Origin of the sequence: Mesorhizobium sp. IMUNJ 23232, assembly GCF_044326205.1 — a bacterium.
In the GTDB taxonomy this organism is placed as follows: Bacteria; Pseudomonadota; Alphaproteobacteria; order Rhizobiales; family Rhizobiaceae; genus Kumtagia.
In genome coordinates, this window is the sequence record NZ_JBIRCY010000013.1 from 115,344 (window position 1) to 156,098 (window position 40,755).

General features: G+C 65.0%; 46 protein-coding genes and 2 pseudogenes (1 of these 48 cut by a window edge). 26 read left to right on the forward strand and 22 right to left on the reverse strand.

The features are described from left to right. The 5 genes from ACH196_RS12305 to ACH196_RS12325 form a co-directional block, all read left to right on the forward strand. Positions 1–822, forward strand: partial view of an aldehyde dehydrogenase family protein gene (locus ACH196_RS12305; protein WP_396647190.1) — the 3' portion only. It extends 606 nt beyond the left edge of the window; 822 of the gene's 1,428 nt are visible here — the last part of the coding sequence; its start codon lies beyond the left edge, outside the window; the stop codon is at positions 820–822. 114 nt (positions 823–936) lie between these two features. Next, positions 937–1,893, forward strand: coding sequence for a signal peptide peptidase SppA (gene sppA / locus ACH196_RS12310; RefSeq protein ID WP_396647191.1), 957 nt, complete (start codon positions 937–939; stop codon positions 1,891–1,893). 82 nt (positions 1,894–1,975) lie between these two features. Beyond that, complete coding sequence (locus ACH196_RS12315; protein WP_396647192.1) at positions 1,976–2,260, forward strand: integration host factor subunit beta; 285 nt, start codon at positions 1,976–1,978, stop codon at positions 2,258–2,260. 45 nt (positions 2,261–2,305) lie between these two features. Beyond that, entirely contained in the window at positions 2,306–2,647 is a 342-nt protein-coding gene (locus ACH196_RS12320; RefSeq protein WP_396647193.1) for a lipopolysaccharide assembly protein LapA domain-containing protein, read from the forward strand. 33 nt (positions 2,648–2,680) lie between these two features. Beyond that, entirely contained in the window at positions 2,681–3,646 is a 966-nt protein-coding gene (locus ACH196_RS12325) for an ornithine cyclodeaminase family protein (protein ID WP_396647194.1), read from the forward strand. Here the strand turns inward: ACH196_RS12325 and ACH196_RS12330 are convergent. Continuing rightward, positions 3,636–4,085: an EVE domain-containing protein gene (locus ACH196_RS12330; RefSeq protein ID WP_396647195.1), complete on the reverse strand. Its 450-nt coding sequence runs from the start codon at positions 4,083–4,085 to the stop codon at positions 3,636–3,638. The genes ACH196_RS12325 and ACH196_RS12330 overlap by 11 nt on opposite strands. Before the next feature lie 246 nt (positions 4,086–4,331). Here ACH196_RS12330 and ACH196_RS12335 point away from each other — a divergent pair, with 246 nt between their 5' ends. The 8 genes from ACH196_RS12335 to ACH196_RS12370 all read left to right on the forward strand — a co-directional run bounded on the left by ACH196_RS12335 (position 4,332) and on the right by ACH196_RS12370 (position 13,136). After that, entirely contained in the window at positions 4,332–5,390 is a 1,059-nt protein-coding gene (locus ACH196_RS12335) for an RsmD family RNA methyltransferase (protein ID WP_396647196.1), read from the forward strand. A gap of 55 nt (positions 5,391–5,445) precedes the next feature. Further along, complete coding sequence (locus ACH196_RS12340) at positions 5,446–6,288, forward strand: TrmH family RNA methyltransferase (protein ID WP_396647197.1); 843 nt, start codon at positions 5,446–5,448, stop codon at positions 6,286–6,288. After that, complete coding sequence (gene lspA / locus ACH196_RS12345; RefSeq protein ID WP_396647198.1) at positions 6,288–6,782, forward strand: signal peptidase II; 495 nt, start codon at positions 6,288–6,290, stop codon at positions 6,780–6,782. The genes ACH196_RS12340 and lspA overlap by 1 nt, the downstream gene beginning before the upstream one ends. 562 nt (positions 6,783–7,344) lie before the next feature. Then, the gene (locus tag ACH196_RS12350) at positions 7,345–8,208 is read left to right on the forward strand and encodes a hypothetical protein (RefSeq protein ID WP_396647199.1); all 864 of its coding nucleotides are present in this window, start codon (positions 7,345–7,347) and stop codon (positions 8,206–8,208) included. A gap of 197 nt (positions 8,209–8,405) precedes the next feature. Next, on the forward strand, positions 8,406–9,395 hold the full coding sequence (locus ACH196_RS12355; protein ID WP_396647200.1) for an MDR family oxidoreductase: 990 nt from the start codon (positions 8,406–8,408) through the stop codon (positions 9,393–9,395). A gap of 69 nt (positions 9,396–9,464) precedes the next feature. Further along, positions 9,465–11,759: an ATP-binding protein gene (locus ACH196_RS12360; RefSeq protein WP_396647201.1), complete on the forward strand. Its 2,295-nt coding sequence runs from the start codon at positions 9,465–9,467 to the stop codon at positions 11,757–11,759. Between the two features lie 197 nt (positions 11,760–11,956). Then, positions 11,957–12,793, forward strand: a complete 837-nt coding sequence (locus ACH196_RS12365; protein WP_396647235.1) for a GNAT family N-acetyltransferase — start codon at positions 11,957–11,959, stop codon at positions 12,791–12,793. Continuing rightward, complete coding sequence (locus tag ACH196_RS12370) at positions 12,771–13,136, forward strand: MmcQ/YjbR family DNA-binding protein (protein ID WP_396647202.1); 366 nt, start codon at positions 12,771–12,773, stop codon at positions 13,134–13,136. Before ACH196_RS12365 ends, ACH196_RS12370 begins: the two co-directional genes overlap by 23 nt. 22 nt (positions 13,137–13,158) lie before the next feature. On the opposite strand, the gene ACH196_RS12375 is transcribed toward ACH196_RS12370, so the two are convergent. Beyond that, positions 13,159–13,791, reverse strand: coding sequence for a trimeric intracellular cation channel family protein (locus tag ACH196_RS12375; RefSeq protein ID WP_396647203.1), 633 nt, complete (start codon positions 13,789–13,791; stop codon positions 13,159–13,161). 168 nt (positions 13,792–13,959) lie between these two features. Continuing rightward, positions 13,960–14,592 (reverse strand): nucleotide exchange factor GrpE, encoded by a 633-nt coding sequence (grpE, locus tag ACH196_RS12380; RefSeq protein WP_396647204.1) that lies wholly within the window; start codon positions 14,590–14,592, stop codon positions 13,960–13,962. Between the two features lie 53 nt (positions 14,593–14,645). Here grpE and ACH196_RS12385 point away from each other — a divergent pair, with 53 nt between their 5' ends. Further along, positions 14,646–15,074, forward strand: coding sequence for a hypothetical protein (locus ACH196_RS12385; RefSeq protein ID WP_396647205.1), 429 nt, complete (start codon positions 14,646–14,648; stop codon positions 15,072–15,074). A 75-nt stretch (positions 15,075–15,149) separates the two neighbouring features. On the opposite strand, the pseudogene ACH196_RS12390 reads toward ACH196_RS12385, so the two are convergent. The 6 genes and pseudogenes from ACH196_RS12390 to cysG all read right to left on the reverse strand — a co-directional run. Further along, positions 15,150–15,302, reverse strand: a pseudogene (locus ACH196_RS12390) (protease); the annotation flags it as partial. Between the two features lie 5 nt (positions 15,303–15,307). Beyond that, the gene (locus tag ACH196_RS12395) at positions 15,308–15,871 is read right to left on the reverse strand and encodes a DUF934 domain-containing protein (RefSeq protein ID WP_396647206.1); all 564 of its coding nucleotides are present in this window, start codon (positions 15,869–15,871) and stop codon (positions 15,308–15,310) included. An 84-nt stretch (positions 15,872–15,955) separates the two neighbouring features. After that, entirely contained in the window at positions 15,956–16,705 is a 750-nt protein-coding gene (locus ACH196_RS12400; protein ID WP_396647207.1) for a phosphoadenylyl-sulfate reductase, read from the reverse strand. Continuing rightward, the gene (locus ACH196_RS12405) at positions 16,680–18,350 is read right to left on the reverse strand and encodes a nitrite/sulfite reductase (RefSeq protein WP_396647208.1); all 1,671 of its coding nucleotides are present in this window, start codon (positions 18,348–18,350) and stop codon (positions 16,680–16,682) included. Before ACH196_RS12405 ends, ACH196_RS12400 begins: the two co-directional genes overlap by 26 nt. 32 nt (positions 18,351–18,382) lie before the next feature. Next, a complete protein-coding gene (locus tag ACH196_RS12410; RefSeq protein ID WP_396647209.1) occupies positions 18,383–18,679 on the reverse strand; it encodes a DUF2849 domain-containing protein in 297 nt (98 codons plus the stop codon). Continuing rightward, positions 18,676–20,118 (reverse strand): siroheme synthase CysG, encoded by a 1,443-nt coding sequence (cysG, locus tag ACH196_RS12415; protein ID WP_396647210.1) that lies wholly within the window; start codon positions 20,116–20,118, stop codon positions 18,676–18,678. Before cysG ends, ACH196_RS12410 begins: the two co-directional genes overlap by 4 nt. Before the next feature lie 252 nt (positions 20,119–20,370). On the opposite strand from cysG, the gene ACH196_RS12420 reads away from it, so the two are divergent. The 3 genes and pseudogenes from ACH196_RS12420 to ACH196_RS12430 form a co-directional block, all read left to right on the forward strand. After that, positions 20,371–20,817 carry a host attachment protein gene (locus ACH196_RS12420; RefSeq protein ID WP_396647211.1) on the forward strand — a complete coding sequence of 149 codons (447 nt, stop codon included), beginning with the start codon at positions 20,371–20,373 and terminating at the stop codon, positions 20,815–20,817. Positions 20,818–20,943: 126 nt separating this feature from the next. Further along, the gene (locus tag ACH196_RS12425) at positions 20,944–21,288 is read left to right on the forward strand and encodes a hypothetical protein (RefSeq protein ID WP_396647212.1); all 345 of its coding nucleotides are present in this window, start codon (positions 20,944–20,946) and stop codon (positions 21,286–21,288) included. Positions 21,289–21,423: 135 nt separating this feature from the next. Next, positions 21,424–21,543 (forward strand): annotated as a pseudogene (locus tag ACH196_RS12430) (type II toxin-antitoxin system ParD family antitoxin); the annotation flags it as partial. A gap of 62 nt (positions 21,544–21,605) precedes the next feature. On the opposite strand, the gene ACH196_RS12435 reads toward ACH196_RS12430, so the two are convergent. Then, positions 21,606–21,830 carry a hypothetical protein gene (locus ACH196_RS12435; RefSeq protein WP_396647213.1) on the reverse strand — a complete coding sequence of 75 codons (225 nt, stop codon included), beginning with the start codon at positions 21,828–21,830 and terminating at the stop codon, positions 21,606–21,608. A 114-nt stretch (positions 21,831–21,944) separates the two neighbouring features. Here ACH196_RS12435 and ACH196_RS12440 point away from each other — a divergent pair, with 114 nt between their 5' ends. Further along, a complete protein-coding gene (locus tag ACH196_RS12440; protein WP_396647214.1) occupies positions 21,945–23,825 on the forward strand; it encodes a cation:proton antiporter in 1,881 nt (626 codons plus the stop codon). Positions 23,826–23,834: 9 nt separating this feature from the next. Beyond that, positions 23,835–24,176: a hypothetical protein gene (locus ACH196_RS12445; protein WP_396647215.1), complete on the forward strand. Its 342-nt coding sequence runs from the start codon at positions 23,835–23,837 to the stop codon at positions 24,174–24,176. A 55-nt stretch (positions 24,177–24,231) separates the two neighbouring features. Here the strand turns inward: ACH196_RS12445 and coaBC are convergent, their stop codons facing one another. From coaBC to ubiE, 3 genes are read right to left on the reverse strand one after another with little or no spacing between them, the layout of a single operon-like run. Further along, positions 24,232–25,449, reverse strand: a complete 1,218-nt coding sequence (gene coaBC, locus ACH196_RS12450) for a bifunctional phosphopantothenoylcysteine decarboxylase/phosphopantothenate--cysteine ligase CoaBC (protein ID WP_396647216.1) — start codon at positions 25,447–25,449, stop codon at positions 24,232–24,234. Between the two features lie 8 nt (positions 25,450–25,457). Then, positions 25,458–27,032 (reverse strand): 2-polyprenylphenol 6-hydroxylase, encoded by a 1,575-nt coding sequence (gene ubiB, locus ACH196_RS12455; RefSeq protein WP_396647217.1) that lies wholly within the window; start codon positions 27,030–27,032, stop codon positions 25,458–25,460. Between the two features lie 7 nt (positions 27,033–27,039). Then, positions 27,040–27,816 (reverse strand): bifunctional demethylmenaquinone methyltransferase/2-methoxy-6-polyprenyl-1,4-benzoquinol methylase UbiE, encoded by a 777-nt coding sequence (gene ubiE, locus ACH196_RS12460; protein WP_396647218.1) that lies wholly within the window; start codon positions 27,814–27,816, stop codon positions 27,040–27,042. A gap of 103 nt (positions 27,817–27,919) precedes the next feature. Between ubiE and ACH196_RS12465 the strand changes: the two genes are divergently transcribed. From ACH196_RS12465 to ACH196_RS12475, 3 genes are all read left to right on the forward strand, one after another. Then, positions 27,920–28,891, forward strand: a complete 972-nt coding sequence (locus ACH196_RS12465; protein ID WP_396647219.1) for an adenosine deaminase — start codon at positions 27,920–27,922, stop codon at positions 28,889–28,891. A 288-nt stretch (positions 28,892–29,179) separates the two neighbouring features. Then, on the forward strand, positions 29,180–29,806 hold the full coding sequence (gene upp / locus ACH196_RS12470; RefSeq protein WP_396647220.1) for a uracil phosphoribosyltransferase: 627 nt from the start codon (positions 29,180–29,182) through the stop codon (positions 29,804–29,806). 127 nt (positions 29,807–29,933) lie between these two features. Further along, complete coding sequence (locus ACH196_RS12475; RefSeq protein WP_396647221.1) at positions 29,934–30,494, forward strand: TIGR02281 family clan AA aspartic protease; 561 nt, start codon at positions 29,934–29,936, stop codon at positions 30,492–30,494. On the opposite strand, the gene deoA is transcribed toward ACH196_RS12475, so the two are convergent. From deoA to ACH196_RS12510, 7 genes are read right to left on the reverse strand one after another with little or no spacing between them, the layout of a single operon-like run. Then, positions 30,488–31,813 carry a thymidine phosphorylase gene (gene deoA / locus ACH196_RS12480; RefSeq protein WP_396647222.1) on the reverse strand — a complete coding sequence of 442 codons (1,326 nt, stop codon included), beginning with the start codon at positions 31,811–31,813 and terminating at the stop codon, positions 30,488–30,490. The two genes, ACH196_RS12475 and deoA, sit on opposite strands and share 7 nt — an antisense overlap. A 3-nt stretch (positions 31,814–31,816) precedes the next feature. Next, the gene (locus tag ACH196_RS12485; protein WP_396647223.1) at positions 31,817–32,614 is read right to left on the reverse strand and encodes a purine-nucleoside phosphorylase; all 798 of its coding nucleotides are present in this window, start codon (positions 32,612–32,614) and stop codon (positions 31,817–31,819) included. Beyond that, the gene (cdd, locus tag ACH196_RS12490) at positions 32,611–33,003 is read right to left on the reverse strand and encodes a cytidine deaminase (RefSeq protein WP_396647236.1); all 393 of its coding nucleotides are present in this window, start codon (positions 33,001–33,003) and stop codon (positions 32,611–32,613) included. Before cdd ends, ACH196_RS12485 begins: the two co-directional genes overlap by 4 nt. A gap of 56 nt (positions 33,004–33,059) precedes the next feature. After that, the gene (locus ACH196_RS12495; protein WP_396647224.1) at positions 33,060–33,320 is read right to left on the reverse strand and encodes a hypothetical protein; all 261 of its coding nucleotides are present in this window, start codon (positions 33,318–33,320) and stop codon (positions 33,060–33,062) included. 28 nt (positions 33,321–33,348) lie between these two features. Further along, positions 33,349–34,467, reverse strand: coding sequence for an ABC transporter permease (locus ACH196_RS12500; protein WP_396647225.1), 1,119 nt, complete (start codon positions 34,465–34,467; stop codon positions 33,349–33,351). Further along, a complete protein-coding gene (locus ACH196_RS12505; protein ID WP_396647226.1) occupies positions 34,467–35,606 on the reverse strand; it encodes an ABC transporter permease in 1,140 nt (379 codons plus the stop codon). Before ACH196_RS12505 ends, ACH196_RS12500 begins: the two co-directional genes overlap by 1 nt. Beyond that, positions 35,606–37,138 (reverse strand): ABC transporter ATP-binding protein, encoded by a 1,533-nt coding sequence (locus ACH196_RS12510; RefSeq protein WP_396647227.1) that lies wholly within the window; start codon positions 37,136–37,138, stop codon positions 35,606–35,608. Before ACH196_RS12510 ends, ACH196_RS12505 begins: the two co-directional genes overlap by 1 nt. Positions 37,139–37,320: 182 nt before the next feature. On the opposite strand from ACH196_RS12510, the gene ACH196_RS12515 reads away from it, so the two are divergent. After that, positions 37,321–37,530: a SlyX family protein gene (locus ACH196_RS12515; protein ID WP_396647228.1), complete on the forward strand. Its 210-nt coding sequence runs from the start codon at positions 37,321–37,323 to the stop codon at positions 37,528–37,530. 103 nt (positions 37,531–37,633) lie between these two features. Further along, complete coding sequence (locus tag ACH196_RS12520) at positions 37,634–38,029, forward strand: hypothetical protein (protein ID WP_396647229.1); 396 nt, start codon at positions 37,634–37,636, stop codon at positions 38,027–38,029. 22 nt (positions 38,030–38,051) lie between these two features. On the opposite strand, the gene ACH196_RS12525 is transcribed toward ACH196_RS12520, so the two are convergent. Next, positions 38,052–38,408: a VOC family protein gene (locus ACH196_RS12525; RefSeq protein WP_396647230.1), complete on the reverse strand. Its 357-nt coding sequence runs from the start codon at positions 38,406–38,408 to the stop codon at positions 38,052–38,054. A gap of 4 nt (positions 38,409–38,412) precedes the next feature. Beyond that, entirely contained in the window at positions 38,413–38,877 is a 465-nt protein-coding gene (locus tag ACH196_RS12530; RefSeq protein WP_396647231.1) for a GNAT family N-acetyltransferase, read from the reverse strand. A 189-nt stretch (positions 38,878–39,066) separates the two neighbouring features. Here ACH196_RS12530 and ACH196_RS12535 point away from each other — a divergent pair, with 189 nt between their 5' ends. Both ACH196_RS12535 and ACH196_RS12540 read left to right on the forward strand, forming a co-directional pair. After that, on the forward strand, positions 39,067–40,356 hold the full coding sequence (locus ACH196_RS12535; protein WP_396647232.1) for an aminotransferase class V-fold PLP-dependent enzyme: 1,290 nt from the start codon (positions 39,067–39,069) through the stop codon (positions 40,354–40,356). A gap of 207 nt (positions 40,357–40,563) precedes the next feature. After that, positions 40,564–40,755: transposase (locus ACH196_RS12540; RefSeq protein WP_396647233.1), on the forward strand; the 192-nt coding region annotated here is incomplete at its 3' end.

The window sequence follows — 40,755 nt, forward strand, 5'->3', positions numbered from 1 at the left end:
GGTCCGGACGTCGGCCAGATCATGGCCGGGCATCCCGACGTCGATATGGTATCCTTCACCGGTTCGACCCGCGCCGGCATTATCGTGGCCAAGACCGCCGCCGACACGGTCAAGCGCGTCGCCCAGGAACTCGGCGGCAAATCTGCCAATATTATCCTCTCCGACGCCGACTTCGCCCACGCGGTAAAGAAGGGCGTGGAAGGCTGCTTCGGCAACTCCGGCCAGTCCTGCGACGCGCCGACGCGCATGCTAGTGCCCGCGTCGCGCCACGATGAGGCGCTGGCCATCGCCAAGGATGCCGCCGAGGCGTTCAAGGTCGGCGATCCGCGCTCGGAGGACACGCAGCTCGGTCCGGTGGTCAGCCAGGTCCAGTTCGACAAGATCCAGCGGCTGATCGAAGCCGGCATCTCGGAAGGCGCCACGGTCGTCACCGGCGGCAACGGCCGTCCCGGCCATCTCAACCGCGGCTATTATGTGCGCCCGACCGTGTTCGGCCACGTGCGGCCTGGTATGAGCATAGAAAAGGAAGAAATCTTCGGTCCGGTGCTGTCGGTCATCTCCTACGAGGATGACGACGACGCAGTGAAGATCGCCAACGACACGGTCTACGGTCTCGCCGCCTACGTGCAGTCGCAGGACATCGGCCATGCCCGCAAGGTCGCCGGACGGCTGCGCGCCGGCCAGGTCTCGATCAACTATCCCGAGTGGGACACCTTCGCCCCCTTCGGCGGCTACAAGCAGTCCGGCAACGGCCGCGAATATGCCGACTGGGCGATCCACGACTTCCTCGAGACCAAGGGCATCATCGGCTACGGCGAGTGAGGCGTCCACCTCGCGCCGAGTACGGCGATCTGCCGGCACGTCACCCTCATTGGTGGTAGCCGGGGGCGGTAACATGCGCTAGATACTTGGCTTTCCCCCGTTTGCGAGGAAGCCATGGCCACGACCGCCGACGACCTCATCGATCGCCGCAGGCTGCGGCGCAAGCTCACTTTCTGGCGCGTCGCGGCATTGCTCGTCGCGGCCGTCGCCATCATCGGCACGGCGGTTGCGCTTTACGGCGACGAATTCGCCGGAAAATCCGTCGACCATATCGCCAAGGTCAGGATCGAAGGCACGATCCTCGAGGACGAGGAACTGCTGAAGCGGCTTGACGACATCCGGAAGTCGTCGAGGGTCAAAGGCGTCATCCTGTCGATCGATTCCCCCGGCGGCACCACAGCCGGCGGTGAGGCGATCTTCGACGCCGTCCGCTCGCTCGCCGCCACAAAGCCGGTGGTGGCGCAGGTCGGCACGCTCGCGGCGTCCGCCGGCTACATGATCGCCAGCGCCACCGACCACATCGTGGCGCGCAAATCCTCCATCGTCGGCTCGATCGGCGTGCTGGCGCAGTTCCCGAATTTCAGCGGCCTGATGGACAAGATCGGCATCACGCTGGACGAGGTGAAATCCTCGCCGCTGAAGGCCGAGCCGTCGCCCTTCAACCCGACCACCGAGGAAGAGCGGGCGATGATCCGCTCGATGATCCTCGACAGCTATGACTGGTTCGTCGGTCTCGTCGTCGACCGCCGTCCGCTGACAAGGCCGGAAGTGCTGGCGCTGGCCGACGGCTCGGTCTTCACCGGCCGCCAGGCGCTGGACAAGAAGCTGATCGACGGACTTGGCGGCGAGCAGGAGGCGATCGCCTGGCTGTCGAGCAAGGGCGTGTCTGGAAGCCTGGAAGTCATCGAATGGAAACCCAGGGACGAGGACTCCGGCTGGCTGTTCAGCCGTGCGACCGCGCAAGCCGTCGGGCAGTTGATCGGAATTCCGGGAGCCGGCGGCGATATCCTTCGGGAAAGCGGCGCCGATCGGTTGTTCCTTGACGGTCTCGTATCAGTCTGGCACCCTTGAGACGGCTCCAGCCTGATTGAAAAACACGAATAAAATCATTCGCCTACTCTTTAGAACACAATAATTGACGGGGACAGCGCTCATGATCAAATCCGAACTCGTGCAGATCATCGCCACACGCAATCCGCATCTTTTTCTTCGCGATGTCGAGAACATCGTGAGTGCCATCTTCGACGAAATCACCGACGCGCTTGCCGAAGGCAACAGGGTCGAGCTTCGCGGTTTTGGCGCCTTCTCGGTAAAGAACCGCCCTGCCCGCACCGGTCGCAACCCGCGCACCGGCGACGCGGTGGAGGTCGAGGAGAAATGGGTGCCGTTCTTCAAGACCGGCAAGGAGCTTCGCGAGAAGCTGAATTCCGACAAGTAAGGCGAACGGCGTGCAAACAGGCAGCAAGCATCGGACGGCGACACCATGACGCTTTTCAATCGCATCGTGCTCATCGTCGTATTCGTGCCGCTCGCCATCATCCTGATCGCGCTGGCGGTGGCAAACCGGGCGCCGGCGGCCTTCACCTTCGATCCGTTCAATCCCGGCAACCCCGCGCTCACCGTGCAGTTGCCGCTGTTTTTCCTGCTGTTCGCGGCACTTGCGGTCGGCATGATCATCGGCAGCCTCGCCACCTGGTTCAAGCAGGGCCGCTACCGCAAGGCCGCCCGGCAGCGCGGCATCGAGGCGCAAGCGGCGCGCGACGCCGCCCAGCGCCAGAACCGGGCTACCGTTTCCAGCACGGCGCTGCCGAAACCTTCCACGTGAGGCCACCGCCATTCCCTCGCCCGGAGTGACCGCATGCGCATGATCTCAGCCGACGAAGTCGACCGTTCCCTGACGTTCGCCGGCCTTGTCGAGACGCTGCGCGAGGCGTTCCGCAAGGGCGCCGTGCAGCCGGTGCGCCATCATCACACCGTCGAGCGGCCGGACGGCGCCGCCTCCACGCTGCTGCTCATGCCGGCCTGGACCGACCTCAACGCCGCCGGCACCTCGGACGGCGGTCATATCGGCGTGAAGATTGTCACCGTGTCGCCCGACAACAACGCCATCGGAAAGCCGGCGGTGATGGGGCTCTATCTGCTGCTCGATGCCAAGACCGGCGAGCCGCAGGCGCTGATCGACGGTCAACGGCTGACGCAATGGCGCACGGCCAGCGCCTCGGCGCTCGCCGCGAGCTATCTGGCGCGCGAAGACGCCTCGAAGCTGCTAGTGGTCGGCGCCGGCGCGCTCTGCCCGTTCCTCGCGAAAGCCCATTCGGCGGTGCGCCCGATCGAGGAGATCCGCATCTGGAACCGGTCGCCAAGCAACGCCGAAAAGGCGGCCGACGCCCTGCGCAAGGACGGGCTCAACGCGACCGGCGTCTCCGACCTCGACGCCGCACTTGGCTGGGCCGACATCGTCTCGTCGGCGACGATCTCGACCGAACCGCTGATTTCCGGCGAAAAGCTGCGCCCGGGCACGCATGTCGACCTCGTCGGCGGTTTTACACCCGGCATGCGCGAGGCCGACGATACCGCGATCGCCCGCTCGCGCGTCTATGTCGACACCCGCGCCGGAGCCACCAAGGAGGCGGGCGACATCGTCCAGCCGCTACAATCCGGTGTGCTGAACCCGGAAGACATCATCGCCGACCTGCACGAACTGGCGCGCGGCGAGAAGCGTGGCCGCACCACCACGGAAGAGATCACGCTGTTCAAGTCGGTCGGAGCGGCACTGGAGGATCTGGCGGCGGGGATTGCCGTCTATTCAAAACTCAAGGGATAGACGTCGTCGGCAATGCCGCACCCATCGTCTCCGCAATGAGCCGAAAATCACCCTCGCCGATCTTCAGCAACCCAAAGCGAAGCTGATAGCCCCAGTTGGCTTTGCCTGCGGTCAGTTCCAGCCGGTCGAGCAGCGGCGCGATCGGCGCTTCCGAGGCATCCGCCCAGTCGATGTCGCGCCGGAAGGGTGTGAAGCCGCCACCCATATCTCCCTGATACGGCTCTCCCTCGCGAACCACGCCGATTGCCGTAAAATGCCGCAGCCCGCCCTTCTCGCCATAGACGCTGCTCGGCGAGTAATAGACCACGCCGTCGCCCGGCCTGATCCGGCGCAGCGGCCCGGCCTTGCCGTGCGAGACCTGCATGAAACCTTCCCGGCGTCCCCTGCGCACATGATCGGCGGAGGCGACCGCCAGCCAGAACGATTTTTCCGTCATCATTCGCTCTCCGGACAGAAGACGCGCAGGCGGTGGCAGTCGGGATCGAGCGCACGAATGTGCGGCCGAAGTCCATGTCCACGGGCAACCGCATAGCCGGCCTGCCGACGCGCGGGAAGCCTATCGCCGCCTTCACCTTTGCCGCAACCCGTGAGCCCGTGTGGCCGGATGCCTCATTTCCGCCGAGCCCAGGCGAGTTGCGCAGCCCGCACCCCTATGCCAAAAGCGGCACGACCGCCGGAGAATTTTTTGAAATCCACCCGCGACCGACGCCGCGACAGTTTTCCGCCCCGCCCGCCAGCGGCGCAGTCTGCGCGCCCGCGCGAGGAGCGCAACGCGGCTAGGCCTGCCGCGCCCCCGCCGCAGGAGCCGGCCCCCGCCGCGCGCAAACTCGCCCGCCGCGAAGGCGCCCTGCCCGCCGAAAGACTGCCGGTCATCCTGGAAGTGCTGCCCAATGACGACTATGCGCTGCTCGACAGCGGCAGCGGCGAGAAGTTGGAGCAATACGGCCCCTACCGTATCGTGCGGCCCGAGGGACAGGCGATCTGGCAGAAGGCGTTGCCCGAAACCGAATGGCGGAAGGCCGACGCCGTCTTCACCGGCGACACCGATGAGGAAGGGCTCGGCCGCTGGCGCTTCCCAAAGCAGCCGCTCGGCGAGACCTGGCCGATGCGGCATGACAGCATCGACTATCTCGGCCGCTTCACCTCCTTCCGCCATGTCGGCGTGTTTCCCGAGCAGGCGACCCACTGGGATCACATGGCCGGTCTGATCGAGAATGCACACAGGCCGGTAAAAGTGCTCAACCTGTTCGGCTATACCGGGCTCGCTTCCCTCGTCGCCGCAAAAGCCGGCGCGGAAGTCACGCATGTAGACGCCTCGAAAAAGGCGATCGGCTGGGCGCGCGAGAACCAGGAGATGGCGCGGCTGACGGACAGGCCGATCCGCTGGATCTGCGAGGACGCGATGAAATTTGCCGAGCGCGAGGAACGGCGCGGCAGCCGCTACGACATCATCCTGTTCGATCCGCCCGCCTATGGGCGCGGGCCGAAGGGCGAGGTCTGGCAGTTGTTCGACGATCTGCCGAAACTCGCCGACCTCTGCCGCTCGATCCTGACGCCGAAACCGCTTGCCGTCGTGCTCACCGCCTATTCGATCCGCTCCTCCTTCTTCGCCATCCACGCGCTGATGCGCGACACTTTCGCCGGTATGGGCGGCCGGGTGGAATCCGGCGAGCTGGTGATCCGCGAAAAGGGCGCCGGCCGGGCGCTTTCCACCTCGCTGTTTTCGCGCTGGGTAGCGTCATGATCCCGAAAAGTGGGAACCGGTTTTCGGACAAGATCATGCGCGGAGAAAGACGCTCATGAGCGAGCGAGGCAGCGGCGCGCCGGGACGCGTCAAGGAAGTCTCCAGCCTCGCCAACCCGCTGGTGAAGGATCTGAAGGCGCTGGCGCTCAAAAAATTCCGCGACCAGCAGAACGCCTTCCTCGCCGAAGGCCTGAAACTGGTCATCGATGCGCTCGACCTTGGCTGGCGGGTGAAGACGCTGGTCTTCGCCAAATCGGCGCTCGGCAACCCGGCGGTCGAGAAGGTCGCCGCCCGCGTTGTCGCCAAGGGCGGCGATGTGCTCGAAGTCTCGGAAAAGATCCTGGCCGCGATCACCCGCCGCGACAATCCGCAGACCGTCATCGGCGTGTTCGAGCAACGGCTGACGAAGCTTGCCGACATCCGGCCGAGCGATGGCGACGTCTGGGTGGCGCTCGACCGGGTGCGCGATCCCGGCAATCTCGGCACTGTGCTGCGCACCGCCGACGCGGTCGGCGCGAAAGGCATCATCCTGGTCGGCGAGACCACCGATCCGTTCGCGCTGGAGACGGTGCGGGCGACGATGGGCTCGATCTTCGCCGTGCCCGTCTCGCGCGCCACGCCGGAAGCCTTTCTCGCCTGGCGCAAAGGGCTTTCCGCCCTTCTGGTCGGCACCCATCTGAAAGGCGCGGTCGACTATCGCAGTGTCGACTATACCAGAAAACCCGTAGTGCTCCTGATGGGCAACGAGCAGCAAGGCCTGCCCGACGCGCTGGCGGAGACCTGCGACCGGCTGGTTCGCATCCCGCAGGCGGGCCGCGCCGATTCGCTCAATCTTGCGGTCGCCACCAGCGTGATGCTGTTCGAAATCCGCCGCGCGGCGCTGAAACTGGATTTTTGATGGGTCTTCGTTCCCTGATACTCTACGCCGCGCTGGCGGCATTCGGCGTGGCGCTCGACCAGTGGATCAAGTGGCTGGTGGAGACCCGCCTCGTCATGCACGAGGCCGTCGAGCTGCTGCCCTTCCTGGCGCTCTACCGCACATACAACACCGGCGTCGCCTTCTCCATGTTCTCCTGGGTGGGCGACCGCGGCCTGATCCTCGTCTCGATCGCCGTCATCGCCTTCGTGCTCTACCTCGCCGCCAAATCCGACCCGCGCCACATACTGGCGCGCATCGGCTTCGCGCTGATCGTCAGCGGCGCGCTCGGCAACCTCATCGACCGCGCGGTCTATGGGCACGTCATCGACTACATCCTGTTCCACACGCCGGTCTGGTCCTTCGCGGTGTTCAACCTCGCCGACGCCTTCATCTCGGTGGGAGCGGCGGCGATCGTGCTGCAGGAAGTGGTCGGCTGGCTGGGCGCTCGAAAGACCGCGCCTTCGGGCGACTAACTAGAGCCGTTTTCGAGCCAATGCCAAGGGTCATTTGACCGCCCCCACAGCCCGTCCTTCCGACTGTGCTGCCGGACATCTCGATCCGCAAACGGCAGGGCAAGCGCAGATGGGCTCCATCCGCTCCGAGCCGGCTTCGCCGGCTCGTTTCGGTGGTGCCTCGGCGTCCTGCCGAAGGCAGGCGATGAGGATCGCTTCGCAAAGCAAGTCCAAATACGATTGCCCTAGCCTTGACGGGGAGGCGGCTCCAAAGAGGTGAGACGGTCTAAACTGAAAGCCGACGGCAGTGCCCCTTGGTCATGCTTGTCACGCCAAAATCCACCAAGCTTGCAGCCAAGACTCTGATTTCACTTGCTTTTACAAGCATGACCTTCTTCCCGACCGAGCCCTTGCGTCCAGCCGGAAAGGCACCGGAGCGGGCCGCCACGTCCCGAAAAGCCGCGTTTTTCCAATGCGTTGCGCGAAAGGGCGTTGCGCTTCAAGGATTATTTTCCTAGGATTGTTTACATTGCTCCCGATCGGTGCGATAATCCGCGCCGGCCTTGTCTGGAGGTAGGTGGCGATGGACGAGAATACGGCAATCGAGCGAAACGTGGAGGCGCTGAAGCGCATCCTCGTCATGCTCGCCGGAATGGCCGAGATGGCCGGCGGTGCGTCAACTCTGCCCCGCCACCTCTACCGCGCTATCCTGCGGCTGCTGCGCCCCGCCGAATCCGCCGCGCGTCGGCTGATCATTGCGACAGCGCGCGGCATCGTGGTCAACCTGCCGCCGGTGCGCCCGCGAAAACCCAAGCCAAAAATTTCCGACACGGTGGCCGCCATGCGTCGCCTCGGCCTTGCCGTCACCCTGTCGCGCCAAGATTTCGCCCGCTACCAGGCAGAGCAAAAGGCCGCCAAACGGCGCGCCGCCAAGCCCCGCACCATGAGCTTGCCGCTGTTCGATCCGCCCAAATATCCGTTCCGCGTCCGCCGCCGCTATGTGCCGGCGCACGCCATGCCGCGCATCTGGGTTCCCGGCTTCAGCGATCCGGCTCCGCTGCCGCTGCCACCGCCCCCGCCATCGCGTGACGACCCGATCGATGCGGCGCGGCTCTCGTTGCGGCTCCAGGCGCTGGGCGCGGTCCTCGACGACCTGCCAAAACAGGCAAAACGGTTCGCCCGCTGGAAGGCGCGCTGCGACGCGGCGGTCGCGGAAATGCGGCAAATCGGCAGCGCCGTGGTCGTGCGCGGCAGGACGGCGCGCGGCACGGTACGGTTCCAGCGGACACGGCCGCTGTGGCTTGGCCGGCCGCCGGGCGGCCGGCTGTCGCCCTACGATCTGGATGCCTGGCGCCGGAAGAACATCCGCGAGGTCGACGAGATCCTGGCGCATGCCCATGCGCTGGCCTTGGACGCGCTGAACCCGCTGCGCGCCGATACGTCATGACGGCGGTGCCCCCGGCCGAGCCATTTATCGAAAGGCATTCCAGCACGCTCAAAGGCCACGCGGGATAAAATCCGGGCGTGGTGACGATTCCTGCGGCCGGAAGATGACGTTGCTCATCTGTTGGCGAAGCCGGCCAAACCTGCGTAGGGTAAGCTGCCGTCCTGGGTCGGACTGGCCGTCGGAGAAGAGGAGAAAGAATGCCCGAAACCTTCAAGGCCATCCTCATCTCGCGCGGCGAGGACAAAAAACAGTCGGTCGCCGTCACCGAACTGACCGATGCCGAGCTGATGGACGGCGACGTCACGGTTGCCGTCGAGTGGACGACGGTGAACTACAAGGATGGCCTCGCGATCACCGGCAAGGCGCCGGTGATCAGGCGTTTTCCGCTGGTTCCCGGCGTCGATTTTGCCGGCACGGTGATTTCCTCGTCCAATCCCGACTGGGAAGAGGGCGACAAGGTCATCCTCAATGGCTGGGGCGTCGGCGAGACGCATTTCGGCGCCTATGCGGGCCGGGCGCGCGTCAAGGGTGACTGGCTGGTGCCGCTGCCGGACAACATGACGGCGCGCCAGGCTATGGCGATCGGCACGGCGGGTTACACGGCCATGCTGTCGGTGATGGCGCTGGAACGCCACGGCATCACGCCGAACCGCGGCCCGGTGGTGGTCACCGGGGCGGCCGGCGGCGTCGGCTCGGTGGCAATCGCGCTCTTGTCGAGGCTTGGCTACCATGTCATTGCCTCGACCGGACGCCCTGCTGAAAGCGCCTACCTCACCGACCTCGGCGCGGCTGAAATCATCGACCGCGGCGAGCTTTCCGGGCCGGCGAAACCTCTTGCCAAGGAGCGCTGGGCCGGCGGCATCGACGCGGTCGGCAGCCACACGCTGGCCAATGTGCTGTCGATGACCTCTTATGGCGGCGCGGTCGCCGCCTGCGGGCTGGCGCAAGGCATGGACCTCCCCTCCAGCGTCGCGCCCTTCATCCTGCGCGGCGTATCGCTGCTCGGCATCGACTCGGTCATGGCCCCGAAGGAACTCAGGCTCGAGGCCTGGTGGCGGCTTGCCGACGAACTCGACCACGGCAAACTTGCGGCGCTGACGACGACGATCGGCTTCGACGGCATAGTCGGCGCGGCCACGGACATTATTGACGGCAAGATCAGGGGGCGTGTCGTCGTCGGGATATGACAACTTGCGTTAGAATCCGCAAGACGACTAAAATACGAGCGAATTGGGGAAAGCTTAGGGAAGAAGGTCATGCCTAATGTCTGGGGTATGACGGCGCCAGTATCTCACAATTCCCTTGGCGGGAAAGGCTCGGATGGCGGCGACAAGACGCCGACGGCCGAGGCGCATCCCGATCCCGACCCGCTGGTCGAACTGCTGCCGGCCAGACCCAAAATGCTGCTCCTGCAAGTCGGCGGCATCATCGCTGTCCTGCTGCTGTCCGGCATCGCCAACCTGATGCAGGCACCCATGTGGGTCGCGCTCTTTCTCCTGGCGATCGGGCTTGCCGGCATCCTGTTCCTGTATCGCGGCCTCAACGTCGAACGGCGCCGGTCCGGCGAAGCCGGGGGCGCGGAGGCGCCGGCGGCCCGCGTCGAGGCGCTGGCCGACCGCATGTGGGAACTGCACGAGAGCGAGGAGCATTTCCTCGGCCTCATCGACGCGCTCGGCGACCTCGTCATCCACCGCGACCGCGACGGCCGCATCGTCTATGCCAACAAGGTGTTCGCCGATCTGGTCGGACGCCCGCTTGACGGCCTGATCGGCACCCGGCTCGCCGATCTGGGCATAGAGGTCGGCGTCGTCCCCGATGCCGCCTTCGCCGATGGCGAGTGCCTGAGTTCGACCGACGTGGCCGTGCATACGCCGGCCGGCACGCGCTGGTTTTCGTGGATCGAACTGTCCATGCGCGACCTCGCCAGCAAGGGCGTCTCGCACCGCGCCATCGCGCGCGACATCACCGGCCGCAAGCGCGCCGAGACGGCGCTGATCGGCGCGCGCGAGCGGGCCGAATATGCGAGCGTCGCCAAATCGCGTTTCCTGGCCACCGTCAGCCACGAAATCCGCACGCCGATGAACGGCATCATGGGCATGGCAAAACTGCTCGCCGACACCAACCTGTCGGCGGAGCAGAAGACCTATGTCAGCGCCGTCTCCACTTCGGCCAGCGCGCTGCTGGCGCTGATCGAGGACCTGCTCGACTTCTCCAAGATCGAGGCCGGCCGTTTCGTGCCGGAGCCGCAACCGATCTCGCCGCGCGAACTGATCGAAAGCGTGGTGGAACTGCTTGCGGCGCGCGCCTACGGCAAGGGCATCGGCCTCGGCTGCTATGTCGCGCCCAACGTGCCGCACACCATCACCGCCGACCCCGGCCGCATCCGGCAGGTGCTGCTCAACCTGATCGGCAACGCCATCAAGTTCACCGATACCGGCGGCGTGCTGGTCACCGTGGGGCTGAAAGCGGGGACGGGAGACGTCGACCTGGTGCGCTTCGCGGTCTCCGATACCGGCCCCGGCCTGCGCAAGGAGGACATGGACCGCATCTTCGAGGAATTCGAGCAGGCCGACGGCAGTTCGACCCGGGCGCATGGCGGGGCTGGTCTCGGCCTCGCCATCTCGCGCCGCATCGTCGAGGCGCTGGGCGGCACGATATCGGTCGCCAGCGATCTCGGCCTTGGCTCCGAGTTCGCCTTCGAGGTTCCGGCGATCGAGGCAAGCGGTTCCAGCCAGACGCGCGGCGCCGTGCTCGACGGCCATCGCACGATCATCCTGTCGAAAAACGAGGTCGAATGCGACGCCATCGCGCGCGCGGTCCGCGCCTATGGCGGAACCGTGGACGTCGCCTACTCGGTGGAGCAGGCCGCGGAACTTACCGGGCCGTGCGACGCCCTGCTCATCGACGCTTCGGTCGAAGCGTCCGACGGCAGGGTGCTCAAGCGGCTGAAGCAGGCCGGTTTCTCCGGCAGCCAGGCGATCACCCTGATTGCGCCGACCGACCGGGGCGCGCTCGGCGATTTCCGCGCCAGCGGCTACGTCACCTTCCTCGCCAGGCCGGTGCGTGGCGAGACGCTGCTGCGCGTGCTGCTTTCGGGCGCCGCCAGCACGGCAATCACCTCCCTGCCCCCTCCCCGTGCGACATCCAGGGGCCGCAGCGCCCAGGTGGCGGGGCTGTCGATCCTGCTCGCCGAGGACAACGAAATCAACGCGCTGCTGGCGCGAACCACGCTGCAGAAGGCGGGGCATCGCGTCGAGGTGGTCAACAACGGCAGGGCTGCGGTCGAGGCCGTCATCGGCCCCCGCAAGGAACGGCACGACGTCGTGCTGATGGATCTGCATATGCCGGTGATGGATGGGCTGGAAGCGATCGCGCTCATCCGCCGCCACGAGGAGGAGAACAGCCTGTCCCCGGTGCCGATCATGGTTCTGTCCGCCGACAACCAGGAAAAGACCCGCCACGACGTGCTCGCCCATGGCGCCAGCGGCTTCGTCACCAAGCCAATCGACCCCGACGCGCTGGTGCATGTCGTCGAGGACCGCCTCGCGTAAGGCGAAGGACCTCCCTCACGGCAATTTGCGGACACACGGCTGCATTGCAGGCTTGAGCGGCCGCGTCCGTCACGTTAGGTTCATACGACTGTTGCACATCACTCTTATTTCCGCGCCATGCTCGGCTGTTCGAAGGAGAATCACCCGTGCAATCAGCGATTCCATCGGTCGACATCCCCATCGAGGCGAAAGTCGGCCTGCTTCCTGGTGTCGAACCGGCCCTCGGCATCGCCGACAGGACGCTCGGGCGCATCGGCGCGCTGGAAGCGCGGCTGGCCCGCAACGACGCCGAAATCGCCGCCGCGCAAGAGGTCCGCTACCGCGTCTTCTATGAGGAACTCGGCGCGAAATCGAACCGGCTGGAGGCGCTCGACCGCCGCGACGCCGACCAGTTCGATGCTGCCTGCGACCACATACTGGTGTTCGACCACGCATTGCCCGGCCCCGAGCATGACCGCATCGTCGGCACCTACCGGCTGCTCAAGGAAGAGGGCGCCGCGCTGGCCGGCGGCTTCTATTCGCAGGACGAATTCGATCTCGGCTCGCTGATCCGCCGCCATCCCGACAAGCGCTTCCTGGAGCTTGGCCGCTCCTGCGTGCTGCCGCAATACCGTTCGAAGCGCACCATCGAGGCCCTGTGGCAAGGCATCTGGGCCTATGTGCTGCATCACGACATCGACGTGATGGCAGGCTGCGCCTCTTTCCACGGCACGGTTCCAGCGGCACACGCCGAAGCGCTTTCCTTCCTCGCCCACAATTTCCGGGCCGAGCCGGACTATGACGTGAGCGCCTTGCCGAGCCGGTATCGGGCCATGGACATGGTGCCCTGCGAGGCGATCAACGCGAAATCCGCCTTCCTGCGCATGCCGCCCCTGATCAAGGGCTATCTGCGCCTCGGCGCGCGCATCGGCGACGGCTGCGTGATCGACCATGATTTCGAGACGGTGGACGTGTTCATCGTGCTGCCGGTGAAAGAGATCAAGCAGCGCTACATCAGCTATTATTCCGGGGATGCCGGCCGCTTCGCCGCCTGACCACCGCGACGCACTTGCGCCTGCCGTCGAGCGGCTGCGCAAGGCGATGGTGTCGCTGCCGGATGTGAACGAAAGCACTTCCTACGGCACGCCGTCGCTCAAGATCGGCAAGAAGCTGCTTTCGCGCGTCAAGGACGCGCGGACCCTGGTGATCATGAGCCCGCTGGAAGAGAAGGCGGCGCTGATGGACGCAGCACCCGACATCTATTTCGAGACCGACCACTATCGCGACTGGCCGGCGATCCTCGTCCATGTCGATGCGATCTCGGACGCCGAACTCGTCCATCGGCTGGAATGCGCCATACGCCTGCAGGCGGCGAAACGCTCGGGCCGGAAGCGCTGAGGCTGGGCACTCGTTCTCTGAATCAGGGAATGTCTTCCGGACGCCGGCCCGGACGGCCGCGATAAGCCGGAATGCTCCAGCCGAACCGCAGTGCGCCCCCGCGCACGATGAAGGCCGCCGCGAAGCCGAGCAGGGCCGAGGCAAGATCGGAGAGACCGGCGGCATCGGTGACCGTAAATACGGCGGCGCCGGCCATCGCGGCGGTGACGTAGATTTCCGGGCGCAGCAGGACGGAAGGCTCGCCGGCGAGCAGGTCGCGCAGGATGCCACCGAAGGTCGCCGTCAGCATGCCCATGACGATGGCGACGACAGGCGAACCCGTCGCCGCCAGTCCCTTGGCCGCGCCGAGCGCCGAATAGGCCGACATGCCGACCGCATCCAGCCAGAGCAGCACTCTGTAGCGCGACTCCAGCCTGGGCGCGCCGAGGAAAACGAGGATAGCGACCGCCGCGCAGACCAGCACATAGGCGTGATCCAGCACCCAGAAGACCGGAACATCGAGGATGAGGTCGCGAAAGGTGCCGCCACCAATGCCGGTGACACTGGCGAGGAATACGAAGCTGACGACGTCCATCTGCTTGCGCGAGGCGGCAAGCGCTCCTGTCGCCGCAAAGACCGCAACGCCGGCGTAATCCAAAAGCAGCAGCGGATTCATGGCGATCCGAAAATGGCAGGCGCCGTCGATAGCGAGTAGCGAGTAGCGAGTAGCGAGTAGCGAGTAGCGAGTAGCGAGTAGCGAGTAGCGAGTAGCGAGTAGTCGAGCGGAAGCGTGCGCCTCCGTCAATGCCCCTATTCGCTACTCCCTATTCCCTACTGCTCTCTCTCAAGCATCCCTCTCGGCCTCTTCGCTGACCGGGCCAGGCTCCGCGGGTGCATCATTCGCCGGATGGTGCTTGGGACCGCCCTTGGCGACACCGACCATCGCCGGCCGCAGGACGCGCTCGCCGATCGAATAACCGGGCTGCACGACCTGTACCACCGTGTTGGCGGGAACCTGCGGGTTCGGCACCTCGAACATCGCCTGATGGAAATTCGGATCGAATTTTTCGCCCTGCGGCTCGAGCCTCTTCACGCCGTGACGTTCCAGTGTCGACAGCATCGACCGCTCGGTCATCTCGACGCCTTCGACCAGCGTGGCAAGGCTCGGGTCGGCTGCCTTGGCCTCGGCGGAGACGGCTTGCAAGGCGCGGCTCAGATTGTCGGACACCGACAGCATGTCACGGGCGAAATTGGCCACCGCATAGGCGCGGGCATCCTGGATCTCGCGCGCCGTGCGGCGGCGGAGATTTTCCATTTCCGCCACCGTGCGCAGGGCGCGGTCCTTGAGCTCCTCATTCTCCTTGAGAAGCTTTACCAGCGCCTCGTAGTCGTTGCTCTCGCCGGCAGCCCCCGCCGCCGCCTCGTCGGCCGTCGCGTTTTCCTCAGGCACGCGTTCGTCCTTCGCCTGATCGCTCATGGTCATTTCCCAGATTTCCAGAATTCATCGGAGTCGGGCCGGATATCGATGCTATGCGCCGAAAAATCAAGGGGCGCGAGCGTTTCCCTCGGCAATCGCCAATGGCTTGCATAGTCGTCAAGCAAGAAAGAGCAGTCCCAGCGGGGCGGCAATTTCGCTCGTATTTTACTCAAACTTTACCATGCGGCAAAGGCACACGGAGGCTTGCAGGAACCATTCGCGGCGCCCCGGGTTTTTTTGCCAAGCAAGAGGTTCTCGAGGCAATGATTGACGATGAGAAGCATATGGGCGGAAGGATGGAAGCAGAATTCCGCCGGCAGATGCGAAGCGGCCAGATGAACCGCTTCGTCGGCACACTGCCGCATTACGCCGTAGACCGGGAACTGCCGGACAGGTTTGTCAAGCTGCTGCGCCAGATCGACAAGCCGCACGGCAATGACCGCTCGGCGCTACATGCCGGCGGCACCCGCAACCAGAACTGATCGACCGCCTGAGCGCCGGTCAGTTCTCGCTGTTTGGCCGCAAGCGGCCTTTTTTATGAGACGGCCGTCTTCTTGTCAGGCGGCCTTTTTCGTCTCCGCCATCAGCGTCTTGCCGTGCGAAATCTCGGTGCCGAGCACCTTCAGACATTCCCGCATGAGATTGGACAGGCCCGACCAACCCTTGGCGGAAACGAGGTTCCCATCGACATGCGCGCCGTTCGGCGGCACGCTGGCTACTTCCGCGAACGCCGCCAGGAATAGCCCGCGCCCTTGGCCGGCGCATCGGCCGGCTTCGCCGTCGGCTGGTAGTAAAGGCCGAGGCCGCCAACGCGGCCTTCCTCCAGCCGGCGGATCAGCACCGGATTGACGATCTCGAACTCGTCGAAGCCGAGCCTCAGCATATGCGGCAACTGGTCGACCAGAACCTGCCCGGTAGCGCGGATCGCCCGCTCGAAGCCATGACGGCTGCGCAGCAGTTCGGCCTTGGAGAAACTTCGGCCATCGTTGAAGGCCGGGAAGGCAAGCGCTACCAGCGACAAATCGTCGAGGAGGCCGGCAATTTTCTCCACGGGATCGGCCGGCAGCAACAGCACGCCGAGCCGCTCTTTCGCTGATTTGCGGACCACCGGGTCGAGGTCGAGGAAAACCTGCAACGGCAGGATGAAACGGCCGTTGCCGGTCAGCGCGTCTGCGCTTTCGACATGCTGCCATTCATCCTCGCGAAAACCTTCCGGCGTCCACAGGCGCGGCGCGGGCGGCACGGTCTCGTTCTTCACTTCGGTCATGAGGGCGAGCATATGGCCTATTCTCGGCTTGGTTTCCAGTCTCGCCATGGGCGAAACGGCCTGGCTATTCGCAAAGACGCCTGGGATGATTTTTCACTAGGCAGCGGTCGTCAGCGCCTCGCCGAGACCCGGCAGATGAATGCCGCATTCGATCTTGGTCTGGCCGGTCCAGCGACCGCTGCGCGCGTCCTCGCCCGGCTTGACGATCGAAGTGCAGGGAAAACAGCCGATCGACAGGTAGCCGTAGGCGACCAGCGGGTTCTCGCGCAGCGCATGCACCCGCATATAGTCGGCGAGGTCGCTCGTCCCCCACTTCGCCAGCGGGTTGATGCGGATGCGCGGACCGACCGCCTCGAACACCGGAAGTGCGGCGCGAGTCGCCGCCTGGAAGCGTTTTCGGCCGGTGAACCAGGCGCGGAACGGCGCCACGCCCCGCGCCATCGGCTCGACCTTGCGGATATCGCAGCAGGCGTCGGTGTCGGACTGATGCAGTTTTCCACCGGGATCGAGCCGGTCGAGCGCGGCCTGGTCGGGCGTCACGACGCGGATATCGGTCAGGCCGAGATCGGCGGCCAGCGCGTCGCGATACTCCAGTGTCTCGCCGAAATGTTTTCCGGTGTCGAGGAAGATCACCGGCAGGGCCGGGTCGACCTCGGCGATCATGTGCAGCAGCACCGCCGAATCCGCGCCGAAGGAGGACACCGCCGCGATCCCGCCATGAAACGAGCGGCGCGCCGACTGCTTGATGATCTCCTGCGGGGTCAGGCCACCGAAGCGCGCGTCGAGTTCGGCGGCTTCCTCGGCTGCGGCAATATCGGCGTCAGGCTGCCTTGGCTTCGCCACCATAGAGCGCCTCCTTGAATGGCGCCGGGCCGAGCCGGCGATAGGCGGCGAGGAAATTCTCCGAGCGGTCCAGCCGGCGGGCAAGATAGGTTTCGACCACGGTCTCGATCGCGTTGGTGATCTCGTCCGGCCCGAAACCGCGGCCGATGATCTCGCCGACCGAAGTGTGCTCGTCGGCCGAGCCGCCCAGCGTTACCTGGTAGAGTTCCGCGCCCTTCTTCTCGACGCCGAGAATACCGATGTGGCCGACATGGTGATGGCCGCAAGCATTGATGCAGCCGGAGATCTTCAGCTTCAGCTCGCCGATGTCGCGCTGCCGCTCCAGCGAGGCAAAGCGGTTGGAGATCTCCTGCGCCACCGAGATCGAGCGGGCGTTGGCCAGTGCGCAATAGTCGAGGCCGGGGCAGGCGATGATGTCGGTGATCAGGCCGGAATTCGCCGTCGCCAGGTCGATCTCGACAAGCGCGTCGTAGACCGCCTTCAAATCGGCGCGCGCCACATGCGGCAGGATCAGGTTCTGCTCGTGGCTGACGCGGATTTCGCCGAAGGCGTATTTGTCGGCGATGTCGGCGACCGCTTCCATCTGGCTGTCGCTGGCGTCGCCCGGCGCCTCGCCGATGCCTTTCAGCGAGATCGTGACGGCGGCATAGTCCGGGTGCCGATGGGTGATGACGTTCTGGTCGACCCATTCGGCAAAACTTTTCGAGTCGAGCCGCGCCAGCTTTACCGCCTGATCGCCTTCCGGCCGGGCCGCCAGTTCCGGCGGCGCGAAATAGGCATTGATGGCGCTGATGTCGGCTTCCGGCAGGGTCAGTTCGTTGTCCTTCAGCTCGGCCCATTCCGCCTCGACCTGGCGGGCGAACTCTTCCGTGCCGGTCTCGTGGACGAGGATTTTTATGCGCGCCTTGTACTTGTTGTCGCGCCGCCCGTAGAGGTTGTAGACGCGCAGGATCGCCGTTGCATACGAGAGCAGGTGCTTCTCCGGCAGGAAATCCCTGATCTTCTTGGCGATCATCGGCGTGCGGCCCTGCCCGCCGCCGACGTAGACGGCGAAGCCAAGCTCGCCCTCGGCATTCTTCTTCAGGTGCAGGCCGATGTCATGCGTCTGGATCGCGGCCCGGTCGCGCTCTGCCCCGGTCACCGCGATCTTGAATTTCCTGGGTAGGTAGGAGAACTCCGGGTGGACCGACGACCACTGCCGCAGAATCTCGGCATAGGGACGCGGATCGGCGACCTCGTCGGCGGCCGCACCCGCAAAATGGTCGGCCGTCACGTTGCGGATGCAGTTGCCCGATGTCTGGATGGCGTGCATCTCGACCGACGCAAGGTCGGCCAGGATCGCCGGGATGTCCGACAGCGCCGGCCAGTTGAACTGGATATTCTGGCGCGTGGTGAAGTGGCCGTAGCCCTTGTCGTATCTGCGGGCGATGTGGGCCAGCATGCGCAACTGGCCCGAATTCAGCGTGCCGTAGGGGATGGCGATACGCAGCATGTAGGCGTGCAGCTGCAGGTAGACGCCGTTCATCAGCCTCAGCGGCCGGAACTGCTCCTCGGTGATCTCGCCGGCAAGACGCCTGTCCACCTGGTCGGTGAACTCGGCGACGCGGGCCTTCACGAAATCCTGGTCGAACTCATCGTAGCGGTACATGGTCGTGCTTCCGTGGGCCCTTCTTGGCCCTCTCAAGCGGCCGTTCTGGCCTGTTTTCCAAGATCGAGGCGGTTTGTCGGGCCGGCGGCGCGGATGCGCTCGCGCAGGCGCAGCGGGCGGATCAAGCCATCGACCAGTTCGATGTCGATCAGTTCGAGGTCGACGACTTCATTGTTGGCAAAGGATGCCTTGCCGGCCTGTTCCAATTCGGTTTCCGCCGTCTTGTCGTTGACGATTTCGGCTTCGTCGATCGTCTCGGCCCAGACGCGGGCCGCCGAGAGCCAGACGGCCTCGCCATCGGTCAGGCGGTTGGCGGTCAGGACCTTCATGCCTGTGTCTCCTCGGCCGGCGACGGAACGAACCGATGCGCCGAAAGCGGCTCCGAGCGCGAGAAATCCGCGCCGGCGACCGCGTCGCCGATGATGGTCATCACCGGGCCGCCAAGATCGTCGCGCGATTGCAGTGACGGAAGGTCGGCCAGCGTGCCATGAAAACGGCGGCGATTGGCCAGGCTGGCGTTCTCCACGACTGCGACGGCGGTATCAGGGGACAGGCCGGCATCCATCAGCCTTCCGGCAACGTCCGCCGCGACCGAACGGCCCATATAGACGGCGACGGTCGCGCCAGAGATCGCCAGCTTCGCCCAGTCGGGCAGCGAACCGCCCTTGAGGTCGTGGCCGGTGGTAAACACCATCGAGGATGTCACGCCGCGCAGCGTCAGCGGCAGTTGGAAATCGGCGGCGGCGGCGAAGGCCGAGGTCACGCCGGGCACCACCTCGAACGACACGCCGGCATCGCGGAGCACCTGCATCTCTTCGCCGGCGCGGCCGAACACCAGCGGGTCGCCGGACTTCAGCCGCACGACGCGCTTGCCTTCGCGCCCGAGGCGCACCAGCAGCGCGTTGATCTCGCTTTGCGTCTTGGAATGACAGCCTTTTCGCTTGCCGACCGGCAGGCGCTCGGCGTCGCGGCGGCCCATGCCAATGACAGCTTCCGGGACGAGCGCGTCATGCACGATGACGTCGGCCTCCATCAGCAGGCGATGCGCCCTGAGCGTTAGCAGGTCTTCGGCACCCGGGCCGGCGCCGACCAGCGCGACATGCCCCGTACCCTTGCCCTGCTCCGCAAGAAGCCGGCCGGCGGCGACACGCGCCTCGTGCTCACCGCCAACTTCCAGCGCCCGGGCAGGCGCTCCCGAAAAGAAGGCGTGCCAGAAGGAACGCCGCGCCAGGCCCTTGGGAAACAGTTTTTCAGCCGCGTCGCGGAACGAGTTGGCGAGCGCTGCCAGCAGGCCGAGCGACGGCGGCAACATGGCATCGATGCGCGCCCGCACCATCTGGGCCAGCACCGGCCCCGCGCCTTCGGTGCCGATGGCGACCGCCAGCGGCGCACGGTTGACGATGGCCGGCGTATAGAAATCGCAGAGTTCGGGGCGGTCGACCGCATTGACGGCAATCCCCAGGCGCCGAGCGTCCTCGGATATGCGCCGGTCCAGGGCCTCGTCGCCGCTCGCCGCGAAAACCAGCACCGAACCTTCGACCAGAGAGGGGTCGTATGCCGCCTCGACGAGTTCGGCGCCGTTCTCGCCGGCCCAGCGGCGCAGGGCCGGTTCGGCCGCATCGGCCACGACGATCAGCCGCGCGCTTGACTGGCCGAGCAGCCGCGCCTTGGCCAGCGCCTCGTCGCCATTGCCGACGACGACCACACTCCGCCCTTCGACCCGCAGGAAGACGGGGAAGGCATTGAGCTTGGTTGACGGCTGCGACATGGCGCGGTTGGCTTCCTGGCTGGAAAGACAGATATTTAAGCGTTGGCGAGGCTTTTCAGAAGGAACGCACTCGCGCGCCAGTTTGCAGGACGCAATCGCTTTTCCGCAAGTGCGAAGAGCGGAAGAAAATTTTTCCACAACGCTGTTTTTTGGCATGTTTTTGTCGTGAGGAACCCCGATCCCCCGGTTGCGTTAGCCAAGCGAGGCATCGTCCGATGCTTCGGGTCCGTTCAGAATGAAGGAGATTGCCGCATGGCCGCGAAACTCAAACACGGCACATGGGTCGTGGTCGCCGATGGCGAAAAGGCGCTATTCCTGGAGAACAAGGGAGACGGGCTTTATCCGGATTTCGAGGTCGTGCGCGAACTCTCCGAAGAGAACCCGCCGACGCGCGAGCAGGGCTCGGACAGGCCGGGCCGCTTCAATGACGGCCCTTCGCCGCATCGTAGCGCGGTCGCCGACACCGACTGGCACAGGCAAGCCAAGGAGCGGTTCGCGGTGGAGATCGCCGAAAAACTCTACAAGGCGGCACATCGCGGCGACTTCAACGCGATCATCCTGATTGCGCCGCCCGTCGTGCTCGGCGAGATGCGCAAGAACCTCCACAAGGAAGTCGAAGAGATGGTGGTGGCAGAATATCCGAAGACGCTGACCAATCATCCGGTGCCCGAGATCGAGAAGATGCTGATGGCGGCTTGAGGACGAAGCAGATCAGCGAATGCACATCTTTTCCCGACACGAGCGTAACATACAGTGAAGTCCAGCCCGGAACCGTACCCATGGCTGTTTCGTTGGCCTCAATACCTAACCAATCAGGAGGTACCGATGAAAACGCTTTTATCTGGGTTGATGGCCGCCGCCTTGGCCGCCTCGGTTGCAGTGGCCGTGCCGGCGCCAGCCAATGCCGCTCCGGTTTTCGTTCCGCAGGCGGAACAGGGCCGCACGGATGTGCAGCAAGCCTCCCACACCTATCGTCATTGGCAGCGGCAGCAGCGCCGTGCGGAACGCCGCGCGGAGCGCCGCGCCTACCGGCGATACGCACGTCAGCAATGCCGCTATTACGGTGACTGCTACCGTGGCCGGAACTACGGCCGAAGCTATGGGTTCGCACCGCGCTACTACCCGCGATACTACCGGCCCCCTGGCATCTCGCTACGCTTTGACCTGTGACGAGCGGCGGCCTGGCTGAACCGACGCCTGAGGAAGAAGTTTGAGCCGCGCAACAGCGCTGTTGCGCGGCACGATCCAAGTCTGCCGACCACACCGATGCCGGACGCTACCTCCGAGCTTATCATAGCCTGAGGTCATCAACACGCAAGCGAAGTCGTGCGTGCGGGGTTACGCATGCTGGAGGATTTCGAGGAGGCGCGGGAAAAGTGGCTGCGTGAAGAGATTCCTGGGCGACTCGCGGACCTGCAACAGGACCAGAGTCTCGAGAGGCGCGCATCTCCGAACATTGCCTGGACGTTCGCAAGCGGCATCTGCGACTACTGCCTCGGCTTTTCGACGTTTCCGGAAAGAGGCGCCGTGTGGCCCGAAACACCCATCCCATCCGGGTCGTCGGCTATCGGTGCAGGGTCAGCATCATTTTTGCCGTGGAGCAACAACGGGGGATGATCCTCGGAGTCTTCTATGGCGGCCAGAATATTGATCTCGACCTGCTCGAAGATCGACTCTGAAATCTTATTTCCGATCCATTTTGCGTCGTCCAAACGATAAACACGGCCGCCAAGGGTTGCGCACCCCCTGCCCCCTCCACCATATTGGAAAGATAGCGCTTTCGCGCTTCCCGCAAGCTCCCGAACTGGAAAGGCGACACCTGAACGATGCCGCATGAAACGCCCCTGATCGCAACCATCGTCGCCGGTCTGGGGCTGGCTTTCATTCTCGGCGCGCTCGCCAATCGTTTTCGCATCCCGCCACTGGTCGGCTATCTGATCGCCGGCGTTCTGGTCGGGCCCAACACCCCCGGTTTCGTGGCGGACCAGGAACTGGCGCTGGAACTCGCCGAGATCGGCGTCATCCTGCTGATGTTCGGCGTCGGCCTGCATTTCTCGCTGAAGGACCTGCTGTCGGTGCGCGCCATCGCCGTGCCCGGCGCGGTCGTGCAGATCGGCTTCGCCACCTTGTTGGGCTGGGGACTGGCCTGGATGCTGGGCTGGACGCCCGGCGCCGGCCTCGTTTTCGGACTGGCGTTGTCGGTAGCCAGCACCGTCGTGCTGCTGAAGGCGCTGCAGGACCGACGCATGATTGAGACCGAGCGCGGGCGCATCGCGGTCGGCTGGCTGATCGTCGAGGATCTCGCCATGGTGCTGGCGCTGGTCATCCTGCCGGCCATTGCCGGGTTGCTCGGCGGGGCGGACGGAACGACCGGACACGACCTGCCCTCGCCGCTGTTCCAGTTCGACTATGGCGTCTGGGGTGTACTTGGTGTGACGCTTGCCAAGGTTGTCGCCTTCGTCGCGGTCATGCTCGTGGTCGGGCGGAGGATCATTCCATGGCTTCTGCACTACGTTGCCCATACCGGATCGCGCGAACTTTTCCGGCTTGCCGTCCTGGCCATCGCGCTTGGCGTCGCCTTCGGCGCGGCGAAACTGTTCGGTGTGTCGCTGGCGCTGGGCGCCTTCTTCGCCGGCATGATCATGAGCGAATCGCCGCTTTCGCACCGGGCGGCGGAAGAGTCGCTACCGCTCAGGGACGCGTTCTCGGTTCTGTTCTTCGTCTCGGTCGGCATGCTGTTCGATCCGACCAGCCTGTTGCGCGAGACCTGGCCGATCCTGGCGACGCTGTTCATCATCGTCATCGGCAAGTCGGCTGCTGCCTTCCTGATCGTCATCGCCTTCCGCTACCCGATCGGCACGGCGCTGATCATCTCCGCCAGTCTCGCGCAGATCGGCGAATTCTCGTTCATTCTCGCGGAGTTGGGCGTCGGGCTCGGGCTGTTGCCGGAACAGGGCCGCGACCTGATCCTCGCCGGCGCGATTCTCTCGATCGTGCTCAATCCGCTTGTTTTCGCGGCAGTGGAAAGGTTGAAACCGTGGGCCGAAAGCCGCTTCGGGAAGGGTACGGCGGCAGCGGAAATCAAGGCGGCCGGCCCGGCCACCGAGGCCGGCGTGCTGGCGACGCCCGCCCCTTCCGCCAAATCCGCCCGCAAGGAAGAGGACGGCCCGCCGCCGCCGACCACATTGACGAACCACACGATCCTCATCGGCTACGGCCGCGTCGGCAGCCTGGTCGGGGAATCGCTCAGCAAGGCCCGCCTGCCCTTCCTGGTGATAGAGGACGGCGACAAGACGATCGCGAAACTGCATGCCGACGGGGTCGAGGTGGTCGAGGGCAACGCCGCCAACGCGCAGGTCTTCGCCGCGGCGAATCCGACGGGTGCGAAGCGGCTGGTTCTTGCAATCCCGAACGCCTTCGAGGCGGGACAGGTCATCCTGCGGGCGCGGGCCGCCAATCCTTCGATCGTGGTCATCGCCCGCGCCCATTTCGACGCGGAAGTCGAGCATCTGAAAGGACTTGGCGCCGATACGGTGATCATGGGCGAGCGCGAGATCGCGCGGGGCATCGTCGAATTGATCGTCGACGAGACGGTCAAGTCGCCACAGCCGCCGCTGTCGGACGAGGAGCCGTCGCCGCCTGCAAATGAGGATCGGCCTGGCGACCGCAGCAAGAATGACCCCGACGACAGTACCCCGCAATCCTGAACGCCGTCGATGATCGACGGCCTTGAAAAGACGAACCGGCTTCTCGCAGAACTGACAGCCTCGCTTCCATTGGAAGCGAGGCCAACTCGGGATGCCGTTCGAGCCTTGGCGGAGCATCTTTCAGAGCGGACAGCGGTCACCCGGTGCACGATCGAAGGCCTCCACTATGCAGGCGACGAGGGCGGCATCGTCTGCAAGCTGAATATCGAAGGCCAGAACACAGAAAGGGCAATTTACATTTCGATCACGCATCTGATCTTTGAACGAAAGACCCCGCTGTTCCGGCAGATCGACGCCTATCAACGCCACCGCGTCAAGAAGCTAAGGCAGCAAGGCGGGCGTGAATACTGATCCGATGGCGACTGCCGGATATCGGAGGATGGGATCGCCTGCGTGGAGAGAACGCCTACACTTCCACGGTCTGCAGCCGCGTTGCGATCAGATCAGCAAGCCGTTTCGCCACCTCGTCCTTCGGCATGTCGGGCCATTCCTCGACGCCGGCCTTGGAAACGATGCGCACACGGTTGCGGTCGCCGCCCATGGCCCCACCCTCGGCGCTGACGTCGTTCGCGACGATGAAGTCTGCGCCTTTGCGGCTGAGCTTGGCCTGGGCATTGGCGACCAAATCGTTGGTCTCGGCGGCAAAACCAACCACGAGGTATGGCCGGCTGGCATGATGGCCGATGGTCGAGAGGATGTCGGGGTTCTCGACCATGCGCAGCACCGGCGGCCCCTCGCCTGCCACCTTCTTGATCTTGGCGCCTGCCTCGCTGTCGCTGCGCCAGTCAGCGACTGCCGCCACGAACACCGCCGCATCGGCCGGCAATTCGGCTTCAACCGCCTGCATCATTTCGCGTGCGGTCTCGACATGGAACGTGTGGACGCTCTTCGGATCGGCCAGATTGACCGGTCCGGAGACCAGCCGCACGTTGGCGCCGAGCGCAGCCAGGGCAGCGGCAATGGCGTGGCCCTGCTTGCCGGAGGAACGGTTGGCGATGTAGCGCACCGGGTCGATCGGCTCATTGGTCGGGCCGGAGGTGACGATTATTTTTCTGCCGGCGAGCGGTCCGGGCTTGGGGACAAGCGCTGCCTCGACCGCCGCGACGATCTCCAGCGGCTCGGCCAAGCGTCCTTCGCCGGCCTCGCTGCTCTCGGCCATTTCGCCCTTGTTAGGCCCGACGAAGGCAATGCCATCCTTGGCCAGCGTCGCGCGGTTGCGGCGCGTCGCCGGATGGTCCCACATCTTCGGGTTCATGGCGGGCGCCATCAAAACCGGCTTGTCCGTGGCGAGCAGCACGGCGGAGGCGAGGTCGTTGGCCAAGCCATTGGCCAGCTTCGCCATCAGGTCCGCCGTGGCCGGCGCGACGACGACGATATCGGCCTCGCGCGACAGACGGATGTGGCCGACATCGTGTTCGTCGTCGCGGTCGAACAACTCGCTGAACACCCGGCCGGCGGTCAGCGTGCCGACCGACAGCGGCGTGACGAACTCCTGCGCCGCAGCCGTCATCACCGCCCGCACCGAAGCGCCGCGTTCGCGCAGGCGGCGGATCAGGTCGAGCGTCTTATAGGCGGCGATGCCGCCGCCGATGATCAGCAGGATGCGCTTGCCCGAGAGGGTCATGGCATATCTCATACCATCCGCCAAGCTATATAGGCCACCGCCGCCGCGATCACCCACAGCGCCACACGTCCGGAGCGCGTATGGCGGGCCTCGGCCTTGCCGATTGCCTGCGCCGTCGTCTCGTCGAAGCGCAGGCCGTGTTCGGCCATCAAATCGATCTCGCGCGACAGGCGTTCGGTGCGGGCGGCGAGGTCGGGCGCCTGGCGAGCCAGCGACAGCAGCGCATTGACGCCATCGCGCGCATCGGTCAGGAGACCGCGCGGCCCGAGATTTTGCCTGATCCAGTGGCCGACGACCGGCTCGGAGGTCTTCCACATGTTGAAGGCGGGATCGAGCGTTCGCGCCACGCCCTCGACCACCACCATGGTCTTCTGCAGCAGCACGAGTTCCGGCCGCGTCGCCATGTCGAAAAGCTCGGTCACCTCGAACAGCAGCGTGAGCAGCTTCGCCATGGATATCGTCTCGGCCGGCTGGCCGTGGATCGGTTCGCCGATGGCGCGGATCGCCTGCGCGAAGGAGGCGACGTTGTGCTGGCGCGGCACGTAGCCCGCCTCGAAATGCACCTCTGCGACGCGGACATAATCGCGCGTGATGAAGCCGAACAGGATCTCGGCAAGGAAATGGCGTTCCTTTTTTCCCAGCCGGCCGGAGATGCCAAGGTCCACGGCGACGATGGTGCCGTCCTGTTCGACGAACAGGTTGCCCGGATGCATGTCGGCGTGGAAAAACCCGTCGCGCAGCGTGTGGCGCAGGAAGGACTGCACGAGATGGGCGGCGATCGCCTTCAGATCGTGGCCGGCAGCGCGCAAGCCGTCGATGTCGTTCATCTTGATGCCGTCGATCCACTCCATGGTGACGACGTCGCGACCGGTGCGCTCCCAGTCGACCGCCGGCACGCGGAAGCCTGGATCGTCGCGCGTGTTCTCGCCGATCTCGGAGAGTGCTGCCGCCTCCAGCCGCAGATCCATCTCGATCTTTGTCGTCTGGGCAAGCGTCTGTGTCACCTCGACCGGGCGCAAGCGTCGCGACGACGGAATGAATTTTTCCTGCAGCCGCGCCGCGAGAAAATAGCTTTCGAGGTCGTGGAAGAAGGCGCGGCGCACGCCGGGACGGATCACCTTGACTGCGACCTTGCGAAGCTCGCCGTCGCGCATCACCTCGGCCGGGTGGACCTGGGCGATGGAGGCGGCGGCGACAGGCTCGCCAAAAGACGCGAACAGGTCCGTCACAGGCCGGCCGAGCGAGCCCTCGATTGCTTCCACCGCCTGCGCGGTCGGAAAGGTCGCCATGCGGTCCTGCAGCTTGGAGAGGTCGAGCGCGATGTCGTTGCCGACCACGTCCGGCCGCGTCGCCAGGAACTGGCCGAGTTTCACGTAGGAAGGACCAAGCCGCGACACGGCGCCGGCCAGCCGTTCCGAGCGCTGGCGGCGCATGGCGCGGGGCCGGGCGAGGAATTTCGTCAGCCGCCACGCAAGGCGAGGTGCGCCCGAAAGCTCCTCGCCCGGCAAAGCCGCGAAGACGCCTTCGCGCGTCATGATCCAGCCGGCCCTGACCAGCCTGAAACCCGCTCCGATCGAGGTCATGCGGGCGTCAAAGCTTCCAGCCGGAATGCAAGGCCGCTATGCCGCCGGAATAATTCCGCCAGGTGACGCGCTCGAAGCCGGCTCGCTTGATCATGTCGGCAAAATTCGCCTGGTTGGGGAATTTTCGGATCGATTCCACCAGATAGGCGTAAGGTTCTGCGTCGCCGGTCACCATTCTTCCGATCGGCGGGATCGCCTTGAACGACCACCCCTCGTAGATCCGGTCGAGGACAGGCATCTCGACCTCGGAAAATTCGAGGCAGAGGAAGCGTCCGCCTGGCTTGAGCACGCGAAACGCCTCGGACAAGGCTGCGTCGATATGCGGCACGTTGCGGATGCCGAAAGCGATGGTGTAGGCGTCGAACGTCCCGTCGGGAAAAGGCAGGTCTTCCGCGTTCGCCTCGACGAAATCGACATTGCCTTCGAGATGGCGTTTCGCGGCCCGCTCGCGCCCCACCGCCAGCATCGAGCCGTTGATGTCGAGCACGGTTGCCGTCGCATTGCCCGCGGACGCATCGACGATGCGAAAGGCGATGTCGCCTGTGCCTCCGGCCACGTCGAGCACCTTCCAGCCTGCGCGGCGCGGCGGATTGAGCCAGGCGACCATCGCGTCCTTCCACAGACGATGCAGGCCGCCGGACATCAGGTCGTTCATCAAATCGTAGCGGTTGGCGACGCGGTGGAATACGGCGTCGACAAGCGGCTGCTTCTCGCCATCCCCGACTTCGCGGAAACCGTAGGAGGTTTCCATACCGCTCGCTGCGGTTGTTCGCTGTTGTGCCATAAAGGTGAACCGTTCTCCGGTTTAGAACCATACCCGATGCACGGCGGGGACGCTATTGTCCAGCATTGCCGTGAAGACCAGCGATTCGTTCAAAGGACCGCCCATGCCGCTCACTGCCGAAATTCACTGCCATGTCGAGGGCGCGGCCGACCCGGAACTGGTGATCCGGCAGGCGCGCAAATATGGGGCGGACCCCTCGCCTTTCATCCAGAACGGCTCCTTCGTCTGGCACGATTTCACAACCTTCCTGCAGGCCTACGACTTCGCCGCCGATTTGTTCCGCACAGAGGAGGACTATGCGCGGCTGACCGAGCATTATCTGACCAGCCTGGCGCGCGACGGCGCCATCTATTCCGAGGTGTTCACCTCGCCCGACCATGCGCGGCGCGCCGGCCTGTCGCCGCAAGCCTATACCAACGCGTTGGGCGAAGGCATGATCCGCGCCCGCGACAAGACCGGCATCGAGGGCCGTATGATCGTCACCGGGGTGCGGCATTTCGGCGTCGAGGCCGTGGAGGCCGCCGCACGCTTCGCCGCCAGATGCGGTCACCCGCTGGTGACCGGCTTCGGCATGGGCGGCGACGAGCGGATGGGCGACATCGAGGATTTCGTGCGCGCTTTCGAAATCGCCCGCGAGGCGGGGCTTGGCATCACCGTGCATGCCGGCGAGTTCGGCGGCTGGGAAAGCGTCGCCGGCGCGCTCGACCATTTGAAGCCGAGCCGCATCGGCCACGGCGTGCGCGCCATCGAGAACCCGGATCTCGTTCGGCGCATCGCCGCCGAAGGCATCGTGATGGAGTGCTGCCCCGGCTCGAACATCGCGCTCAAGGTTTTCGACGGGTTTCCGAACCATCCCTTCCCGGCCCTGCTCGCCGCGGGCTGCAAGGTGACGCTGAATTCCGACGACCCGCCCTATTTCTGGACGACGCTGAGGAATGAGTACGATCTGGCCGCAAAGCACTTCGGCATGAGCGAGAAGGCGCTGACTGCGGTGACGCGCACTTCAATCGAGGCAGCCTTTGTCGACCGCAAGACACGGAGCGCGTTGCTGGCGCGGTTGGAGAAGAAGCGGTGAAGGCTCTCTTCTCCCCGTTTGCGGGGAGAAGATGCCGGCAGGCAAGATGAGCCACCCTTGCAGATCGGTCGCTTAACAAACACGCAAGGAGTAGCGCCAGCAGTTCAACGACAGCGCCGCCCCTCATTTGGCCCTTCGGGCCACCTTCTCCCCGTATGGAGACGGTGAGAAAGAAGGCTGCCGGCCGCAACTCCGGGGAAAACCGTCATCGCCTCGCCTCGCGGCATTTCACCAGCCGTCAAGCCGGGATAGTATGCCGCGACACAATAAGAAGCGGAAGGTCAGGCCATGGGCGTCACAGTCGTCGATCACCCCCTCGTGCAGCACAAGCTGACCATCATGCGCAACAAGGAGACTTCGACCGCGAGTTTCCGCCGCCTGTTGCGCGAGATATCGCTGCTGCTCGGCTACGAGGTGACGCGCGACCTCGAACTGACGACGACGACCATCGAGACGCCGATGGAGACGATGGAAGCGCCGATCCTCGAAGGCAAGAAGCTGGTGTTCGCCTCGGTGCTGCGCGCCGGCAACGGGCTGCTCGAAGGGCTGCTCGACCTGGTGCCCGCGGCGCGCGTCGCCCATATCGGGCTCTACCGCGACCACGAGACGCTGGAGGCTGTCGAATATTTCTTCAAGGCGCCGAGCGATCTCGCCGACCGGCTGGTGATCGTCGTCGACCCGATGCTGGCCACCGCCAATTCGGCGATCGCGGCGATCGACAAGCTGAAGGGGCGCGGGGCGACGAATTTGCGCTATCTCTGCCTGCTGGCTGCGCCCGAAGGTATCCAGCGCTTCACCACCGCCCATCCCGACGTGCCGGTGTTCACCGCCTCGATCGACCGGCAATTGAACGAGAAGGGTTACATCGTACCCGGCCTCGGCGACGCCGGGGACCGGCTGTACGGGACAAAATAACGGGGATTTCAGGGGGCCGTTAACCCATCATTTACACAAATATCTGGTGACGGCCGGACACCGGCGTGCCGTTAAGGCGGCGGAGGTTTTCCGGCGATAAGGTCCTGCGCAGCAAGACGGGTTCCACATGCTGCGCAACGCTATTCTTATCGGCATATGCATCGGATCGTCGGCCGCCGTGCCGCTGATCTATCAAGGCAATCCCGAAGCATTTCAGGCGCTTCTTGGGTCGGGCGCGACCGAACCGACCATGGTGGCCGAACTGCCGCCCGTTGCAAACAAGCCGACGACCGTGTCCACCAGCCCTGCCCCGAGCGGGCGCAAGGTGGAGATTGAGGTAGACGACCGGGGCCACTACGTCGGCGATTTCAAGATCAACGGCCGCAAGGTCGAGGCGATGATCGACACCGGCGCCACTGCTGTCGCCTTCAACCTGTCGACGGCCCGGCGGCTTGGGCTCCAGGTGAAGCCGTCGGACATGAAGAACACGGTGAACACAGCCAACGGCCAGGCGCGCGCGACGCTGGTGATGGTCGACCGCCTTGAGATCGGCCGCATCACGGTGGAGAACGTCCAGGCGCTTGTGCTCGAGGATCAGGCGCTGAGCGGCACGCTGATCGGCATGACTTTCCTCAACCGGCTGAAAAAGTTCGAGGTCGACGGCGGGACATTGCTGCTGGTTCAGTAGGCATCGCCGGCCGTGATCCGCCGGACCACCGGGTCCTTGGCGGCGGGCTTGGCGTCGCCAATGCCGTAGGCGGCTGCGAGCGCGGCGGCGGCACGGTCGGCATCGGCCTCGCTGCGCGCATGAACGCTGGCCAGCGGATCGCCGGGCCGCACTTCCGCGCCGAGCGGCAAGAGCCGCGTGAAACCGACCGCGAGATCGACACTGTCGCCGGGTCGCGTACGCCCACCGCCGAGGCCGACCACGGCAAGGCCGATGTCGCGCGTCGCGATATGAGTGACGAAGCCGGCGCGCGGGGCGGGCACAACGCGTTCGACCGCGGCGTGCGGCAGGTGGCTTCGATGCTTCTCAACGAAGTCGGCCGGTCCACCGAGGTCATGCACCATGCGGGCGAAGCGCTCCGCCGCGCGGCCACTGTTCAGCGCGTCTCGCGCCCGCTCGAGGCCGTCGGCGTGAGACGAAGCGATGCCGCACGAAAGCAGCATCTCGCCGCAGAGCGCCAGCGTCACCTTTTCCAGGCGCGGGTCGCGGGTCCGGCCGGTCAGGAAATCGACGGCGTTGGCGACTTCCACGGCATTGCCGGCGGCCGACGCCAGCGGCTCGTTCATGCCGGTGATCAGCGCCGAGGTCTTCAGCCCCGCGCCGTTGGCGACCTCGACCAGGCTTTTCGCAAGCGACGCGGCATCGCGCGATTTTTCCATGAAGGCGCCGTTGCCGACCTTGACGTCAAGGACCAGCGACTGGAGACCGGCGGCGAGTTTCTTGGAGAGGATCGAGGCGGTGATCAGCGGGATCGATTCCACTGTCGCGGTGACGTCACGGATGGCGTAGAGGCGCTTGTCGGCGGGAGCGAGCGCGGCCGTCTGGCCGATAATGGCGCAGCCCGCCGAGCGCACCACCTTGCGGAACAGGTCCGTGTCAGGCTGGCTGACATAACCGGGGATGGCGTCCATCTTGTCCAGCGTGCCGCCGGTGTGACCGAGACCGCGCCCGGAGATCATCGGCACATAGGCGCCGCAGGCGGCGACGATCGGCGCCAGCATCAGCGAGACGTTGTCACCGATGCCGCCGGTCGAGTGCTTGTCGGTGGCTGGGCCCGGCAGGTCCGACCAGTCGAGCACCTCGCCGGAATCACGCATGGCGAGCGTGAGCGCCACCGCCTCCTCGCGGCGCATGCCGTTGAAGAACACCGCCATGGCGAAGGCGGCGGCCTGACCCTCGGAGACGGTGCCGGAGGTGAGGCCGGCGATGAAGGCGGCGATGTCACCGGGCGGGAGCGTCTTGCCGTCGCGTTTTTGGCGAATGATTTCCTGCGGGAGCATCGATCAGATGCCCTCCTCGAACATCTTCTTCAGCACCGCCGCCAATCTCCGGCCGCCGAGCGGCGCCATGTCCTTGGTTTCCTGGTGCGAGAGTTCCGCCCCCGTCATGCCGGCAGCGAGATTGGTGATGACCGAGCAGGCGGCGGCGCGCAGGCCGAGGAAACGGGCGATGATGACCTCGGGCACGGTCGACATGCCGACGGCGGTGGCCCCCATGATACGCGCCATACGGATCTCGGCGGGCGTCTCGAAGGACGGGCCGGAGAACCACATGTAGACGCCTTTGTGCAGCGGCGTGCCGGTCGCCTCGGCGGCCTTGACGATCGCGGCGCGCAGGCCGCGGTCGTAGGCTTCGGTCAGCCCGACAAAACGCGCGTCGGTCGGCTCGCCGATGAGCGGATTGGCGCCGGCGAAATTGATGTGGTCCTCGATCAGCATCACCGATCCCGGCGGCATCGCGGCATCGAGCGAGCCCGCGGCATTTGTGAGGATCAGCGTGGTGACGCCGATCGCGGCGAGGGTTTCCAGCGCAGGGCGCATGGCAGCCGCATTGCCGTGTTCGTAATAATGCGAGCGGCCGGCAAGCAGCAGCACTTCCGCCCCGCCGAAGCGGCCGCTGACCAGCGTTCCGGCATGGCCGGTGACGCCGCTTCTGGGAAAGCCGGGCAAGTCAGCATAGGGAATGCGGATCGCGCCCTCGACCTCGTCGACAAGGCCGCCCAGGCCGGAGCCGAGTACAACCGCGACCTTCGGCATGCGGCCGCCGAGCCGCTCGACCAGCGTGGCGACAGCATCGCTCATTTCAGGATCTTTCCTTCGAAACCATAGGGCAGCATCTGGCCGATGGTGACCGTCTCGACCACGCCGACATCGTCGCAGAGGTAGAGCTTTGCATCCGGGCCGGCGAACTCCGCCAGCCGCTGGCGGCAGCCGCCGCAGGGCGTGATGCGCGCCATGCGCTCCGCCACCACCGCAATTTCGGCGATCTCACCGCCGCCACCCATGACGTAGTGGCCGAGCGCCGTGGTCTCCGCGCACCAGCCCTCCGGATAGGACGCGACCTCGATGTTGCAGCCGGAGAAGATGCGGCCGTCCGTCGTGCGGATCGCAGCGCCCACCGGGAATTTCGAATAGGGCGCATAACATTTCGCCATCGCCTCGCGCGCCGCGAGGAAGAGATCATGCATGATCGACCATCCAGCCTGTTTTCAATCGGCTCAGCAGACGCTTGACCTGTCCCGGCCGCCTATTCGTCGGTCGAGGCCGCGCAGAGTTGCGTGTCGACCTTCCACGTCGCCCTTGGTGACTGCTTGTCGTCCAGGACGCAGACCTGGACATGGCCGTCCGCCGAACACATGTCGGCCCCGAGCGAATAGAGATTGCTCTCATAGACGCAGTAGAACTTCATGTAGTCCTTCTCGAAATCGACGGCCACGTTGACCGTCGTGTCGGCGAAGGTCGCGGCCGGCGCAAGGGACAAGGCGGCGGCCAACAAGAAGGGTCTCATCGATCTTTCTCCTGCATTTTTCAGCACCTCACCGCTCCTTCACATAGGGCACGCCGCCGGCGCGCGGCGGGATTGCCTTGCCGATGAAACCGGCGAGGAGGATGACCGTGAGGATGAAGGGCAGCGCGTTCACGAGTTGCACCGGCACGCGCACCGGCGCCGGTCCATAGGGCTGGAGCACGACCGCAAGACCGTAGGCGACAAGGCCGGCAAGCACCGAGCCGAGGATCACGGCCGGCGTCTTCAGCTTGACATAGCCGAGCAGCACCAGCGCGCAGACCAGGATGGCCAGCGGCGGCAGCCAGGTGGCGATGCCGACCGGGCTGCCCTGGATACGGATCGATGCCGCGTCGAGAAAACCGAACAGCAGGCAGGCGAACATGGCGGGCACCGGCTTCCATTTGGCGAAGATCAGCGCGGCGAGCGCGATATAACCCTTGCCGGCGGTCATGTCCTTCACGAAGCCGGCGTTCTGGGCGACCGACAGATAGGCGCCGGCCATGCCGGTGAGCACGCCGGTGATGATTACGGCGCGATAGCGCAGCCAGGTGACCGAGATGCCGGCCGTGTCGACCGCCGCGGGGTTTTCGCCGACGGCACGCAGGCGCAGGCCGAAGCGCGTGCGAAACAGCACCCACCAGGTCAGCGGCACCATCAGGAAAGCGATGTAGACCAGGATGGAGTGGCCGGAGAGCAGTTCCGAATAGATCGGCCCGACGATCGGCACGTCCCTCACGGCGTCGGCGCCCGGCAAGGTGATCTCCTGAAAACGCGCCGCGCCGCCAAGCGACGGTGTGCGCCCGCCCTGCCGGAACCACGCCTGGCCGAGGATAATGGTCGAGCCGGCGACGATGAAATTGATCGCCACGCCCGACACGATCTGGTTGCCGCGATGGGTGATCGAGGCGAAGCCGTGCACCAGCGCCAGCGCGACGGCGGCGAGGGTGGCGACAAGCAAACCGACCCAAGCCGAGCCCGAAACGGCGGCTGCCGAGGCGCCGGCGAAGGCCCCAGCCAGCATCTTGCCCTCAAGGCCGATATCAAAGATGCCGGCCCGCTCCGAATAGAGGCCGGCGAGACAGGCGAGCAGCAGCGGCGCGGAGACGCGCAGCGTGGCGTCGCAGAGCTGGATGATGGTGTCGAACATCAGGCGCCCTCCCCCTTCGCGGCAGGTACACCCATGCTGCGCGGACTGAGCGAAGCAAAGATCGTCTGCACCGTCGGCCGGAACATGTGCTCCAGAGCGCCGGCGAAGAGGATGACCAGACCCATCATGATGATGATCATGTCGCGCGACACGTTGGGCATCTCGAAGGCCAGTTCCGCGCCGCCCTGATAGAGCGCGCCGAACAGGACCGCCGCAGCGATGATGCCGACCGGATGCGAGCGGCCCATCAGCGCCACGGCGATGCCGACGAAACCGGCGCCCGCGACGAATTCCAATTGCATACGGTGCTGGTCGCCCATGATCGGGTTCAGCGCCATCATGCCGGCCAAGCCGCCGGAAATCAGCATGGCGACGATGGTGATGCGCGCCTCGCCGATGCCCGCATATCGCGCTGCCTTGGAGCTGAAGCCGAAAGTGCGCATCTCGTAGCCGAGTTTTGTCCGCCAGATCAGCACCCAGACCACCCAGGCCATGAACAGCGCCAGGAGGAAGGAGATGTTGAGCGGCGCCGAGCGCACCGACAGGCCGAAGACTTCCATCAGCCAGCCAAGCTTGGGCAACTGCGCACCTTCAAGGAAGTCGCGCGTCTGCGGCGCCATCGAGCCGGCAGGCTTGAACACGTTGACCAGCAGGTAAACCATCGCGCTGGACGCGATGTAGTTGAACATGATCGTGGTGATGACGATGTGCGAGCCACGCCTGGCTTGAAGATAGGCGGGAATGAAGGCCCAGGCCGCGCCCACAAGCGCCGAACCGACGATCGCCAGCGGAAAGGTCAGCCACCAGGGCAGGATGCCGTCGAAGGTCAGGCAGACCAGCGCGACGCCGATGCCGGCGATATAGGCCTGCCCCTCGCCGCCGATGTTGAACAGGCCGGCATGGAAGGCGACCGCGACGGCAAGGCCGGTGAAGATGAAGGTGGTGGCGTAATAGAGCGTGTAGGCGAGGTTCTGGCCGGAGCCGAACGCACCGTCGACCAGTACAACCGCCGCCTTCAGCGGGTTCTCCCCGACCAAGAGCACGACAATGCCGGCGACGAAGAAGGCAACCAGTAGGTTGATCAGCGGGATCAGGCCGTAATCGGCCCAACGGGGGAGTCTTGCGAAGGGAGTGCTCATTACTCCGCCGCCTCCCGCTTCTCCACACCGGCCATCAGCAGGCCGAGTTCGCCCTCGCTCGCCTCCGGTCCGCGCTCGCCGACGACGCGGCCGGCGAACATCACCAGGATGCGATCGGACAGCGAGCGTATCTCGTCGAGCTCCACCGAGATCAGCAGCACCGCCTTGCCGGCGTCGCGCATGGCGATCAGCCTTTTGTGGATGAACTCGATGGCGCCGACATCGACGCCGCGCGTCGGCTGGCCGACGATCAGCACGCCGGGGTCCTGCTCTATCTCCCGCGCCAGCACGATCTTCTGCTGGTTGCCACCCGAGAAATTCGCAGTCTTCAGCCGGTCGTTGGCCGGGCGGATATCGTATTTTTCGATTTTTTCGCGGGCATCCGCGTGGATCGCCTCGATGTTCAGGAACGGCCCGCGCAGATATTGCGGCTTGTCGTGATAGCCGAGGATCGAGTTTTCCGCCTCCTCGAAGGCAAGCACCAGGCCGACATGGTGGCGGTCCTCCGGCACATGCGCCAGGCCACGGTCGCGCAACTCGCCGGGGTCGGCATGGCCGGTGACGTCGATCGGCTTGCCATCGAGCAGCACCGTGCCCGCCTCCGCCTTGCGGATGCCGGAGATCGCCTCGATCAGTTCGGACTGGCCGTTGCCGGCCACACCGGCGATACCGACGATCTCGCCGGCGCGCACATCCAGCGAGACGCCGTCGACCATGACCACGCCTCGCGAATCCCTGACAACGAGATCCTTCACCGAAAGCTTGACCCCCGCCGGTTTCGCCTCGCCCTTCTCGACCCGCAGCAGAACGCGGCGGCCGACCATCAGTTCTGCAAGCTCCTCGACCGTTGTCTCGGATGTCTTGCGGGTGGCAACCATTGTGCCCTGCCGCATCACCGAAACCGTGTCGGTGATCGCCATGATCTCGCGCAGCTTGTGGGTGATCAGCACCACCGTCTTGCCCTCGTCCTTCAGCATTTTGAGGATGCGGAAGAGGTGGTCGGCCTCGGCGGGGGTCAGCACGCCGGTCGGCTCGTCGAGGATGAGGATGTCGCAGCCTCGGAACAGCGCCTTCAAAATCTCGACGCGCTGCTGCAAGCCGACCGGAAGCTCCTCGATGATGGCATCCGGATCGACTTCCAGTCCGTATTCGCGCTCCAGCCGTTGCAGTTCCGAGCGCGCCTTGGAGATCGAGGCGTTGAGCAGCGGCTCGCCCTCGGCGCCGAGGATGACGTTTTCGATGACGGTGAAATTCTGCACCAGCATGAAGTGCTGGTGCACCATGCCGATGCCGGCGGCGATGGCGTCGTTCGGCGTGTGGATCAAGGTGGCCTTGCCGCCGACATGCACCTCGCCGCTATCGGCCTGATAGAAGCCATAGAGGATCGACATCAGCGTCGACTTGCCGGCGCCGTTCTCGCCGATGATGCCGTGGATGGTGCCGCGCTCGACCTCGAGGTTGATGTCGCGGTTGGCGCGCACGGCGCCGAAACTCTTGTTGATGCCGATGAGCTGGATCGCGGCTTGCGCCATGCACTTGTCCCACTCTTATTTTTATCGTTTGGTCAAAACCGCTAGCACGCAGGCTGTCCCCTGCCAATCGTCCCGGCCCGGCTACTCTCGACAAATCCACCGGTGCTTGTCAATTTCGATCGCTGGTGCGAAGGGCTTGGCGATCACCTCGCCTCCCTGACGAACCCGCACAGGAGCATTTCATGGTCATGCCGGCCGACCGCCTGACGACGCTGGAGATCCGCGCCACCGAACAGGAGAAGACGATCGAAGAGCTTTCGGGGCAGATTGCCGAGCAGTGGAAGGTGATCGACCGGATGCAGAAGAAGCTCGACGCGCTGACCGAGCGGTTCCTGAGCCTGGAGGAACAGGTGCAGCCCGACGTACCGGTGACCAAGCCGCCGCACTGGTAAAGGCTGGGCCGGGCGGACACGTCAACCATGTCGCGTCGAGGCCGGTGCACCGGCTGTACAGAAATGCCGGTTCGCGGCATTATCCCTTCGGGGACCTTTCAACATGAGCGACACCGACCGACTTGCCCGGGCGGGCAACTATGTCTTCGGCCTGATGGACGAGGCCGAACGCGAGCGTGCCGAACGCGACATTGAGCGCGACGCCTCGTTCCGAGACGCGGTGATGGAAATCGCCGAGCGCGTGCGGCTGTCCAAAACCCGTGCCGATCCGCATACATGGGACGCTGTTTCGGCCGCGTTGAGCGCGCTACCGCAGATGCAACCCCGAAACGGCGAGCCGAATCCACCGACGCTTGCCAAGGCTGCAAATCAACCGGCTCCGCCCTTACCCTCCCTGCTCGACCGCACGGGCCGGCGGGACGCGCTGCAGATCGGTCTCATTCTGGTCGGACTTATCGCCGCCTTCGCCCTGGGCTACCTCGTCGGCATCAGCCGCTGACGCCGCCGCGCACCGCGCGCGCTCAAGTCTTCGCCGGCTCCCACAACTCGATCGGATTGCCTTCCGGATCGTGGATGCGACAGAAGCGGCCGACTTCCGAATCCCACTCCGCCCGCGTCTCGACAGCGATGCCCACGACTTTGAGATCGGCCATCATGGCGTCGAGATCGTCGACACGGAAATTGATCAGCCACTGTTTCTCGCGGGCGAAATAATCCGTGTCCTCGTTAAATGGCGAAAACACCGTGTGGCCAGCCTCCTGCGTCCACACGCTCTTGGCGATGTCGTTGATGCCGAGATGGGTCTCGTACCAGGCGGCCAGCGCCTTGGGATCGCGCGCCCGGAAGAAAAACCCGCCTATGCCGGTGACTTTCGCCATTCGCCTAACCTAGCCGCAAATCCTTGGACATCACAACAGCCGGGTCGCCATGTTGAAGGAAGCGCTCGGCCACGGTCCATCCAAGCGTAGTGTAAAACGCCTCCGCGCCATGCGTGTAGAGGTAGAGCGCCTCACAGCCGACAGACCGCGCATGCCCTTCGATCGCCGCGACCAGCCGGGAGCCTATGCCGCGCTTGCGATACTGTGGAGCGACCAAAAGTCCGGCAAGCCAGGGTCTTTGGTCATAGTCAAGGTCAAGCTCCTCGCGAACCAGGAGGCAGTTTCCCACAAGCTTGCGATCGACCTCGGCGACCAGCGCCGCCTCAAAGCCATCACCTCCTAGCAACTTCTCCAGACCCGCGGCATCCTCCGCCACGGTTCGCTCGCTGCCGTCGAAGAAGATGGCATGGCGCAAGGTGGCGGCTGCCGCGATATCGGACCGTTCCATGGGACGAATGATGGCCGACATGCAAAATCCGTCTCGAATGCGCGACATTGAATGCTGAATGCGACGCGCTCACGCAAGCGTTCCCGCAGCCCGATGTAAAGGCGAGTTCTCCTTATCTGGCAAGCTTCGCCGGCTGCATTCAACGCCCTGTCACAGACGGCCAATAGTAACCCCGCCATCGACAATAGCCTGGAATCGAGGAGAATCGGGATGATCGGACGGCGGAGTTTTCTGATCGGCAGCGCCATCGCGGCGGCAAGTGCAGCCACAGTCAAGGCGACGGCGGCAGCCGAGACAGCCGTCCTGCCGGCACTCGACGCGGCAGCGGTGGCCACCGACAGCACCTTTTGGGCGGCTGTTCAGGACCTTTACGATGTCGACCGCTCCATCGCCAATCTGGAGAACGGCTACTGGGGCATCATGGCCCGTCCGGTTCTCGAAGCCTACATCGAGAACACAAAGCGCGTGAACCGCCAGAACTCATTCTATGCCCGCAGCGCCTTCGGCGGCGATTTCGAGAACGTCCGCCTCCGCGTGGCGGCCGCCGTTGGCGCGCAGCCGGAGGAGATCGCCATCACCCGTGGCGCCACCGAGGCGCTGCAGATCCTGATCTCCGGCTACAACAGGCTGCAGCCGGGCGACACGGTGCTCTATTCCGATCTCGACTATGATTCCATGCAGTACGCCATGGCCATGCTGAAGGACCGGCGCGGCGTCGAGGTGAAGACCTTCGCGATCCCGGAGCCGGCAACGAAAGAAGCTGTGCTCGAAACCTACAAGACGGTCCTTGATCAGACGCCCAAGGCGAAGCTGCTGCTGCTGACGCATCTGTCGCACCGCACCGGGCTGGTGATGCCGATCCGCGAGATCGCCGACATGGCGCGCGCAAAGGGCGTGGACGTCATTGTCGACGCGGCGCATTCGTGGGGTCAGATACCGTTCAACGCGCCCGACCTCGGCGCCGACTTCGTCGGCTTCAACCTGCACAAATGGATCGGCGCGCCGGTTGGAATGGGCTTCTTCTACATCAAGAAGGATCGGCTGGCCGACATCGACATCCATATGGGCGACCAGGACTGGCCGGCGGACGACATCCGCTCACGCGTGCACACCGGCACGATCAATTTTGCGGCCGCGCTCAGCGTGCCGTCCGCGATCGACCTGCATGAAAGAATCAGCGCGCCGGCCAAGAACGCCCGGCTGAACCATCTGCGCAATTACTGGGTGGAAAAGCTGCGTCCGGTCGAGACGGTGGAAATCCTGACGCCGGACGACGCGGCGATGCATGCCGGCATCACCTCGTTCCGCATCAAGGGCAAGGGCAGCAAGGACGACAACAACGCGGTAGTCGTGCGTCTGCGCGACGAGTTCAAGGTGCTGACCGTGCGCCGCGCCGGCGTGGCGGCCGGCCAGTGCATCCGCTTATCGCCGGCGCTCTACACGACCGAGGCCGAACTCGACCGGCTGGTGGCGGCGCTGACGTCTATTGCCAGCTCGTAAGGAGCACGTGCCGGGGACGGTTTCCTTTTTCGGCCCGCGCGACTTCCAGACCGCTGCGGCTCTTCTGCCGAAAGTAAAGTCAACCGTCCCTTTTAGTGTCCGTCCGGGGACTTTGTGAGCGGGCAGAATCGGTTGTCGGATTTTGAGTTTCTGGTTTTGGATCGGTTGTGATTCCTTGTTCGGCATGATTCGAGAAGGAATGCGCCGATGTGGACCGCCGAGAACCGGGCTCGCTACAACCGTGATCATCTGCGTTATCCGAGCGATCTGACCGATGAGGAATGGGCGCTGATCGAACCGCTGATCCCGCCCGGCAGGCCAGGCGGCGGCAAGCGGAGCGTGAAGCTGCGCGAGGTGGTCAATGGGCTGATGTATGTGTTGTCGACCGGTTGCCAGTGG

What these genes read in the sequence shown, in the direction of transcription:
- ACH196_RS12385 (WP_396647205.1), top strand. Translation starts at nt 14,646, where the DNA reads ATGCGCCGAAAAATCAAGGGGCGCGAGCGTTTCCCTCGGCAATCGCCA.
- ACH196_RS12315 (WP_396647192.1), top strand. Translation starts at nt 1,976, where the DNA reads ATGATCAAATCCGAACTCGTGCAGATCATCGCCACACGCAATCCGCAT.
- ACH196_RS12400 (WP_396647207.1), bottom strand. Translation starts at nt 16,705, where the DNA reads ATGGTGGCGAAGCCAAGGCAGCCTGACGCCGATATTGCCGCAGCCGAG.
- ACH196_RS12500 (WP_396647225.1), bottom strand. Translation starts at nt 34,467, where the DNA reads ATGTTCGACACCATCATCCAGCTCTGCGACGCCACGCTGCGCGTCTCC.
- coaBC (WP_396647216.1), bottom strand. Translation starts at nt 25,449, where the DNA reads ATGACCCTCTCGGGCAAGCGCATCCTGCTGATCATCGGCGGCGGCATC.
- ACH196_RS12445 (WP_396647215.1), top strand. Translation starts at nt 23,835, where the DNA reads ATGATCGACGGCCTTGAAAAGACGAACCGGCTTCTCGCAGAACTGACA.
- ACH196_RS12410 (WP_396647209.1), bottom strand. Translation starts at nt 18,679, where the DNA reads ATGAAGGTCCTGACCGCCAACCGCCTGACCGATGGCGAGGCCGTCTGG.
- ACH196_RS12475 (WP_396647221.1), top strand. Translation starts at nt 29,934, where the DNA reads ATGCTGCGCAACGCTATTCTTATCGGCATATGCATCGGATCGTCGGCC.
- ACH196_RS12505 (WP_396647226.1), bottom strand. Translation starts at nt 35,606, where the DNA reads ATGAGCACTCCCTTCGCAAGACTCCCCCGTTGGGCCGATTACGGCCTG.
- ACH196_RS12515 (WP_396647228.1), top strand. Translation starts at nt 37,321, where the DNA reads ATGGTCATGCCGGCCGACCGCCTGACGACGCTGGAGATCCGCGCCACC.
- ACH196_RS12420 (WP_396647211.1), top strand. Translation starts at nt 20,371, where the DNA reads ATGGCCGCGAAACTCAAACACGGCACATGGGTCGTGGTCGCCGATGGC.
- ACH196_RS12360 (WP_396647201.1), top strand. Translation starts at nt 9,465, where the DNA reads ATGCCTAATGTCTGGGGTATGACGGCGCCAGTATCTCACAATTCCCTT.
- ACH196_RS12405 (WP_396647208.1), bottom strand. Translation starts at nt 18,350, where the DNA reads ATGTACCGCTACGATGAGTTCGACCAGGATTTCGTGAAGGCCCGCGTC.
- ACH196_RS12485 (WP_396647223.1), bottom strand. Translation starts at nt 32,614, where the DNA reads ATGAGCGATGCTGTCGCCACGCTGGTCGAGCGGCTCGGCGGCCGCATG.
- ACH196_RS12495 (WP_396647224.1), bottom strand. Translation starts at nt 33,320, where the DNA reads ATGAGACCCTTCTTGTTGGCCGCCGCCTTGTCCCTTGCGCCGGCCGCG.
- ACH196_RS12440 (WP_396647214.1), top strand. Translation starts at nt 21,945, where the DNA reads ATGCCGCATGAAACGCCCCTGATCGCAACCATCGTCGCCGGTCTGGGG.
- ubiB (WP_396647217.1), bottom strand. Translation starts at nt 27,032, where the DNA reads ATGACCTCGATCGGAGCGGGTTTCAGGCTGGTCAGGGCCGGCTGGATC.
- ACH196_RS12520 (WP_396647229.1), top strand. Translation starts at nt 37,634, where the DNA reads ATGAGCGACACCGACCGACTTGCCCGGGCGGGCAACTATGTCTTCGGC.
- ACH196_RS12330 (WP_396647195.1), bottom strand. Translation starts at nt 4,085, where the DNA reads ATGATGACGGAAAAATCGTTCTGGCTGGCGGTCGCCTCCGCCGATCAT.
- ACH196_RS12375 (WP_396647203.1), bottom strand. Translation starts at nt 13,791, where the DNA reads ATGAATCCGCTGCTGCTTTTGGATTACGCCGGCGTTGCGGTCTTTGCG.
- ACH196_RS12535 (WP_396647232.1), top strand. Translation starts at nt 39,067, where the DNA reads ATGATCGGACGGCGGAGTTTTCTGATCGGCAGCGCCATCGCGGCGGCA.
- ACH196_RS12425 (WP_396647212.1), top strand. Translation starts at nt 20,944, where the DNA reads ATGAAAACGCTTTTATCTGGGTTGATGGCCGCCGCCTTGGCCGCCTCG.
- ACH196_RS12320 (WP_396647193.1), top strand. Translation starts at nt 2,306, where the DNA reads ATGACGCTTTTCAATCGCATCGTGCTCATCGTCGTATTCGTGCCGCTC.
- grpE (WP_396647204.1), bottom strand. Translation starts at nt 14,592, where the DNA reads ATGAGCGATCAGGCGAAGGACGAACGCGTGCCTGAGGAAAACGCGACG.
- sppA (WP_396647191.1), top strand. Translation starts at nt 937, where the DNA reads ATGGCCACGACCGCCGACGACCTCATCGATCGCCGCAGGCTGCGGCGC.
- ACH196_RS12465 (WP_396647219.1), top strand. Translation starts at nt 27,920, where the DNA reads ATGCCGCTCACTGCCGAAATTCACTGCCATGTCGAGGGCGCGGCCGAC.
- ACH196_RS12525 (WP_396647230.1), bottom strand. Translation starts at nt 38,408, where the DNA reads ATGGCGAAAGTCACCGGCATAGGCGGGTTTTTCTTCCGGGCGCGCGAT.
- deoA (WP_396647222.1), bottom strand. Translation starts at nt 31,813, where the DNA reads ATGCTCCCGCAGGAAATCATTCGCCAAAAACGCGACGGCAAGACGCTC.
- upp (WP_396647220.1), top strand. Translation starts at nt 29,180, where the DNA reads ATGGGCGTCACAGTCGTCGATCACCCCCTCGTGCAGCACAAGCTGACC.
- ACH196_RS12340 (WP_396647197.1), top strand. Translation starts at nt 5,446, where the DNA reads ATGAGCGAGCGAGGCAGCGGCGCGCCGGGACGCGTCAAGGAAGTCTCC.
- ACH196_RS12350 (WP_396647199.1), top strand. Translation starts at nt 7,345, where the DNA reads ATGGACGAGAATACGGCAATCGAGCGAAACGTGGAGGCGCTGAAGCGC.
- ACH196_RS12370 (WP_396647202.1), top strand. Translation starts at nt 12,771, where the DNA reads ATGCCGGCCGCTTCGCCGCCTGACCACCGCGACGCACTTGCGCCTGCC.
- cysG (WP_396647210.1), bottom strand. Translation starts at nt 20,118, where the DNA reads ATGTCGCAGCCGTCAACCAAGCTCAATGCCTTCCCCGTCTTCCTGCGG.
- ACH196_RS12395 (WP_396647206.1), bottom strand. Translation starts at nt 15,871, where the DNA reads ATGCTCGCCCTCATGACCGAAGTGAAGAACGAGACCGTGCCGCCCGCG.
- lspA (WP_396647198.1), top strand. Translation starts at nt 6,288, where the DNA reads ATGGGTCTTCGTTCCCTGATACTCTACGCCGCGCTGGCGGCATTCGGC.
- ACH196_RS12355 (WP_396647200.1), top strand. Translation starts at nt 8,406, where the DNA reads ATGCCCGAAACCTTCAAGGCCATCCTCATCTCGCGCGGCGAGGACAAA.
- ACH196_RS12530 (WP_396647231.1), bottom strand. Translation starts at nt 38,877, where the DNA reads ATGTCGGCCATCATTCGTCCCATGGAACGGTCCGATATCGCGGCAGCC.
- ACH196_RS12325 (WP_396647194.1), top strand. Translation starts at nt 2,681, where the DNA reads ATGCGCATGATCTCAGCCGACGAAGTCGACCGTTCCCTGACGTTCGCC.
- ACH196_RS12510 (WP_396647227.1), bottom strand. Translation starts at nt 37,138, where the DNA reads ATGGCGCAAGCCGCGATCCAGCTCATCGGCATCAACAAGAGTTTCGGC.
- ubiE (WP_396647218.1), bottom strand. Translation starts at nt 27,816, where the DNA reads ATGGCACAACAGCGAACAACCGCAGCGAGCGGTATGGAAACCTCCTAC.